The following is a 55,090-nucleotide window of genomic DNA, read 5'->3' as shown; positions in this document are numbered from 1 at the left end:
CGCCTGCCGGTAGGGGCGCCCGTCGAGCCGCACCTCGCCGACGCGGGAACCCGTCGCGTACGGGTCCGCGCGCGGCCCCTCCAGCCGGCCGCCCCCGGCCAGCCGCAGCGTGAGCGAGTCCGGCCCGTGCTCCCGGCCCGCCACCCACGGCAGCGGTTCGAAGGCCAGCGCCCGCCACAGCCGGGTCAGCACGGCGGAGCGCGCACCGCCCAGCGAGGCCTCGTACGCGGCCCCGAGCCCGGGCCGCAGGCCGGCCAGCGCGCCCGCGACGGCCTCTTCGGCGGCGGTGGCGGGGACGGACGCGACGGCGGGGGAGGGCCGGGCGCCGGAGGAGTGTCCGGCGGCGGGCGGGGAAGGTTGCCTGCTGCGGTCCAGGGGTCCGTTCCTTTCGGATCGATCTGCTCGGATCGCCTACCCGATGATCACGTCATCATCGCGGATACTGAAGATCACCGCCGGTCGTCCCACCCGCGAACCGCCGGCGCACCGGAGACGCATCGAATGGAACCAGTGGACATCGACACCGCCGCCGACGCCTACAGCGCAGCCCCGCTGCTGAACTGCCTCCTGCGGGAGGTGGGCGAAGCCGAGGGCGGGCAGGTGCACCGGCTGCGCGGCAGCGGCCGGCTGCTGCGGGTCGGCGGCGGCCGCCGCCCGTCCGGCCCGGAGCTGCACACCGCGGACGGCTGGCGTCCGCTCAGCCACGCGGAACTGGTCAAGCTCACCTCCGACGAACTGCACCGGTACACCGGCGTCTCCAACGACGAGCTGCCGGGCGAGATCGGCGACAGCCGCCAGGCCGTCGCCGCGCTGCTGGCCGCCCGGGCGGACGCCGAGGAGCCCGAGGACCCGTACGTCCGTTCGGAGCAGGCCCTGGTGATGGGCCACCCGCACCACCCGGCCCCCAAGGCCCGGGGCGGCGCCCCCGCCACGAGCTGGCTGCCGTACGCGCCCGAGGCGCACGCCCGCTTCCCGCTCGTGATGCTGGGGCTGCGCGAGGACCAGGTGGCCGAGGAGGGCGGCCCGGCCGCCGCCGGGGCGGTCGACGCGCTGGCCGGGATCCTCGACGGCCCGCGCCCGCCCGCCGGGTACCGGGCGCTGCCCGCGCACCCGTGGCAGCTGGAGCTGGTCGCCGGACGCCCGGAGGTGCGGGAGGCCTTCGCCGACGGGCGCCTGCTGCGGCTCGGCCCGACCCGGCTGCCGGTGTGGCCCACCGCCTCCGTGCGGACCGTGTACGCCACCGGTCCGGACGCCGACCTGTTCGCCAAGTTCAGCCTCGACGTGCGGATCACGAACGACGTGCGCCGGCTGTGGCGCCACGACCTGCTCGCGCTGCGCCGCACCGACTCCGCCGTCGGGGCCGGTTTCGACGGCATGCGCCGCCGCACCGGTTCGAACGCGGTGTGGCTGAGCGACCGCGGGTACCGCACCGCCGCCTTCGCCTTCGAGGAGCTCGCCGTCCTCGTCCGCGACGGCCTGCGCACGGGCGTGGCGGCGGGGGCGACGCCGCTGCTGGCCGCCGCGCTCGCCGAGGGCTTCACCGGCAGCCCGCTCGAGGCCGCGCCCGACCCGGCCGCATGGTGGCGGGCGTACCTGCGCCATGTCGTGCCCCCGGTCCTGGACCTGTTCGCCCGGCACGGGATCGTGCTGGAGGCCCACCTGCAGAACTGCCTGGTCGCGGTGGACGACCGGGGCGTGCCCGTGCAGGCGCTCTTCCGCGACGCGGAGGGAGTGAAGCTCCCCGGCGACCTGCCGCGCGAGGCTGCCTGGCAGCGGCTCGTGTACTGCCTGGTCGTCAACCACCTGGCCGAGGTGGGTGCGGCCGTGGCCGAACGGCACCCCGGGGCGGCGGGACGGGTGTGGCCGGCGGTGCGCGAGGAGCTGCTGCGCTACGACGCCGAGCACGGGGGCCTGCCGGAGGTCGCGGAGCTGCTCGCGGCCCCCTCTCTTCCGGCCAAGACGAACCTGCTGCTGCGCTGGACGCGCGCGGACGGCGCCGATGCGCGCTACCTGCCGTTGCCCAACCCGCTGCGGGGGGAGTGAGCGGAGGCCGCCCGGGCGTGGGATTCGGCCAAGGTGGTCGGGGCGGCGGCAACGTCCTGCCGAAAGGTATAGACCAATGCTAGGTTGGTCGGGCAGACCGCGCAGTCCTTGACCACCCGTCAGAGGAGAAGCCATGCCCTCCCCTTCGCGGGGCGGCGGCCCGGCCGCCATGCCCAAGTACCAGCGGATCGCCGCACAGCTGCGGGACGAACTCGACCGCGCCGCCCGGACACCCGGCGGCAGGCTGCCCTCCGAGCGGGCCCTGGCCGCCCGCTACGGGGTCAACCGGCAGACCGTCCGCGCCGCGCTCCAGGAACTGCGCGCCGACGGGCTGGTCGTCACCGGCCGCCGGGGCACCAGGCCCGCGGCCCCGGCGCCGCGCCGCGAGGGCCCCGACGCCGCCACGCCCGCCGCCACGTCCCGGGCGGCCCGGCCGGCGCCCGCGCAGCCGGCCCTCACCCGGCCTCCGGCGGCCCGGACGCAGCCGGCCGGCGCGCGCCTCACCCGGGACCGGCTCACCCTCGTCACCGTGCCGCCCTCCCTCGCCGCGCTGCTCGGGATGAGCGGCGGGGAGCGCACCCTGGTCCACCACCAGCACGTCTCCGGCCCGGGCGGGGAGACGCTCCGGCACACGGTGACGTACCTCTGCCCGCGCACGGTCGCGGCCACCCCGGAGCTGGCGGCCTACCTCGGCCGGCCGGACGGCGCCCTCAGCGAGGACCTGCGGCCGCTGCACCTCTGGCTGGAGCGGGCCGCCGCCCGCGGCCGGACGTGCGAAACGATCACGATGACCCGCACCAGCCGCCCGGCGGCCGCCGCGCCGCCCGTCTGCGGGCTGTCCGTACGCCGCACCGTGCACGACGGATCGGGACGGCTGCTCGCCGTCACGGACCTGGCCTTCAGCGGCTGGGACCGGCTCACCTTCCACCGCGAGCCCGAGGCGATCGGGTTCCGCGTCACTTACTGATCGTTTCAGAATGAGTGGAGCCGCGGGTCTTGTGCTCGGCGATCTTGGTCGGCAGGGTGTCCGGGGTGCGTGCCGATCTTGTTCCGGACGACCTGTGGGAGCGGGTGGCTCCGCTGCTGCCGCCCGCTCCCGAGCGGCGCCGCCGCTATCCCGGGCGGTTGCGTGTTCCTGACCGAGTGGCCCTCGCCGGAGTCCTGTTCGTGCTGCGGACGGGTGTCGCGTGGCGTGATGTTCCCGCGGAGACGGTGGGCTGTTCCGGGGTGACGGCCTGGCGTCGGCTGCGGGATTGGACCGAGGCCGGCGTCTGGCCACGCCTGCATGCCGCCCTGCTGACCGAGCTGCGCCGCGCGGGTCTGCTGGACCTGGACGAGTGTTCCGTGGACGGGTCGCACGTCCGGGCCCTCAAAGGGGGGATCACGTCGGCCCCTCACCCGTCGACCGCGCCCGCCCCGGCTCCAAGCACCACCTGATTGTCGACCGCCACGGAACCCCGCTCGCCGTCACCCTGACCGGCGGCAACCGGCACGACGTCACCCAGCTCCTGCCGCTTCTGGACGCCATCCCACCGATCCGGGGACTCCGGGGACGTCCCCGCCGTAAGCCCCGGCGCCTGTATGCCGACCGGGGCTACGACTTCGACAAGTACCGCCGCCTGCTGTGGAAGCGGAGCATCAAACCCCTGATCGCCCGACGCGGCGTCGCCCACGGCTCCGGACTCGGCAAGGTGCGCTGGGTCGTCGAGCGAGCCTTCGCCTGGCTGCACCAGTTCAAACGGCTCCGCACCCGCTACGAGCGACGCGCCGATCTCCACCAGGGTCTGCTCGAACTGGCCTGCAGCCTCATATGCCTGCGTCGCCTGCGAACCTCATCCTGAAGCGATCAGCTGGCTACGCTGAACCACCCCGGCCTCACCTCGTCCAGAAGCGGTTGCAGCGACTGCACTGCAGCCCGCAGGTCCTGATCCGTGACGTTAAGAGGCTCCGGCAGGCTCAGCCCATACCAGCGCAGCCGCCAGAGGTCGAAGACTTCGTTCCCGTCGGCTGCGAAGTCCACATCGACCTCAGTGCCGTTGTCGCTGACGAAACGGCACCCTGCCCCATGAACCGTATAGGAGTAGGTGCCGATGCGCCCACTCCGGCCGATCCGGCGCGAACGGGCCAGGCCGAGGACATCTGACAGTCGCTCAAGAGACGGGATCGCCACCCTCATGGCCTCATCAATCGCGTTCAGAGCGCGGACGTAACCGAGCACGAGGCCTCGCACAGCCACAACCTGTTCCATACGGCGTCGTTCCCCCCTGAGCCCGTGGCTGAAGGGATTGTTCCATGGGGCCGCCAGGGTCTCCGCAGGACGGCATTCTGAAACGATCAGTTAGGCACGTCGGGCCCCGCCGCCGCTCCGGCCAGACCGGGGGACACGCCGGGTGCGACGGCCTTCCCGGCGGCGGGGGCGCCGGTGAGCAGGGCGAGCAGGCCGTCCACCTGCACCCCCGCCTCGGCCGGGTGCCGGAACATGGCGCCCGGCGAGATCTCGTAGCGGTTGCGCCGGCCGTCCCGCAGGCGCCGCAGGTACCCGTCCGCCTCGAGGTCGGTCACGATCGCCTGGACGGTGCGCTCAGTGAGCGCGCACACCAAGGCGACATCCCTCAGCCGCGCCCCGGGGTCCCGGGCGATGGTCACCAGGACGCGTGCGTGGTTTGTGAGAAATGTCCAGTTATGTCGGCTCACTGTACTTCCCATGCGGTCATGATGCGGCACAGGTTTCACGTGATACAAGACGCGAAAAGTATTTCCGGTATTTCTTGACGTGCGAGCCGAAGCAGTCCAGAGTCGAGGACTGTCAAGGTCCCGCGCCGCAAGCCGACCAGCCCAAGGAGCGAACCCCATGCCGGTACCCGCCCACCCCTTCCATACCGCCGACCCCGCCACGGACGACTCCGCCGCCGGCTGCCCGGCCCCGCTGCCCGGTCCGCGCAGCGGCCGCGCCGCAGCCCGCGAGGCGGGTCTGCCCCGGATCGACGAGCCCAGGGAAGTGGCCCCGGCTGACGCGCGCGAGCTGTCGAAGGTCTTCTTCGAGCGCCTGCGCGAACTGCCCGAGGGCACTGCCGAGCGCCAGTACGTCCGCAACACCCTGATCGAGATGAACGCCTCCCTGGTCCAGTACGCGGTCCGCCGCTTCCGGGGCCGCGCCGAAGGCGCCGCCGGGGACGTCGACGACATCGTCCAGGTCGGCACCATCGGCCTGATCAAGGCCATCGACCGGTTCGACCCGGCCCGCGAGAACGAGTTCGCCACCCTCGCCATGCCCTACATCACGGGCGAGATCAAGCGGCACTTCCGCGACACCGCCTGGGCCGTCCACGTCCCGCGCCGGCTCCAGGAGCTGCGCATCGAGATCGCCAAGGCGAAGGAGGAGCTGACGGTCCGGCTCGACCGCTCGCCCACCGTCGCCGACCTCGCCGCACACCTCGACCTCACCGACGAGCAGGTCATAGAGGGTCTGGTCGCCGCCAACGGCCACACCAGCGGCTCCCTGGACGCCCCGCACAGCGAGCACGGCGACGGCCCCACCGAGGGCCACTCCCTCGCCGAGGTGCTGGGGGAGGAGGAGCCGGCCCTGGAGCTCGTCGAGGACATCCAGACCCTGGCCCCGCTGCTCGAGCGGCTCAGCGAACGCGAACGCACCATGCTCAGGATGCGCTTCGGCGAAGAGCTCACCCAGGCCCAGATCGGCGCCGCCCTGGGCATCTCCCAGATGCAGGTCTCCCGACTCCTGACCCGGCTCCTCTCCCACCTGCGGACTTCCATGCTGGCCGACCTCGGCCCGGAGTCCGGGCGCCGCCCGGCCTGACGGTCCCGCCGTACACCTCGCGGCGTGAGTTGGATCACTTCGCCGTTTGCCAGAGCGAAGGCCGGGCAGCCGGGCCGCTGGAGTGGAACCACGTCCGCGGCCGGTGGCCGGGGCGCGGACCGCGCGGGCCGATCCCGCCCCGCTCCCCGGCCCGCGGCCTGACGGCGGCGGGCCGGATCCGGTACGACCCGCGAGGTGTATGTGTCCACGCTCCAGGCCGAGCACGTCTACAAGGTGTTCGCCAGAAGCCCCGATCGCCAGGCGGCCGCGGTCCGCGCGCTCGAAGGCGGCGCCGACCGCGAGGAACTGCGCGCCGACGGCACCACGGCGGCCGTGATCGACGCCTCCTTCCGCGTCGAGCCCGGCCAGATCTTCGTCGTCATGGGCCTGTCGGGCTCCGGCAAGTCCACTCTCCTGCGGATGCTCAACGGGCTCCTGGAGCCCACCTCCGGGCGCATCCTCTTCGACGGCGAGGACCTCACCGGGCTGACCCCGCGCGAGCTGCGCCGCGTACGCTCCACCAGGATCTCCATGGTGTTCCAGCACTTCGCGCTCTTCCCGCACCGCGACGTCCTGGCCAACGCCGCCTACGGCCTGGAGGTCCAGGGCGTCCCCCGGGCCGAGCGCGAGCGGCGGGGCGCCGAGGCGCTGGCGCTGTGCGGGCTCGGCGGCTGGGAGAACTCCTGGCCCGACGAGCTCTCCGGCGGCATGCAGCAGCGCGTCGGCCTCGCCCGCGCCCTGGCCACGGACGCCGACCTGCTCCTGATGGACGAGTCCTTCAGCGCGCTGGACCCGCTGATCCGCCGCGACATGCAGGACCAGCTGCTCGAACTCCAGCGGACCCTGAAGAAGACCATCGTCTTCATCACCCACGACCTCAACGAGGCCATGCGCCTCGGCGACCGGGTCGCCGTCATGCGCGACGGCCGGATCGTCCAGCAGGGCACCGCCGAGGACATCCTCATGCGCCCCGCCGACCGCTACGTCGCCTCCTTCGTCCAGGACGTGGACCGCTCCCGCGTGCTCACCGCCGACGCCGTCATGGACGAGGCGCCCGGCGCGGCGGACGCCTGCGGCTGCCCCACCGTCAGCGCCGACACCCCGCTCGCCGACCTCTGCGCCGTCAGCGCCCGCGTCCCCCACCCGGTCGCCGTCACCGGAGAGGACGGCGCCGTCGTCGGCTCCGTGCCCAAGGACCGGCTCGTCGCCTTCATCGGGGACGAACAACGGCCCCCCGTGGCCTGCGCGGAGGTGGCCGCCTGATGCCCCGCCTGCACATCGGAGCCTGGGCCGACAGCGCCGTCGACTTCCTCCAGCGCCACCTGTCCTGGCTCTTCGACACCATCAGCGCCCTGGTCGGCGGGTTCTACGACGGCATCGACGCCGTGCTGTCCGCCCCCGCCCCGCTGCTCTTCGCCGGGCTCCTCGCCGTCGCCGCCTGGTGGCTGCGCGGTCTGCTCGCGGGCCTGCTCTCCTTCGCGGCCTTCGCGCTCGTGGACTCCGTCGGCCTGTGGGACGAGGCCATGGCCACCCTGTCCCTGGTCCTGGTCGCCACCCTCGCCACGCTGCTGTTCGCACTCCCGCTCGGCGTCTGGGCCTCGCGCTCCGACAGGGTCAGCGCCGCCCTGCGGCCCGTACTCGACTTCATGCAGACCATGCCCGCGATGGTCTACCTCATTCCCGGCATCATCTTCTTCGGCGTGGGCGTGGTCCCCGGCATCATCGCCACGATCGTCTTCTCGCTGCCGCCGGGCGTACGTATGACCGAGCTCGGCATCCGCCAGGTCGACGCCGAGCTGGTCGAGGCCGCCGACGCCTTCGGCACCACCCCGCGCGACACCCTCGTACGCGTCCAGCTGCCGCTCGCCCTGCCCACGATCATGGCGGGCGTCAACCAGGTCATCATGCTCGGCCTTTCCATGGTCGTGATCGCCGGCATGGTCGGCGGCGGCGGCCTCGGCGGCGCCGTGTACCGCGCCATCGGCAGCGTCGACATCGGCCTCGGCTTCGAGGCGGGCCTGTCCATCGTCGTCCTCGCCATGTACCTGGACCGGATGACCGGGGCCCTCGGCCGCCAGGTCTCCACCGTCGGCCGCCGGGCGCAGGCCCTGGCCCGGTCCGCCGCGAGCGGTACGGCCCGGCTGTGGAACCACCGCCCGCAGCCCGCGTACGCCGTCACCGCGGCCGTCGTCCTCGCCCTCGTCGCCGGCGGACTGAGCACCTTCGGCGACTCCGCCGAGACCACCGCCGCGCCCGGCGCCCGGAACACCGGCAAGGGCCGCGAGGTCAGCATCGGCTACATCCCCTGGGACGAGGGCATCGCCTCCACCTTCCTGTGGAAGGAGCTGCTGGAACGCCGCGGCTACCAGGTGGACGCACGCCAGCTGGAGCTGGGCGCCCTGTTCACCGGGCTCGCCGGCGGCCAGGTCGACTTCCAGACCGACTCCTGGCTCCCCGTCACCCAGGCCCAGTACTGGGAGAAGTACGGGAACCGCCTGGAGGACCTCGGCACCTGGTATGGGCCCACCTCCATCGAGCTCTCCGTCCCCTCGTACGTGAAGGACGTGCGGTCCCTCGCCGACCTCAAGGGCAAGGGGGCCCGGTTCAAGGGCAGGATCATCGGCATCGAGCCGAGCGCGGGCGCCATGTCCCTCCTGAAGGAGAAGGTCCTCAAGGAGTACGGCCTCGACGGCGAGTACCAGGTCGTCGACGGCTCCACCCCCGGCATGCTCGCCGAGCTGAAGCGGGCCTACGAGAAGCAGGAACCGGTCGTCAGCGTGCTGTGGTCCCCGCACTGGGCCTACTCCACGTACGACCTGGCCAAACTGGCCGACCCGAAGGGCGTCTGGGGCAAGGGCGACGGCATCCACACCCTCGCCCGCAAGGGCTTCGCCGCCGACGAGCCGGAGATCGCCGGCTGGCTCAAGTCCTTCAAGCTGACCGAGGCCCAGCTCACCGGACTGGAGGCGAAGATCCAAGAGATGGGCAAGGGCAGGGAACAGCAGGCGGTCCGCGCCTGGCTGACCGACCACCCCGAGGTCGCGGACCTGCCCTGACCGGACACGCGCGGGGGCGCGGCCGGGACGTACCGTCCCAGCCGCGCCCCCCGTGCTCGCGGCCTGCTAGCCGACCGGCAGCCGTTCCGCCTGCGCGGGCGGCGCCGTCCGGTGCTCCCCGTCATGTGCCCGCGGCCGCAGCGGCCACCACAGCGAGCGGCCGAGCAGCGCCGCCAGCGAGGGCACCAGGACCACCGACAGGAGCAGGGCGGAGAGCAGGATCCCGACCGCCGTGGCGAACCCGGTCTGCTGCGTCCCGGCGTGCGGGCTCACCGCCAGGCTGCCGAAGGACGCGGCGAGCACCAGCCCGGCCGTGGCGATGGCGGGCGCCGTGTGCCGTACGGCGCGGGCCACCGCCTCCCGGGCCGGTCCGGGCCGTTCCATCTCCTCCCGCACCCGGTCGGCGATCAGGATGTTGTAGTCGGTACCGAGCGCCACCACGAACAGGAACAGCACCAGCGGGAGCGTGAAGTCCACGCCCGGCCGTCCCAGCCCGTGCTGGAAGACCAGGGCCGACGCCCCCAGCGTCGCCGCGAAGCCGAGTCCCACCGCCAGCATCAGCACCACCGGCGCGAGCACGCTCCGCAGCAGCACCAGCAGGATCACGGCGATCAGCACCGCCGCCACCGGGAAGATGACCTTCAGGTCCTTGTCGACGGCCACCGCGATGTCCGCGAACACCGAAGCGGTACCGCCGACATGGGCCTCGGTCCCCGCCGGCAGGTTCTTGCGCACCGTCTCCCGGACCGGGCCGGAGACCAGGTCGCGGGCCTGCTGCCCGCCGGACTCGACGGCCAGCAGCAGGTCGATCCTGGCCGCCTTCCCGTCCTGGCTCAGAACGGTCGGAACGACCTGCCCCACGCCCGGCACCCGGGCCAGCGCCCCGGCCAGCCCGGCCACGCGCTCCACACGGAGCGGAGCGCCGTCGGTGGCGGCGACGAGCACGCTCGTCGGGTCCGAGACCCCGGCGGGCAGGGCGCGGGAGATCTCCTCGGCCGTCTCCACGGCGGCGGTCCGCTCACCGCCCGCGCCGGACTGGCCGTAGTCCATGCGGATGCCGGCCAGGCCCGCCGTCAGCGCGCCGAGCAGCGCCACCGACGCGAGGACCAGCGCCACCGGACGCCGCGCCGTCAGCCGGCCGAGCCGGCCCGCGACCCCCTCGCGGGGTGCGCGGTCCAGGGCGCGCGAGGGCCAGAACATCTTCCGGCCGGTCACGGCCAGCAGCGCCGGCATCAGGGTGAGGCTGCCCAGCAGCATCACCAGCACCGACACCGCGATCGCCGGGCCCAGCACGCGGAACTGACCGAAGGAGGCGATGCCGAGCGTGGCGAACGCGGCGACGATCGTCAGGGCCGCCGAGGTGACGGCCGTGCCCACCCGGCCCGCGACCTCGGCCGCCGCCGCGCGCCCGCTCTGCCCGGGCCGGTTCCGCAGCTGCTCGCGGAAGCGGAACAGCAGGAAGAGGAAGTAGTCGATGCCGATGCCCATGAGCACCACGTTGATCAGCCCGGGAGTGGAGGGTGCCAGCCGGATCCCGCTCGCCATCGACCCGAGCACCACCGCGCCGACGGCCGCGCCGCCCACGATGGTCACCGCGAGCAGGGGCAGCAGCGCGGCGAACACACTGCGGAACACCAGGACGTGGAGCAGCACGATCAGCCCCAGGACCACCGCGCCGACCACCGTCGACCGGGTCTTCTCGGCGTCGGCGGTGTCCACCGTGGCGGCCAGCCCGCCCGTGAACCCCGTCCGCAGGCCGGCCTCCCCGAACGCGGCCCGGGCGTCCTCGCGGAACTCCTTGTACGTGCTCTGCACCCCGGGGTCCTCCGGATTGCCCTCCAGCTGCACGGACAGCAGCCGGAAGGACCGGTCGGGGGCCGTCGTCCCCGCGCCGATCCGCGGGACCTGGGAGTGGTCCTGCGTGAACGGCGGGTCCTCCTCCGTCCTGGGCATGACGACCTTCTTGCGAGCCAGCCGCTGCGCCACCTCCTCGATCCTGCGCTCGTCGGGCGCGGCGAGCGCAGCACCGTCCGTACGGGCCACCAGGACCGTCAGCGGGTCGGAGTCCGACCGGGCGCCGAAATGCTCCTCGGAGATCCGCAGTGCGGCCGCCGAATCGTAGGAGGCGGGCAGGAAGCCGTCGTTGCCGGGCTGGGTGGCGCGGAAGACGAACACCTGGCCCAGGATCGCCAGCCCGATGCCCAGCACCGCCCAGAGGGCGATCACCTTCCATGCGTTTCTCGTCGAGCATCCCGTCAGGGCGCGGATCACTGTTCTCCTCCGGTGTCGTCGGTGGCGGACCGGCCGGATTGCCCGGCCGGTTACCAGACCATCAGCGGCCGGACGGGAAAACGTCCTGGTGGAGGAGGAGAACGCCCTCGGGACCACGGTCCGGGATGCGGCCCCGACCAGGACCCTGGTCCTGGTCGGGACCGGTCCCCGCGGCCGCTGTCCCGGCCCGGGACCGGTGTGAGAATGGATCCCGGGAGGGCGGCCCCGGGGCGGTCCGTGAAGGAGGGACCGGACGATGGGCACGCAGGCCGAGAGGTTGACGTGGACGCGCAACGACGCCCTGGTGGCGGTCGGCGCGGCGGCCGTGGACCTCACGGGCTTCGCCTTCGAGACCCAGTTCGAGGGCGTGTCCCTCGAAGTCACGGCGGCGTTCTGCGTGGTGGCCTCGGCGATGGCCCTGCTGGCCCGGCGCCGTCACCCGCTGGTGACGCTCGCGGCGGTCCTGGTCCTGGGCGCGGTGGTGAACCTGACCGCCTCCGTCTCCCCGCACTTCGGCCTGACCCCGGCCGTCGCCCTGTACTCGGTCGCCGTGGCCTGCCGGCCCGTCGCGATGGTCCTCGCCGCCCTCGCCACGGCGCCCCTGGTCAGCCTCGGACAGGGCGGCCTGCCCTTCGGCGACGGCTTCGGCCTGCTCGCCAACACGGGCGCCACCCTCCTCGTCCTCACCACCGGCCTCCTGGCCAGGCGCTGGCAGCAGGAGACCGAGGCCAAACGGATCCTGATCGCCGAACGGGCGGTGGCCGAGGAACGCCGCCGCATCGCGCGGGAACTGCACGACATCGTGGCCCACCACATCACCACCATGCAGCTCATGGCCGGCGGTGCCCGGGCCAACCTCGCCCACGACCCCGGGGCGGCCCGCGAGGCCCTGGTCACCCTGGAGGACTCCGGCCGGCTGGCCCTCACCGAGATGCGGCAGCTGCTCGACGTCCTGCGGGCCGGCGAGGAGCCGGAGACCGCGCCGCCGGCCCCGCAGCCCGGCGCCGGGGACCTGGAGCGGATCATCACGGAGTCCCGCCTCGCCGGGATGGACACGCAGTTCAGCGTGAGCGGCCCGGCCCGCCCGCTGCCGCCCACCGTCGGCCTGACCGTGTTCCGCGTCGTGCAGGAGGCCCTGACCAACACCCGCAAGCACGCCGGGAACGCCCCCGCCCGGGTACGGCTGACGTACCGCCCGGACGAGGTCGCCGTGGAGGTCTGCGACGAGGGCCCCCGCGACGGCGCCGGCCGCCGTGCCCCCTCCCGGCGCGGGGGCCACGGCCTCGTCGGCATGCGCGAACGCGTGGCCCTGCACGGCGGCACCCTGGAGGCCGCCCCGGGGGCGGACGGCGGCTTCCGGGTCGCGGCCCGCCTCCCCCTGCAGCCCGACGGGGGCGCCCCCCACGACCAGAACGACCCGCTCCGAGAGGAACCCACCCGATGATCCGCGTCCTCATCGCCGACGACCAGCCGCTGGTACGGCGTGGCCTGGCCCTCATCCTGGCACCCGACCCGGACATCGAGGTCGTCGGCGAGGCCGCGGACGGCGCCGAGGCCGTGGCCCTCGCCCGGCGGCTGCGGCCCGACGTGGTGGTGATGGACATCCGCATGCCGGTCCTGGACGGGGTGGCCGCCACCGGGCAGCTGGCGGCGGCCCGGCCCGAGTCCCGGGTCCTCGCGCTGAGCACCTTCGACATGGACGAGTACGTGGTCGCCGCCCTGCGCGCCGGCGCCTACGGCTTCCTGCCCAAGGACGTCTCCCCCGAGGAGCTGACCGCCGCCGTCCGCACCGTCCACGCCGGGGAGGCCGCCGTCGCCCCCAGACTGCTGACCCGGCTGATCTCCACCTACGTACGGTCCGTCCCGCGCGCGCCCCGCCCCGCCCCCGCGTCCCCCGCCGGGCTCACCCCGCGCGAGCTGGAGATCTGGCGGCTGCTCGCCGGAGGCCTCGACAACGCGGCCATAGCCGCCGAACTGGACATCAGCGTCTCCACGGTCAAGAACCACATCACCGCGGTCTTCGGCAAGCTGGGCGTGCGCGATCGCGCGCAGGCCGTGATCGCCGCGTACGAGACGGGCCTGGTGGAACCGGAGCGGAGGAGCGGTTGATCACCAAGTGCCCGCAGAGACCCGGAATCCCCCTGGCTGTCGCACGTCTGACCAGCCAGAACACTGGATGATCCGCCGGTGCGCCGGGAGCTCCCCGCATGGCACAGTGCCAGGAGCACAGCCGCCGGACCAGGGAGCCCCCATGCGTGATCCGCACACCGCGCCGCCGGTACCCGCCGCGGCGCCCGAGTGCCGGACCGACCCGGGCCCGCCGGCCTCGCCGCCGGCCTCCTCCCCCCTGCCGGCCTGCCCCCGGTGCGCGGCCGCACCCGAGCGGATCTCCTGGCGCCAGCGCCCGGGCGAACCGGTGGTGCTGGCCTTCGACCCCTGCGGCCACCGCTGGACCTCCCCGGCCCCGCCCGTCCTGGCCGTCACCCCGCCGGTTCAGTGCTCGCAGAGGGAGAACTCCCGCTCGTAGAGCTGCTCGTTGTGCTCGTCGACGAAGAACTTGCGCTCCCGCATGAGCTGTTCGCGGTACTCCTTCGCCTGGTCGAGCGTCATGGTCGACGTCTGCGACCACGGTTGCTGCGGCGGCACATCGGACGTCGAGACGATGTTCTCCGAAGGGTCGACCAGGAAGAACGCGAGGATCTTGCGATGTCCTGGGCGGGCCGGGTCCGCGAGGCGGAACGAGCCGACGCGGTGCTGCAGGACGTTCGGGAACGCCAGAGCGCGGCCCGCCGGGGTCGACGCCGAGCCCAGCACCTGGTTCAGCGCGTCCTCGTCCTCCAGGCCGTAGACCTCGCGCACGCCGTTGTCGTCGTTCTGTTCGTAGTCCGGGTCGTCGAGTGCCGCCCGGAAGGCCAGCCGGCTTTCGGTGATGTTCTCGCTGTCCCAGTAGTAGATGGCGGTCGAGACGATCCGCTCGTTCAACATCCCCTCGACGTGCCAGGAACCGCCGGGGTACTCCGGCTTGTCCGGAGTGAGGTGCACGGTGGCGAGCTTGACGATGACCTGGAGACGGCGGCCGCGCAGGTCGACGCGGGCGGACGCGTCCGGCAGCTCGGGCGGCGTGAAGACCGGGGCGTCCGGGAGGACCGGACGGCGGTTCTCCCACCAGTCGTCCTGGGCCAGTTCCCACGCGCGCACCGCCTCCGCGTAGGCCTTCTCGTCGCCGTGGGCGGCCCTGTCCGGCCGCTCCGGCTCCGAGTCGTACCACCCGTAGGGATCGGCCTCGATCCGCAGGGGCCGCGGATGGCGCAGATCGGTGAGCACGTTCTCCAGCAGGGGGAGCAGGCGCGCGAACACGTCCGGCAGGACGGAGGCCAGCTCGCGATGGTCGGTCGGGTGGACGTTGTTGACGTACGAACGGAAGGCGACACCGCCGTCCTCGCTGACGTCGACGTCCGTGGGCAGCCACTGGAACTTCTCCGAGAACTCGTACTTCGAGTAGCGGTCCGTCGGGTTCTGCCAAGCCCGCTCCGGCGCACCGCTCACGTCGCGCACCAGGCAGAACATCGACGGATGCACCAGGTCCAGTACCTGGCCGTCGGATCCGGGATGCCAGTCCTGTTCCGATGCGGGGACCTCTTCCAGGACCCGGACCGCCTCGCGCAGCCGGGACCTGAGCGCGTCGTCGACCAGCGCGTCCGACTGCCACACCCCGTCGACGGCCGACACCTCGACGCCGGTCCGTCCGTCCCGCAGCGCGGCGTAGTGCGCGAGTTCGGCCAGGACGTAGCGGACCTGCGCTTCGGTGAGGCCCTGGGCGACCGCTTCCCGCGTCCACCGGGCGACGACCCCGGCATCGTTCATCTTGTCGAACCACCCCGGCTTCGACCGGATGTGGGCGCTGCACTGCATCATCTGCAGTTCCCGCAGCGTTCGGGGCGTCGCGAACGCTATGGAACGGGAAGCGTGAAAGGGCAGCGGGAAGGGAGACAGGCCGGTCAACTCTTCTGGTCCTCCGAGTCGGTGTGCGGTGGCGGGAAGAATACGTGAGCGGACCGACAGCGCAGCCGTGGTCCCCGTCGCCGCCGGTGTGGATCTCCTCGTATCCTGCACCTGAACACCTGCGAGCAGCATCGATGAGCGGGGTCGCGCCCCGCGCCGACCCCGCGGGAACGGGAGAACCCTGATGGACGTGCAGCACTTCGAGCGGATCACCGCGTTCATCGAGGCGCGGCTGACGCCGCTGTTCGACGCGGAGACCGGAAGTGAGCGCGGCTTCGCGATGGACGACACCTCCCGGGCCCTGCGCGCGCTGCGCAACAGCGTGCTGGAGGCCTCCGCGGTCAAGGGGCTCATCGCGACGCGGGAGACGGCCGAACCGCTGGTGCGCAAGGTCATCGACCAGTCGGTGGAGCACCACTGGGACGTGCTGCGCGGCATCGCCCGCCAGTGGGAGGACCACGCCGACTTCCGCCGGGAGTTCAAGCGCCACGCGTGGGAGCTCGACGGGGCCGGCGCCCCGGCCTGAGCGCGCGGGGCGGTTCAGGGGTGGGGCGCGCCGCCGATCAGGTGGCCGATCCGGCGCTCCAGCCCGCTCCAGCGCCGGTCGTGCCGGTACGCCCGCTTCAGGGTCCGGGCCCGCGTCCGGGGCCGGCGCCCGTAGAAGCGGCGGGCCCACGGCGAGACCGGCCGGGCCAGCCGGACCGCCGCGATCAGGGCGATCAGCGGCACGATCGCCCCGATCATCGCCAGCCTGGGCTTGCCCTTGAGCAGCGCCACCGCGGCCAGCAGCAGGTTGACCAGCACGGTGGCCCCGAAGAGCAGCCGGTTCTCCTGCTGGTCCTCGCTCAGCCCGTCCACGCCCAGCGGGACGAACCCGCACAGCAGCAGCCCCGCCAGGGCCGAGGTCATGACCACGGCCTCGACGCTGAGCATGCCCTCCTCGCTCCAGTAGACGTCGCTCAGGTGCAGGATCAGCGCGAACTCGTCCAGGACCAGCCCCGTCCCCATCCCGAAGAGCACGGCCGCCACCCAGGAGCCCCACCCCGTCCGGCCGCCCGCGATCGCGGTGAAGCCCCCGACGGTCATCAGGATCACCCCGGGGACGCAGTGGTGCACGTGCAGGCCGCCCGGCGTGACATTGCGGAAGGGCCCCTTCCCTGCCCGGATCATCCGGGTGACGACCCGGGTCACCGCGAAGGTCACCACGAACGCCGACAGCGCCAGGAGCAGCGGGAGTTTCCCCGGCTCCAGGATGTTGCGGTACCACCAGTCGCCCATGCCGTCACCCTCCCGGCCCCGGCCGCCGCGCGCACCGCGAACACCGCCGTTCGGGCGCCGGGCCGCCGCCGCTCAGGCCGCCGCGCCCGCCGCGCCCGCCGGGTCCGGCTGTCCTTGCGGCTGCGCCTCCCGCGCGGCCCGGCGCCGCAGCGCGTCCTCGTCGGTGTCCGCGTCGTAGGAGACGAGCTTCGGCAGCGCCGCGGCCAGCAGGGCCACCGCCGCCACGCACGCGAGGCCGCCGCTCCAGAACGCCGGCCGGGTACCCGTCCAGCCGGCCATCGTGCCCGCCCGGACCTGCCCGAGCTGCGGCCCGACACTGTACGAGAGCACCTCGATCCCCGCGAGCCGCCCCCGCAGCTCCTCCGGGATCGTCTGGTTCCAGATGGTGGACCGGCCCAGCCCGCTCAGCATGTCGCCGGCGCCCGCCACCGCGAGGCACAGCAGCACCGGCCAGATGGCGGTGAACCAGCCGGCGGCGGCGATCGCCAGCCCCCACGCCGCGGCGCCGAAGACCACCAGCAGCCCGTGCCGCCGTACCCGCGACACCCAGCCGCTGGTCAGCCCCAGCACCAGTGAGCCCACCGCTCCCGCCGCGTACATCAGGCCGAGCGCCCACACGGCGTCCAGCTCGTCGGCGAGGAACGGGAAGATGGCGTTGGGGAACGCGAAGAACATCGCCGCCAGGTCGACGGCGTACGTCCCCAGCAGCACCGGCCGCCCCCACGCGTACCGGGCGCCCTCGGCGATGCCCCGCAGCGAGGGCCGCTCCCCGCCCCCGACCGGTGGCGCCGGATCGAGCCGCGCGCACAGCACCACCGACACGGCGAACCCCGCCACGGTCACGGCGTACGCCGACGGGTATCCGGCGTACGCGACGACGACTCCGGCCAGCGCGGGGCCGGCGATCGCCCCGAACTGGTAGCGCAGCGCGTTGAGCGCGGCCGCGGCGCTCAGCTGGTCGTGCGGCACGATCCGCGCCATCAGCGAGTCCAGCGCCGGACGCTGGAGGCCCGTCAGCGCCGACACCCCCGCCGCCACCACGTACAGCGGCCACAGCAGCGGATGCGGCAGCAGCGAGTTCACCAGGAGCACCAGCGCGAGCACCCCGAGCCCGGCCTCCGTCAGCAGGATCAGCCGCCGCCGGTCCACCGCGTCGGCGAGCGCGCCGCCGTACAGCCCGCAGACCACCAGCGGGACCAGCTCCACCGCACCCATGGCGCCGACGGCCAGCGGCGAGTCCGTCAGGTGTTTGATCTGGAGCGGCAGGGCGATCATCGCCATGAAGGAGCCGAAGAAGGTGACCGCGCCCTGGAAGAACAGCAGCCGGAAGTCACGGCTGGAACGCCAGGGGGCGAGGTCGGGCAGGACGGAGGCCAGGCGGGATCTGCTCACGGCGGACCATCCTGCGCCGCCGCACCCGCCCGGGCAACGCGTTTTCCACCCCGGACGGGTCAAAACGGCACGTGGAGCGTGGCAGCGGCCGCCGGCGGTGGCACGCATGGGTCATGCCGCCGGTGTCCCCGTTCCTGCGTACGGCCGCGGCCCACGCCTGGCGCCTGCTGGTCGTCGGCGTGGCGGTCTACGCCGTCTTCTCGCTGCTGGGCCGCTTCCACGAGATCGGCGTGGCGCTCTTCCTCGGCCTCGTCGTGACGGCGCTGCTGTCACCGCCCACCCGCGGCCTGGCCCGCGTCCTGCCCCGCTCCGCGGCCGTCGCCATCAGCCTCGTCGGGAGCATCGTCCTGCTGCTGGGCGTCCTCGCCCTGGTCGGCGAAGCGGTGGCAGGGGAGAGCGCCACCCTGGTCCGCGAGTTCCGCGAGGGCCTCTCCAGCATCGAGGGGTGGCTGGAGGGCCCGCCCTTCCGGCTGCACCCCGGGGCGCTCTCCGGCCTCCAGTCCAAGGCCGGCGCGTACCTCTCGGAGCACCGCTCGACCCTGCTGGACACGGCCGTCAGCGGGGCCGGCCACGTGGTGCAGGTCCTCACCGTGCTGGCCCTCGCGGTGTTCTCCTCGGTCTTCTTCCTGCACGGCGGCACCCGGCAGTGGGCGTGGTTCTGCGGCCAGCTGCCCGAGCGGGCCCGCGGGCGGGTGGGAGTCGCGGGGCGCGCGGCCTGGCGCACGTTCACCGGGTACACGCACGGGATCGTGCTGGTCGCGGCGACCAACGCCGTGCTCGTCGGGCTGGCGCTCTACTTCCTCGGGGTCCCGCTGGCCCTGCCGCTGGCGCTGCTGGAGTTCTTCGCGGCCTTCGTCCCCCTGGTGGGGTCCCCCGTCGCGCTCGCCGTCGCGGCGGTGGTCGCGCTGGCGGCGAGGGGGCCGCTGATCGCGGGCGTGGTCATCGCGCTGATCGTGGTGATCGGCCAGATCGAGGGGCACCTGCTGCATCCGCTGGTGATGAGCTGGGCGGTGCGGCTGCACCCGCTCGTGGTGGCGGTCTCGGTGATCGCCGGGGCCATCGCGGCCGGGGTGGTCGGGGCGGTGGTCGCGGTGCCCCTGGTCTCAGTGGTCTGGTCGGTGCGCTGCGCCCTGCGCGCCCACGCCGGCGGGGCCGGCGACGCGCCGGATCCGCCGCGGCGGGAGGCGGGGGAGGGACAGCGGGAGGGGCCGCGGGAGGGGCCGCGTTCCCGCCCGGACGGCTGACCGTCCCCGGCCCGCTTACCGTAGGACGTGGAGGTGGTTGCCATGGCAGAGCACGCCGCCGGACCGGCGGCGCGGGAACTGGAGGACGGCCGGCTGCTGAGGGAGCTGGAGACCATCCACCGCACGCGCCACGAAACCCTGCTGCACGGCTCGGACGACGCGCTGGCCACGCACACCCAGCGGCTCAAGGAGCTGGAGGACGAGTACGTGCGCCGGCACCCGGAACGGGCCCCCACCGCGGGCCGTACCCGCTCGGGCGCCCGCGCCCGCACCCAGGGCGAGGACTGAGGGCCGGCAGGCCGGTCAGCGGCGCCCGTAGAACTGGTCCGCCCCGCGAATGCGCGGGGCGGCAGTGGGCTTGTGCCCTGCGGCGGCGCCGCGAAACCCGCCCGTGCCGCGGGAGGTGCGCGCCGCAACGCGGGCGTCGTCAGGCGCCCTGAGTCAGCGCACCCCAAGCAGACCCAAGCAGACCCAAGCAGACCCCGTTCATGAGTCATCTTTGCGTCGAGTGAGACAGCTCTGTATCATTCGAGGCGAAGGAGGCTCATCATGGTGCCCGAAGAAGAACTGCTCGACGCCGCGGCGCGCGTCCTCGCGGGCGACCACAGCGCCTCGATGGTCCAGATCGCCGCCCGCATCGGCACGAGCCGGGCCACCCTGAGCCGCCGCTACGCCACCCGCGAGGCCCTGCTCAAAGCCGTGGCCGTCCGGGCCATCCACGTCGTCGACGGCTGCCTGGCCCACGCCGACCTGCCCGGGGCCACCGCCGACGCGGCGGCCTTCGACGCCGCGCTCGAGGAGCTGGTCGTGGCCCTGCTGCCCGCCGCCCACCTGTACGGGTTCACCTCGCGCGACGCCACCGTCCTCGCCGACCCCGATTTCAAGGCCGGGCTGGAGCGCCAGGACCAGCGGGCCCTGCGCTTCCTCGCCCTCGGCCAGCGGCTGGGCCGGCTGCGCGCCGACCTTCCGCCGTACTGGATCTGGTACTCGCTCTGGGGCCTGCTCGACGCCGCCGCCGAGGGCGTGCGCGACGGCCACCTGGCCCCCCGCCGGATCGGACACCTCGTCCGGACGTCCTTCCTCGGGGGAGCGCGGCCCCCCTGGCCGCCCCCCGGCCCCGAAGCCTGATCCGCCGCCCCGGGCGGCTCCCTCCCGTGCACGACCCCGAACGGAACCCCATGCACACCCCCACGCAGGACCCGCGGCGCTGGATCGTCCTCGCGATCCTCTCCGGCAGCCTCCTGCTCATCTCCATGGACACCACGATCCTGAACGTGGCGTTCCCCTCGCTCGTCGCCGACCTCCAGCCCGGCGCCGTACAGCAGCTGTGGATCATCGACGTCTACGCCCTCGCCCTGTCCGGGCTCCTGGTCACCGCCGGAGCCCTCGGCGACCGCTGGGGCCGCAAGCGGCTGCTCATGGCCGGCTTCGGCATCTTCTCCGCCGCCTCGCTGATCGCCGTCTTCTCCACCGAGGCCTGGCACGTCATCGCGGCCCGCGCCCTGCTCGGCGTGGGCGGCGCGGCCATCATGCCGTCCACCCTGTCGATCCTGCGCAGCGTCTTCACCGACGCCGGGGAACGTGCCTTCGCCCTCGCCGTCTGGGCCGCCGTGTTCGGCGGCGGCATGGCCTTCGGACCCGTCATCGGCGGCCTCCTCGTCCAGGACCACGGCTGGCACTCCGCCTTCCTGCTCAACCTCCCCGTCGCCGCCCTGATCGTCGCGGCGGGCCTGCGCTACCTGCCCGAATCGCGCGCTCCGCGCGGCACCGGCCGCTGGGACTGGTGGGGCGTCGGTCAGTCGGTCACCGGCATGCTCGCCCTCGCCGGCGGCATCAAGCAGCTCGGCAAGAGCGGCATCGCGGACCCGCTGCCCTGGGCCCTGCTCGCCCTCGCCGCCCTCGCGCTCACCGTCTTCGTCCGCCGCCAGCTGCGCGTGGACGAGCCGCTGCTCCAGGTACGGCTGTTCACCAAGCCCGCCTTCAGCGTCGCGGCCACCGCGATCTTCCTGCCGATGGTGGGCATGGGCGCCGTCCTCTTCCTCGTCACCCAGTGGTTCCAGTACGGCCAGGGCTACACCCCGCTGGAGGCCGGCATCCGCCTGCTGCCCGCGCCGCTGGCGCTGATCTGCGCCTCGATGGTGGCGCCCGCACTGATGGCCCGCTATCCGATCCGGCACGTGCTGGGCGCCGGACTCGTCGTCCTGGCCGCCGGAATGGCGACGCCCTGGACCGTCCAGCAGTTCACCGAGCCCGGCTACCCGGCCTTCGCGGCCGGACTGACCGTCATGGGGCTCGGCGCCGGCATCGCGACGACGGTGGCCTCGGTGACCCTGGTCTCCGCCGCGCCGGCCGACCAGGTCTCCAGCGCGGCCGCCATCGAGGAGACCTGCTACGAACTGGGCTCCGCGATGGGCGTCGCCGTCCTCGGCACCACCGCCGCCGCCCTCTACCGGGGCAACCTGCCGGTGCTCGACCTCGACGGCCCCGCCGCGGGCGCCGTACGGGACTCGGTCGGCGAGGCGGCGCACACCGCCGAGCGGCTCGGCGGCACCGTCGGCCAGGCCCTCCTGGAGACCGCCTCGCACGCCTACACCCTGGCGATCACCCCGGCGTTCCTGATGGCCGCGGCCCTGGCCGTCGCCGCCGCGGCCACGACCTGGGCCCTGATCCCGCGGGACCTCCAGCCCACCGAGAACCACTGACCGCCCGTCCGCACGGCCCGCCCGTACCGCTCCCGCAGCCGCCTCAGCGCGGCGCCGGGAGCGGTGCCGGGTACGCCGGGGCGGCCGGGGCCGGACCCAGGGTGGTCGTGCCCGGTGTCGCCCGGTGGCCGAGGCCGGTGCGGTAGGCGTCCATCGCCGCCTCCGTACGCCCCGCCCGGCGCAGCAGGTCGCCCAGCAGCCGGCACACGTCCGCCAGGTCCCCGCCCGCCCCGCTGCGCTCCAGCAGGGCCAGCGCCCGTACGTAGTGCTCCTCGGCGGCCTCCGCCTCCCCGCGCTCCTGCGCGATCAGCCCCAGCAGCCGGTGCGCGCCTCCCGCGTGCACCGCCCCCGGACCCGCACCCTCCTCCAGCAGTCCCGAGACCAGCTCGGCCGCCTCCTCGTACCGGCCCAGGCGGCGCAGCACGTCGGCCAGCTCCACCTCCACCTGCGCCGTGTACAGCGCCGCCCGCCGCTCCGTCAGCATCTCCCGGGCGATCCGCAGCTCCCGCTCCGCCGCCGCCAGTTCCCCGTGCTGCGCCTGGACGTAGCCGCGCATCCAGTGGCAGTGCGCCAGGTCGGTCCGCAGCCGCAGCTGGCGGTAGACCGCCTGGGCCTTGGCCAGCGAGGCGTCGGCGTCGGCGACGCGGCCCTCGGTGAGGAAGGTCCGCGCGACCTGCCGGTGCATCCCCGCCACCAGCGCCGGATCCCCGACCTGTGGAGCCAGCGCCAGCGCCAGCTCCGCGGCATGGGCCGCGCGGGCGTGGGCGCCCATGTCGATGTACGGGCCGATGACCGCCGAGTACAGCAGCACCAGGGCCTCCGGATCCCCGAGCCCGCCCGCGTTCAGCGCGTCGATCGCCGACTCCAGCAGGTAGCAGGCGTACCGCAGCTCCCCGGCCAGCAGGTGGGCGACGGCCCGGCCCCGGATCGGCCGGGCCCGGCGCGGCAGCGGCTCGTCCGCCAGCAGGAGCTCCGCCGCCTCGAAGTGCCGGGCGGCCCCGGCCAGTTCGCCGGCCTCCAGGGCGCAGTCGCCGAGTCCGAGCAGCGCCTCGGCCCGCTCGTCGGCCAGGTCCAGCCGCTCCGCCTCGGCCAGCAGCCGCCGGAACTCGGCCGCGGCCTCCTCCGCCGGGCCCGTGGCCAGGGTGCGCTGGGCGTCGGTCAGGGCGAGCCGCAGCTCGGCGGCCAGCCGGGCCGGCCGCCCCGTGGCGAGCTCCTCGTACGAGGTGCCGAGCCGTTCCGCGAGGAAGCGCAGCGCGGTCTCCGAGGGGCGCACCTTGCCCGCCTCCAGGGTGGACACGTACGCCGGGGTGTACGACGGCTCCGCCAACTGCCGCTGGGTGAGCCCGCGTTCGGCGCGCAGCCGCTGCACCCTGCGGCCGATCTCGGCCGGTTCGTCCATGAACTCCCCCTGTTGTGACCCCGGGACCTGCAACTCCTCAGTATGGAACGGGAGTCGGGCATTGCGCAGCGCCTCGTCCGCCGCCTAGTTTAAGCAGCCGGTTCAGCGGACTTAACCATCTGCTTAACCGTCCGTCCGTCTCCTCGCCCGACTCCCGCCCCCCACGGAGGACTTCATGAGGCGAACCGCCCGTCCCGCACTGCGCACGGCCCTCGCGGCGGCCTGCGCGAGCGCCGCGCTGCTGGCCGCCGCCACCGCGCCCGCCGCAGCCGCCGACCCGCCCCGGCCGGCCGGCGTGAAGGTCGAGATACCCGGGCCGGAACACGGCGGCGACGCCGGATCCGGCCACACCCTGGTCCCCGCCGCCGGGCGGGCGAAGGCCACGCCCCGCCTCTCGGAGGCAGCGCGCGCCGCCGACGGCCGGGTCACCAAGGTGATCGACAACGGCCCCGCGTCGGACCGGCTGGACGTCGTCGTCATCGGCGACGGCTACACCGCCGGCGAGCTGGACCGCTTCCACGACGACGCCCGCGCCAAATGGGCCGAGGTCACCGCCGTCGAGCCGTACACCACCTACCGCGACCTCTTCAACGTCTGGACCGTGGACGCCGTCTCCGCCCAGTCGGGGGTCTCCGGCGACCCCGGCCCCGACACCGTCCGGGACACCGCGCTCGGCTCGTACTTCTGGTGCGAGTCCATCGAACGGCTGCTCTGCGTGGACCAGCCCAAGGTCGACGCCTACGTCGCCAAGGCGCCCGAGGCCGACCTGGTCGTCGTCCTGGCCAACAGCACCAAGTACGGCGGCGCCGGATACAACGAGCCCAGCGCCACTCTTGGCTACGAGGGCATCTCCACCGCCTCCGCCGGCCACCCCAAGTCCGGTCAGGTCGCCATCCACGAGACCGGCCACTCCCTCGGCAAGCTCGCCGACGAGTACTTCTACCCGGGCGTCCCCGACTACGAGAAGTACACCGGCCCCGAACCGGCCGACCCCAACTCCTCCACCCTGGACGCCTCCCGGATGGCGGCGCAGCACGCCAAATGGCACCGCTGGCTCGGGGAGGCCTCCCCGGACGGCGGCACCGTCGGCGCGTACGAGGGCGGCGGCTACTACGTCACCGGCCTCTACCGGCCCACCGACAACTCCCTCATGCGGGTCCTTGGCAAACCCTTCAACCTCCCCGGCGTCGAGGCCATGATCGCCGGCTTCCACCGGCACGCCCGCCTGGTCACCCCGCTCACCCCGACCGACCGCACCCTGCGGCTGCGGCACACCGCCAAGGCCGCCGTCCCCCGCCTGTACGGCAGCGACGGCCGCCGGCCGGAGGTCCGCTGGTACCTCGACGGGCGCGAACTGAAGCGGTTCGCGGGCCGCAGCGAAGTCCGGGTGGCCGAGCTGTGGCTGCTCGACCTGCGCACCCACAAGCTGTCGGTGACCGCCGAGGACCGCACCCCCTCGGTCCGCGACCCCGAGATCGCCCGGGCCCTGACCTCCACCGCCACCTGGGACGTCCGGCTCTGAGCCCCCGGCGCCCCGTCCGCACCTGCCTCAGACCGAGGCCGCGTAACCGCCAGAACGCGCGCATCACCGCCGGCGGTCGTCGGCGGTGGACACGAGGCCGCCCGCCCCGGAGGGGAACGCCGGCGGGCGGCTCCACTGCCCGTCCGGCGGATCGACCAGGCGGAGCCGGCCGCCCCGGGGCCCGGCGCGGTAGCAGCCGGTGAACCGGCCGAGCGCTTCCGGCGGCACCGCGAACCCGGTGCCGGCCATACCGAGGGGCCCGAAGATCCGGTCGGCCAGGTACGCGGGCGGGCTGCGCCCCGAGACCCTGGCGATCAGCACGCCCAGGATGTCGGAGCAGGTGTTGTACAGCCAGGCCTCGCCCGGCCCGCGCAGCAGCGGGATCCTGGACAGCGCCGCCATCCAGGCGTCCGGCGCCGGCACGGCAGCAGGACCTCGCGCAGCCCGGCCGTCATGAACCGGTCGCCTTCCCGGGCGGCTCCGGGAACGGCAGGGCGTTCCAGAGGGCGCAGTGGTGCGTGGATGCCGGGTCGACGGGCCGGATCCCGCCGCTGCCCGGCGCCAGGCTCAGCACGGACCGGGCGGGCCCCCCGAACCGGGGCCAGGCCGGTGAGCCCGGCGCGTTCGGCGAACCGGTGCGGGCGAAGCGCGTCCAGTAGCCGGTCATCCGCCCGGACAGCGCGCGCTGCGGCGGCGTCAGCGCGACCGTCGTGAACAGGTACGGCAGTTCGAAGCCGTGCGTCGCGCCGTACGGGAAGCCGGCCGGCGCGGGCAGACCGGTGAAATCGGGTGCTCCGGTGTCGCTGAACAGGTACGCGTACGTGGGCACGTGCCGGGCCAGCGCACGGCTGTCCCGCAGCGTGGGACAGGTGAAGGAGGCGTCGGTCAGCAGCGCGGCCCAGGCCAGCGCGGCCGTCGGGAAGGCCGCCTGCGGGTAGGCGGCCTCCACGGCCGGGGCCGCCGGGCCGAAGGAGGTCCGCAGCCGCATCCGGTAGCCCTCGCCGTCGCCCACCGGATACGCCGCCAGCGTCTGCGCGACGAACAGCCGCATCTCGTCGAGGTTGCTGCCCTGCACGACCGGCACCCGGTGGAAGCGCCCCGACTCCAGCGCCCGGCGCGGCTCGGCCGGCAGCAAGGCGTTGCCGTACGCCACCCCCGAGAACCGCTCCATCAGCTCCGCCGTCAGCAGCCGGCCGGTGGCCAGGGCCCGGAGGCAGTCGAGCACCCGGCCCGCGGGCCGGCCGCCGCAGCCGAGGGAGGCCGCCGCCGCCACCCCGGCGGAGACCGTGCGCTCCTCGGGCACGAAGGGCTCGTACGTCCCGACCGTCGGCAGCAGCGCGTACGGCGGCATCGTGGTCGAGCACGAGCCGCTCTGTACGATCGCCCGCCGGAAGAGGCCGGCCGAGCCGGGGGACACCAGGTGCGCGCAGACGCTCAGCGCGCCCGCCGACGCCCCGAAGACGGTGACCCGCTCCGGGTCGCCGCCGAAGCCGGCCGCGTTGGCCCGAACCCAGCGCAGCGCCGCCTGCTGGTCGGCGAGCCCGAAGTCCGGGGCCCCGCCCAGCTCCGGATGCCCGAAGAAGCCGAAGACCCCGAGCCGGTAGTTGACGGTGACCACGACCGCGTCACCCCGCACCGCGAGCGGCTGCGGCCGGTACGCGTCTCCGGAGCCGAAGCGGAAGCCGCCGCCGTGGAACCACACCATCACCGGCCGCCCCCGTCCCCGCCCCGCCGGGGCGGTGACGTTCAGGTACAGGCAGTCCTCCGAGCCGGTCGGCCCGCCGGGCCCGATCGCCGGGAGCTGTGGACAGCGGGACCCGGGCGCCCCGGCGTCGAGGACGTCCGTGCGGCGGGGCGCGGGGCGCGGCGGCCGCCAGCGCAGCGGGCCGGTCGGCGCGGCCGCGTACGGGATGCCCTCGAAGGTGTCGTACGTCCCGTGCGCGCGGCCCCGTACCGGCCCCTCGGCGGTCCGGACGACGGGCCGCCCGGCGGGGCCGGCCGCCGCCACGGCGGTCGGCGGCGCCGACCCGGCGGCGCAGAGCAGGGCCAGCGCGGGCGCCAGCGCGCCCAGCACCCTGCGGTGGAGGCGCCCGCGGCGGGCGGGGCCGGGGTCCGGCACGGCTGACACCCCCCTCCTCGACGCGTCGACCCCGCCACTGTGGACCGCCCGCGCCGGCCCCGGCCGCCTTGGCCGCGGCGTGTCATGTGCGGCGCCCCGGACGCGCCGCGGAAGCCGCCCGTTTGCCCGCCCCGGATGGCGCAAGCCCGGCCGGAGGCGCTCAATGTGGCAGAACGTGCGGTGATTCCGTGGCGCACGAGGACCGGCGCGCGGGGTGCGGACCCGCGCCGGCGAACGGAGCTGCCGATGAACGACCCCAGCGCCCTCGCGGCGGCGGACCACGGCGACCGCGACGGGCTCCGCGCCCCCTCGGCCGCCGGGCCCGCACCCGCCGCGGCACCGGCGCGGGGCGCGCTGCGCCACGTACTGCGCCGGCCGACCGCCGCCGTGCTGCTGCTGTGCGGCGTCCTGCACCTCCCCGCGCACCCGGCGCGGCCCCCGGCCCCCGAGGGCCTGGCGCCGCTGGCGGTGTCCCTGCTGTGCCTGGAGCTCGGCGCCCTGCTGGCGGTACGCGACACCCCGGCGGTCTGGCGGGCGGCGGCCGTGGCCGCGCTCTGCGTGGTCACCCTGCACGTCGTGGGCGGGGTGGTGCTCTACGACCCGCTGGGCGCCGCGCTCGGCGGGCCGTACGCCTGGTCCGGCGTCACGGCCGTGCTCGGCGCGGGGGTCGGTGCGGTCCTGGCCGGCCTGGCCCTGAAGAACCGCCGCCCGCCGCCGGGCACGGAAGGCTGAGGCCGGCCCGCCCGTACGGGCGGGGCCCCGTCCCGGTCCGGACGACACGCCTCAGGAGGAGCGGGTCCAGGCGAGGAGCCGGTCCGCCGGCCAGGTGTTGATCACACGGTCGGGCGGCACCCCGCACTCCGCCGCGCGTTCGCAGCCCAGGATCTGCCAGTCCAGCTGGCCCGGGGCGTGCGCGTCGGTGTCGACCGCGAAGAAGGTGCCCGCCGCGACGGCCAGGCGCAGCAGCCGCCGGGGCGGGTCCAGCCGCTCGGGGCGGCTGTTGACCTCCACCGCCGTGCCGGACTCCGCGCACGCGGCGAAGACGGCCTCGGCGTCGAAGGTGGACTCCGGGCGGGTCCGACCGGTCACCAGCCGCCCCGTGCAGTGGCCGAGGACGTCCATCAGGGGATTGCGCACCGCCGTGAGCAGCCGGCGCGTCATGGCGGGGGACTCCATCCGCAGCTTCGAGTGGACCGACCCCACCACCAGGTCGAGCTGGTCCAGCAGCTCCGGCTCCTGGTCGAGCGAGCCGTCGAGGAGGATGTCGCACTCGATGCCGGTGAGCAGCCGGAAGGGCGCCCACGCCTCGTTCAGCTCCGCCACCACCCGCAGCTGTTCGCGCAGCCGCTCCGGCGACAGGCCCCGGGCGACCTTCAGGCTCGGCGAGTGGTCCGTCAGCACCGCCCACTCGTGCCCCAGCTCGGCGGCCGCCCGCCCCATCGCCTCGATCGGGCTCCCGCCGTCCGACCAGTCCGAGTGCAGATGGCAGTCCCCGCGCAGGGCCGCGCGCAGCGCCGTGGCCGCCGGCGAGGCGGGAGGCCCCTGCGGCACGGCCGCGGCCTCCTCCTCCAGGTGGCTCAGGTACTCCGGGATCCCGCCGGCCAGCGCCTCGCGCACCACCTGGGCGGTCTTGGGCCCGATGCCCTTGACCGCTTCCAGCGAGCCGGCCGCGGCCCGCTCGGCCGCTTCCCGGCCGCCCATGTCCGCCACGGCCGCCGCCGCCGTACGGAAAGCCCGTACCCGGTACGTCGGTGCCTGCGCGCGCTCCAGCAGGAACGCGATCCGGTCCAGCGCCGCCACCGGGTCCATGCGCACCTCCTCCGGACCAGTCTCCCCAGAAGCCGGGCGGCCGGCGAGCCGGCCGGTCAGGCCGCGCCGCCCACCGTTCCGGGCGGCGCGACCCGCTCCGTGAGGGTGAACAGGGCGCCGTCCGGGTCACGGAGCATGATCGAGCGCTCGGTACCGTCGCAGGTGATCACCGAGACGGTGCGCCCGCCGAGGTCGAGGGCGGCCTCCACGGCGGAGTCCAGGTCCGCCACCCGGAAGTGCACGTGCCAGCGGGGCCGGGTGTGCGGCATGTACCCGCCCGGCTCCACCGGGCCGCTGTCCAGCCGGGCCACCGGCTCCCCGCCCTGCCGCAGGACGACCTGCTCCTCCTCGTAGGAGACCTCGCAGCACCCGGGCCGGCCCGTGGCCCACTCCAGCACCTCGCCGTAGAACAGCGCGGCGTCGAAGGCGTTCCTGGTCCGCAGCTCCAGCCAGGCCGGGGCGGGGCCCAGCCCCACCCGCCAGCCCGCGGAGACGGGCCCCTGCCAGACCCCGAAGACCGCGCCGTCCACGTCGGCGACCAGCGCCGCCCGCCCGCCCCCGGGGAAGGAGACCGGGCCCACGGCGACCGTGCCGCTGCGCTCGCGGATCCGGGACGCCGCCACGTCGACGTCGTCGACCGCGAAGTACGGGGTCCACGCCACCGCCACCGCCAGATCGGTGGCCAGCGCCCCGATCCCGGCCACGGGTACGCCGTCCAGCACCGCCACCGAGAAGGCCGAGCCGAGCCGGGCCCGGCGGAAGGTCCAGCCCACGACCGTCCCGTAGAAGCGCTGGGACGCCTCCAGGTCGCGGGCCATCAGACTCACCCAGCAGGGGGCCCCGAAGACGTCCTTCGTAGAAATTTCCACAGCACAAGGAGTAGCGTCCGGGCCCCCTCGCCACCGCGCAGGCGCGCCCGCACGTCACCACCAGTAGGCGGGGTACCTCGGTGCCGTGCGGCGGATGCGGGACCCGGCGTAGCCGGTGAGGACCAGGAGCACCGTGGACCCGAAGAGCAGGGGGACGAAGCGGGCCGGCGCGGGCGTCTGGAGCACCGTGATCACGGCGGTGGCCACGGCCGGGGAGTGCGGGGTGCGGGCCAGCGTCAGGAGGGCCAGGGTGAGCCCGGCCGCCACGGCCGCCGCCCAGGCACTGCTGCCCGCCACCGCGAGGACCGCGAAGCCGCAGGCCGCGCCAAGCAGGTGGCCGATGACGACCCCGCGCGGCTGCGCCAGCGGCAGGGTGGGCGCGCTGTGCACCAGGGCCGCACTCGCGGCCAGCGGGGGTATGAGCACCGGCTCGTGGATCATGGCGCCGATCGCCACGAGGCCCAGCAGCACGGTCGTGGCGGCGCTGACGCTGTGGAAGGCGGCGGCCGCGCTCGGCCGGGCCGGGGCCCGGGGCGTGATCAGCCGCCCGCCCGCGGCGGGCACAGGAGCGGCGGGGGCGGGAGTGGGGGAGGGGGCGGTGGTGGTGCTGGAGTGCATACGGGGCAGGATTTCCGGTACGGGCGGGACAGGAGGCAGGAGCGGCCGCGCCGGGACGGTGATCGACCTCCGGCCGGGCCTCGCGTCCGGTCCGGGTGAGGCCGACGCAATCCGGACACAAACCCTAACGCGCCCCCCTTGCGGCGGAAGCGGCGGGGGCGGCTCCGCAGGGAGCGCACGGCCGGGGCGCGGGAGGCGGACGCGGGGTGGAGAGCGCGCACGCGGGAGCGCGAAGAGCGGATCGCGCCGCCGGGCCCCCCGCCGTCGTGTATGACTGCGGGGGCACGTGCTCAAGGCAGGGAAGGACCAGCATGACGACGCAACCGCACCTCGCCGGGATCCTCACGGACCTCGACGCGGTGATCGCCGCGGCCCCCGCCGACGCGACCGGCGCCCTGTGGCGGCTCACCGGGACCGCGCGCGGCCTGGACTCCAACCTGATCCGGCTGCGCCCCGGCGCGGCCATCGCCGAGCACGCCGAGCCGGCCCTCGACGTCATGCTCGTCGTGGTGGAGGGCGGCGGGCGGATCGACACCGAGGACGGCACGCTCCGGCTGCGCCCCCACACGGCCTGCTGGCTGCCGCGCGGCGCCCGCCGCTCGCTGACCGCCGGCCCGCAGGGGCTGACGTACCTGACCGTCCACACCCGGCGCCCCGGCATGGGCATCGGCACCGCCGAACGTCCGGCCGGCTCCGCCGGGGGCGAGGGCGGCGAGACGGCCTGCCTGCTGCACCGGGTCTGCCCGGAGTGCGGCCGGCTCTCCACCGAGTCGGGCGCCCGCTTCTGCTCCCGTTGCGGCACCGCCCTGCCGGACTGACCGGACCGGTCCGGGGGCCTCGCGGCCGTGCGGGGCCTCCCGGGTTCGGGTCCCGGGAGGCCCCGGTCGGGGGCCGGGGTCAGAAACCGCAGCGGGTGACCCACTTGTGCGAGGAGATGCGGTCGTTCCACTCCCACGGGATGTTGCCCGCGGAGCCGTTCGGGGCGCAGGTGGAGGCGCCGCCGTAGCCGATGTTCTCGTAGACCCGGACGTCGCCCAGCGCGCCCGAGTAGCCGTTGTTCCACCAGGACGAGGCCCGGTCGTTCATGTTGTAGCTGTTGCCGGCGCCACAGGTGCGCCAGTCCGAGTCGTTGCCGCTCCAGCCGCAGGCCGGGCCGCCCCGGTTGGTGTCCGCCCAGACCCAGTAGTTGCCGTCGGCGGCGATGCCGGAGGCGTCGGAGACCTCCGCGGGGGCCGCGGTCGCGGTCGCGTGGAAGGCGAACAGGGGCAGCGCGAGCGCGCAGGCCAGGACGGTCGTACGGAACTTACGCATGAGGACCTCCGGATGTCGGGGCGGGTGAAGAACGTGCGGTGTGCTGGGACACGACGCGCTCCGCCTTCGGGAGCGCGTCGTTCTGGAGCCTTCGCCTGAGGGCGATCTCGTCCTGGTGGCGCGTGCGGACTTCTTCGCCGTAGGTCCGGTCCAGAGCTCGGGAGACCTGCGCCAGCGGGGTGGCCGTCGCGCAGGTCGCTTCGGTGACCGCGAGGGCGGTCTCGGCGGCGTCGGCGCCGGGGGCCGCGCCCTCGGCGAGGGCGGCCGCCGCCCGCCGGGAGTCGTCGGGGGAGGCGTAGGGCCGGCCCGCGGCCCGCATGCAGGCCGCCCACCGCCCCACCGCCTCCGCGTACCGGGGGTCCCGGCGCACCCGCTCCTCCTGGGCGGGACGGAGGTTCATGGTGACGACCTTGACGCGGAACCAGGCGGCCAGATCGCCGTACAGCGCGCGCTGCGCGCGGGCGAGGCAGCCGTCGGTGCTCGCGGTCAGGGTCATGCCGGTGGGGGTGGTGGCCTTCAGGCCCACGGGAGCCGCGCCCATGAGCGCGGTCCGGGCGGCCGCCCGCTCGCGTGCCGAAAGCCGTTGGAAGTACCGCTGGTCGGGATCGGCCCGGCGGGCCTCGGCGGCCGCGCGCTCGGCGCGGCCGCCGTAGCCGTGGGCCCGGGCCCACTCCACGTCGTCCAGCCCGTACGGGAAGGAACGCCGCTCGGGCGTCGCCTCGGGGGGCCCGGTGGCGGCGTACTCGAAGCCCCGCTCCGCCATGCAGCGGGCGACCAGTACCCGTTCGGCCCGCTCCAGCAGCCGCGACTGGGCGGCGCTCGGCTCCCGGGCCGGGCCCGCCGGGGGCGCGGGACCGCGCTCCCCGCAGCCCGCCAGGGAGGTCACGGCCAGTGCCGCCGCCAGGGCGGCCGCCGCCGGCCCCAGCCCTGCCCGTCCCCGCTCCCGGCGCCGCGGGTGCCCCCGTACTCGCCTCATCCGCGGTGTCCCCCTCTCCTTCCGGTGTGCGCGGCGCCTTCGCGAACGCGGCCGCCGCCGTCCGGAGTCAGGTGTAGCCGCCCTGCGTTGTTCGCCGTCGGCGCCCTGGAAGTGAACAAACAATTGCTGAACAATCCACCCCGGAAGGCAGAAAAGGGGCCAGCTGGAAGGGGCCGCGCATGGCACGCAAGGAACGTCCGCTGGAAGGGGAGGACGGGCCTCTGCTGGAGTTCGCCACCGCCCTGCGCCGACTGCGCCACCAGGCCGGGTCGCCGCCGTACCGGGACCTGTCCGCGCGCGCCCACTACTCCGTCGCCACCCTCTCGGGCGCCGCCGCCGGGCACCGGCTGCCCAGCCTGGACGTCACCCTCTCCTACGTCCGCGCCTGCGGAGGGGACCAGGGGGAGTGGGAGCGCCGCTGGCACGCCGCCGCCGCGCGACTCGCCGCCGGCGCACCCGGGAACGACCCCGCGGGCACGGCGGGTCCGGGCGGGACGGCCGCGCAGCCGGCGCCGTACGTCGGACTCGCGGCCTTCCGCGCCGAGGACGCGGGCCTGTTCTTCGGCCGCGAACGCCTCGTCGAGGACCTCGTGGACGCCCTGGCCCGGCACCGCGTCGTCGCCCTCGTCGGCGCCTCCGGGGCGGGCAAGTCCTCCCTGCTGCACGCCGGGCTGCTGCCGCGGCTGCGCGTCGGCGCCCCGGCCCCCGCCGTCGGCGTCCTCACCCCGGGCCCGCACCCCCTCGACCGGCTCCGCCGGGCCCTGGCCCGCCACGAGGACCCGGGCGGGCCGGAACGGGTCCTGGTCGTCGACCAGTTCGAGGAGGTCTTCACCGTCTGCGCCGACCCCGGCGAACGCTCGCGGTTCGTCTCCGCCCTCGTGGCGGCGGCCCGGCGCCCCGGCTCCGGCTGCCGCGTCGTCCTCGGCGTGCGCGCCGACTTCTACGCGCACTGCACCCGCCACCGCCCGCTGGTCGAGGTGCTGCGCGAGGCCCAGGTCGTCGTCGGCCCCATGAGCGCCGCCGAACTGCGCCGCGCCGTCGTGGAACCCGCCCGCCGGGCCGGCCTGACCGTCGAAGGCAGCCTCCAGGCCACCCTCGTGGCCGGGGCACACGGCCAGGTCGGCGTCCTGCCCCTGCTCTCGCACGCCCTGCTGGAGACCTGGCGCCGCCGCCGGGGCGCGGCGCTCACCCTGGACGGCTTCCACGCGGCCGGCGGGTTCGAGGGGGCCCTCGCCCAGTCCGCCGAGGCCCTGTACGCCTCGCTCTCCGCGCCCCAGCAGCGCCTGGCCCGGCGGATCCTCGTGCACCTGATCGCCCTCGGCGAGGGCACCGAGGACACCAAACGGCCCGTGGCGCGCGCGGAACTGGGAGAGGACGCCGACACCCGCACGGTCCTCGCCCGGGCCGCCGCAGCGCGCCTGATCACCCTGGACCAGGGCGTGGCCGAACTCACCCACGAGGCCCTCATCCGTGCCTGGCCCCGGCTGCGCGGCTGGCTCGCCGACGACCGGGAACGGCTGCGCCGCCACCGGCAGCTCACCGCGGCCGCCCGCGCCTGGGAGGCCGTGGGACGCGACCCGGGAGCGCTGTTACGCGGCATCCCGCTCGCCCTGGCCCGCGAGGCCACGGCCGGCGGCACGCTCGTACTCGGCGCCGGGGAGAGCGCCTTCCTCGAAGCCTCCGCCGCCGCCGAGGCCGCCGCAGGCGAGTCGGCCCGCCGCCGCACCCGCCGGCTGCGCGGCCTGGTCGCGGCCCTCGCCGCCCTGGCGGCGGTGGCCGCCCTCGCCACCGCGAACGCCGTCCGCGCCGGGGAGGAGGTCACCCGGCAGCGCAACGACGCCGTCGCGCGGAACCTCGCCGAGACCGCCGCCGCCCTGACCACCGCCGACACCGGCACTCCCGCGGAACCGGGTCTCGCCGTCCAGCTGGGCCTGACGGCCTACCGGCTCTCACCCACCGCCCGGACCCGGGACGGCCTGCTGTCCACCCTGATGACCTCGGTCCCCGCCCACGGCAAGGCCGTCACCGCCCTCGCCTACCGCCCCGACGGCCGCCAGCTCGCCACCGCGGGAGCGGACGGCACCGCCCGCCTCTGGCAGACCCACGGCACCGGCCGGCCCACCCCGGTGGCCGTCCTGCCGGGCCACCCGGCCGACCTGCGGGCCGTGGCCTACCGGCCCGACGGCCGCACCCTGGCCACCGCCTGCGCCGACGGGAGCGTACGGCTGTGGGACGTGAACGACCCGGCCCGCCCGGCGGTCTCCGCCGAACTGGCCGCGCCCGGCGGCGACGTGCGGGCCCTCGCCTTCAGCCCCGACGGCCGCACCCTGGCGACCGCGGGAGCCGGTGGCGGCGTACACCTGTGGGACGTGGGCGGCCCCGCCCGGCAGCCGGCCGAGGAGGCGCGGCTCACCGGACACCGGGACACCGTCCGCGCGGTCGCCTTCAGCCCCGACGGCCGCGTCCTCGCCACCGCCGGGGAGGACGCCACCGTCCGGCTCACCGACGTCTCCGACCGCACCCGCCCGGCCGCGCTGGCGGTCGTCTCCGGCCACGACACCACCGTGTTCTCCGTCGCCTTCGGCCCCGACGGGCGCACCCTCGCCTCCGCCGGGGGAGGACGTGCCCCGGTACGCCTGTGGGACGTGGGCGACCCGCGCCGGCCGGCCCCGCTCGCGACCCTGACCGGGCACACCGACGTGGTCGGCGCGGTGGCCTTCAGCCCCGACGGGCGCACCCTCGCCAGCGCGAGCGACGACCGCACGGTACGGCTGTGGAGCGTGCCCCGGGGCGCCCGGCCGGGCCCGCTGGCCACCCTCGCCGGGCACGGCACCGCCGTCGGCTCGGTCGCCTTCAGCCCCGACGGGACGGCCCTGGCCTCCGGCGGCTTCGACAGCACCCTGCGGCTGGCGGCCACCGACCTCGACCGGGCCCTCGCGGGGGCCTGCGCCCACACCGGCCCGCGGATCACGCGCGCGCAGTGGTCCGCGTACCTGCCCCATCTGGACTACGCGCCCCCGTGCAGCGGACTCGAACGCCCCTGACCCCCTACGCTCGGTGCCGGACGCCCGGCCCCTCCCGGAAGGCAGGTCCCCATGGCCACTGCTCAGGTTCCCGTCATCGACCTCGGCCCGTGGCGCTCCGGCGATCGCGCCGCCCGCTCCCGCATCGCCGCCCGGGTCGACGAGGCACTCCAGGCGGCCGGCTTCCTGCTGGTCACCGGGCACGGGGTGGACCCGGCGCTGCCCGCCCGGATCCGGGAGGCCGCGCGCGCCTTCTTCCGGCTGCCGCCGGAGGCGAAGGAGCCGTACGCGGTCAGCGTCGGCGGGCGCGGCTGGCTCGGCCCCGGCGCGGAGGCCAACAGCTACGCGGAGGGGACGGCCTCGCCGCCCGACCTGAAGGAGTCCTGGTCCTGCGCGGCCGAGGAGCCGACGGGCGTGCCCGCGGTGGACGCCGAGTGGTTCCGGCCGAACGCCTGGCCCGCCGAGGTGCCGCGGCTGCGGCCGCTGGTGGCCGAGTACCTGACCGCGATGCGGGCGCTCTCCGACGAACTGCTGGAGCTGCTGGCGGTGGCGCTCACCCTGCCCGAGGACCACTTCACCCGGCACACCGGCCACCCCACCTGGGGGTTCAACCTCAACTGGTACCCGGGCAGGGAAGCGGTCGGTGCTCCGCTGCCCGGCCAGTTCCGCATCGGGCCGCACACCGACTTCGGGACGGTGACCGTCCTGGACCGGGAGCCGGGCGCCGGCGGGCTCCAGATCCACACCGACGAAGGGGGCTGGCAGGACGCCCCCTGGGACCCGGCGGCGCTCACCGTCAACATCGGCGACCTGCTGGCCCGCTGGACCGGCGACCGCTGGCGGGCGGGCCGCCACCGGGTACTGCCGCCGCCCGCCCACGCCCCGGCCGAGGAGCTGGTCTCCCTCGTCTACTTCTACGAGTGCGACGCGCACACCCGCGTCGAGTCCCTGCCCGCGCCGGTCGGCCGGGTGGCGCACGAGCCGGTGGACTCGCACGTCTACCTGCGGGCGAAGCTCGACGCCATCACGGTGCCCTGAGCGGGACGGGCCCGACCGGACGGGCCCGATTACCCCTGGTGGGGCACCGTTGGGCAGGATGAGGGCATGACCGAGATCCGCACCCCCCGCCTCCTGCTCCGCCGCTGGACCGACGACGACCTCGTCCCCCTCTCCGAGATCGGCGCGGACCCGGACGTCATGCGCTGGACCGGTGACGGCTCCGAGCTCGACCTGGACCAGACCGCCGAAGCCATCGAGCGGTGGGAGGAGGAGTGGGACGACGAGGGCTTCGGGGTGTTCGCCGTCGAGCTCCTGGCCTCCGGCGAACTGATCGGCGCCGTAGGGCTGTCCGCCGCGGACGACCTGCCCGAGACGCGGCACCAGGTGCAGATCAGCTGGCGGCTGGGCCGGCCCTTCTGGGGTCAGGGCTACGCCTCGGAAGCGGCCCAGGCCGTCCTGGAGTTCGCCCTCGACCGCGGCCTCGACCGCGTCGTCGCCGTCAACCGGGTCGGCAACGACGAGTCGGCGAACGTGATCCGCAAGCTCGGCATGGGGGAGGACGGGGAGACCGACGACCCGGGGACCGGGGCGCGCGTCACCCTCTACAGCATCGACCTCACCGAGTACGAGGCCTGAGCGGGCACCGTCAGTCAAAAGTCAGGCTTTGGTAAGCCATAAGGTCGGGTTATGGGGGCATAACCGGGGGGCGGGTGCCGGGTAAGGGTCGCCTTAGTTTAGGGTTTCCTTGATCAGTCAGATTGTCGGTCGAAGGGAACCCACTCATGCCTCGCTCTCTGCGGGTAGCAATCGTCGGTGCCGGCCCCGCCGGTATCTACGCGGCCGACGCGCTGCTGAAGTCCGAGGCGGCGGCCGACCCGGGGGTGTCCATCGACCTCTTCGAGCGGATGCCCGCACCCTTCGGCCTCATCCGCTACGGCGTCGCCCCCGACCACCCCCGCATCAAGGGCATCATCACCGCCCTGCACCAGGTGCTCGACAAGCCGCAGGTCCGCCTCTTCGGCAACGTCGACTACCCGACCGACATCTCGCTCGACGAACTGCACGCCTTCTACGACGCCGTCATCTTCTCCACCGGCGCCACCGCCGACCGCGCGCTCGGCATCCCGGGCGTCGAACTGGACGGCTCCTACGGCGCCGCCGACTTCGTCTCCTGGTACGACGGCCACCCCGACGTACCGCGCACCTGGCCGCTGGAGGCCGAGAAGGTCGCGGTCCTCGGCGTCGGCAACGTCGCCCTCGACGTCGCCCGCATCCTCGCCAAGACGGCCGACGAGCTGCTCCCCACGGAGATCCCGCCGAACGTCTACGACGGCCTGAAGGCCAACAAGGCCCTCGAGGTCCACGTCTTCGGCCGCCGCGGCCCGGCGCAGGCGAAGTTCAGCCCGATGGAGCTGCGCGAGCTCGACCACTCGCCGAACATCGAGGTCATCGTCAACCCCGAGGACATCGACTACGACGAGGGGTCGATCACGACCCGCCGCTCCAACAAGCAGGCGGACATGGTCGCCAAGACCCTGGAGAACTGGGCGATCCGCGACATCGGCGACCGCCCGCACAAGCTGTTCCTGCACTTCTTCGAGTCCCCGGCCGAGATCGTCGGCGAGGACGGCAAGGTCGTCGGCCTGCGCACCGAGCGCACCGAGCTGGACGGCACCGGCAACGTCAGGGGCACCGGGCGGTTCACCACCTGGGACGTCCAGTCCGTCTACCGGGCCGTCGGCTACCTCTCCGACGAACTGCCCAAGCTGCCCTGGGACGTGGAGTCCGGCACGGTGCCCGACGAGGGCGGCCGGGTCGTCGAGAACGGCGAGCACCTCGCCTCCACCTACGTCACCGGCTGGATCCGGCGCGGCCCGATCGGCCTGATCGGCCACACCAAGGGCGACGCGAACGAGACCGTCGCCAACCTGCTGGCCGACCACGCCGAAGGCCGTCTGCTCACCCCCGCCACCCCCGAGCCGGAGGCGGTCGAGGCCTTCCTCGCCGAGAGGCAGGTCCGGTACACGACCTGGCAGGGCTGGTACGAGCTGGACGCCGCGGAGAAGGCGCTGGGCGAACCGCAGGGCCGCGAGCGCGTGAAGATCGTGGAGCGCGAGGAGATGCTCCGGGCGAGCGGCGCCTAGAGACGGCCCAGCCGCGCCGAGGGGGCCCGCCGGGCGGCGGGCCCCCTCCCGCGCCCGGCCGGGTCAGTCCGTGATGGAGGTGAGCTTCTTCGTCTCCAGGTCGGCCTGTACGTGGATCCGGGTCGTGGAACCGCCGCCCCAGGTCAGGGTGACCGTGGCGTTGGTCTTGCCCGTCCCGCTGCCGGTGGAGGTCACCTTCCACTGGAGCGGGACGTTCTGCGCGCGCAGCACGCCGTTGGCGTGGTGGGCCTCCTCCCACTGCGCCAGCTCCCGCTGGAGGGACTCGGAGAGGTAGAAGGAGCGCAGCCGGTCGGCCGTCGCGCCGTCCCCGTCGTACACCGCGTCGACGTACGAGCCGTAGAAGTCGGCGATCCGGGTGAACGCCCCCTCCGGGCTGCCGGAGACGGACTGCGGCGCGGCGGCGGTCGCGGAGGGGGTGGAGACCAGGGCGAAGGAGAGGGCGGCCGCCCCGGCGGTGGCCGCGAGGGCGAGGGACATGGCGCGCTTGGTCGGGAGCTTGGGCATCGATCGGTACCTTTCCCCGTGCTGACTGCGGGCCGGTACGGTCGCCGGCCCTGCCCTGGATGACGCGGATCCGGCGCCGACCGGTTGTCGCCGCGGGCGAAACGGCCGGATTTCACCCGTACGGGCCCCCTGCGGACGCACGGCGGGCCGACGGCCTGGACGAGTCCTGGCGCCAGCAGCCCGGCACCCCCGTCTGCGGCCTGCGCGGCGGCGTCGACGCCGTCACCCGGGCCCTGGCCGAAGCCTCGCCCGTCCGTGACGAGGCGTTCCGCGGCTGATCCGTACACCCGGTCGACGTAACGTTCCGCACCGACCCGGTAGCCCTGTGCTACGGTGCAGGGAGTTGCAGGTGTGGTTCCCAGAGATCTTCGGACGGGGTCAATCAACACGGCGACGCCGGGGCCGCACAGTGCGGGTCCGGGTACGGCCCCGAAGGAGAATCGATATGGCGTCCGGCACCGTGAAGTGGTTCAACGCGGAAAAGGGCTTCGGCTTCATCGAGCAGGACGGCGGCGGCGCCGACGTGTTCGCCCACTACTCGAACATCGCCACCCAGGGCTACCGCGAGCTGCAGGAGGGCCAGAAGGTGAGCTTCGACGTCACCCAGGGCCAGAAGGGCCCGCAGGCCGAGAACATCGTGCCCGCCTGAGCCTCGGGCCGACTCCCGCTCGCCCCTGAGCGAACACCGGGGCCCGCACCGACGGTGCGGGCCCCGTCGCGTGCGCGCACCGGCTTTCTCCGCCCGTTCGCCCCCGTGGCACGGGCGCACCGGGCAGACTGTGCGGCGTGACGACAATGAGCAAAGGCGCCAACCTCCCGGTCGCCGCCACCTCCGTCAGAGCCGTGCTCGGCTGGTCCGCCGGGCCGGGAGTTCCCGACGTGGACGCCTCGGCGCTGCTCCTGGCGGCCACCGGACGCGTCCGCACGGACGGGGACTTCGTCTTCTACAACCAGCCCCGCCATGCCTCCGGAGCCGTGCGCCACCTCGGCAAGAGGCCCGGCGCGGACACCCTCGACGTCGACCTCGCCGCCCTGGAGCGGGACGTCGAGCGGGTCGTGCTCTGCGCCTCCGCGGACGGCGGTTCCTTCGGCCGGGTCCCGGGGCTGCACCTGGTGCTGCTCGACGCCGGATCCGGCGCCGAACTGGCCCGCTTCGACATGGAGGCCGGGCCCGAGACCGCCTTCGTGAGCGGAGAGCTGTACCGGCGGGCCGGCGCGTGGAAGTTCCGGGCGGTGGGCCAGGGCTACGCCAGCGGGCTCGCCGGACTGGCGACGGACTACGGCATCACCGTGGACGACGCACCCACGCCGCCGGCCGTCCCCGCTCCGGCTCCCGCGCCCGTTCAGGCTCCCCCCGCGCCCGCCCCGGCCCCCGTCCGGCCCGCGCGCAGCGAACCGGCACCGGTAGCAGCACCGACTCCGGCTCCGGCGCCCGCCGGTGAGGCGGTCGTACGGCTGGTCAAGGGTGAGGAGTGGCTACCGCCGGACATGCGGGGGCGTCTGTCGCTCCGCAAGAAACAGGTCGCCGTCAGCCTGAGCAAGGCCGGGGCCCAGGGGGTCACCGCCCGAGTGGTCCTCGTCCTCGACGCCTCCGGCTCGATGAGCACGCTCTACGCCCGCGGCACCGTCGCGAACGTGGTGGAGCGGATGGCCGCCGTCGCCGCGCAGCTCGACGACGACGGCGAGATGCAGGCCTGGACCTTCGCCACCAACCCGGCCCGGCTGCCCGACCTCGCCATCGGGGACCTGCCGGAGTGGCTGCGCCTGCACGTACGCATCGGCCAGATGAGCCTCTTCGGCCGGAAGAAGGCGGCCAAGGGGCTGCTCCCCGGCCAGGTCGACATGCGGCACGTCGGTTTCCAGAACGAGGAGCAGAAGGTCATCGCGGAGGTACGGGCCTTCGTGCGCGCCCATCCGGTACCCGCCCCGACCCTGGTCCTGTTCTTCTCCGACGGCGGGGTGTACCGCAACGACGAGATCGAGCGGGAGCTGCGCGCGGCCGTGGAGGAGCCGGTGTTCTGGCAGTTCGTCGGCCTCGGCCGGGCCGGTTTCGGCGTGCTGGAGCGCTTCGACACCATGCCGGGGCGCCGCGTCGACAACGTCGGCTTCTTCGCCGTCGACGACATCGACAGGGTCTCGGACCCGGACCTGTACGACCGGCTGCTGTCGGAGTTCCCCTCCTGGCTGCGGGCGGCCCGGCAGGCGGGCATCCTGCGCTGAGCCACGCGCGGCGGGCCGGGCCGGCGGACCCGGTCCGCCGGAAACGTTTCGCCGGGTGAAACACGCACCCAGTCGGGTGAGCCGGAGCCCCCCGGCCTGTCGCCGGGCGGGTTCCGGCGGCTAGACAGCATGGCTGTGATCAAGGAACAGGCCGGGCCCCGGACGGGTCGTCACCCGGCCCCGGCCGCACGGCGGAAGGCCGCCGCCGCACGGCTGCCCGCCGTCGCCGCCCTGGCCGCTCGGCTGCCCGCCGTCGCCCTGGCCGCTCGGCTGCCCGCCGTCGCCGCCCGCGCCGGACGGCTGCCCGTCGTCGCCGTCCTGGCCTGCGCGGTCCTGACGGGCTGCGGCGGTGCCGGCCCGGGGCCCGGTGGCGATCCCGACGAGCTGATCAAGGCCGCCACCCGGCGCCTCACCGACGCCTGCCTGGCCCGCCAGGGACTCGTCCCGCCCAGCCCCGGGCCGGGCCGGCCGCCGGGCAGCGACGACCGGCGGGTCAGCGAAGCGCTCTTCGGCGCGGGGCCGGCCGAACTGTCGCTCGCCCTGCCCACCGGTTACGTCGTACGCGCCCACACCGACGGCTGCCTGGCCGCCGCCCAGCAGCGGCTCTACGGGGACCAGCCCGCCTGGTTCCGCGCCTCGGTCGTCGTCAACAACCTGGAGCCCGAGGCCGCCCGCACCCGCCGGGACCTCACCGAGGTCCGGGCGCGCCACCGCGCCGAGATCGCCGACTGGCAGCGGCTGCGCGCCCACGCCCTCACCGAAGCCACCACCGTGCTCGACACCCCGCCCCCGAAAGGAAACCCACCCGCATGAAGCGCCTCACCTCCCTCCTCGCCGCCGCGCTGCTCTCCACCGGCGCGGTCCTCGCCACCTCGGCCGCCGCCGAGGCGGCGGACTGCCGCAGCGGCTACTTCTGCGTCTGGACGCACGCCGACTTCGACGGCATGAAGATCGAGCACAGCGGCGACGACCACTGGTGGGAGGGCGACATGTACAAGCAGGACTCCTCCTGGGCCAACCACGGTGTCTCCGGCGCGGGCGTCGCCGACCACGTCAAGGTGTACGCGGGGCGCGGGCTGCTGGGCCGGGTCACCCTCTGCCTGGCCCCGGGGCAGGAAGTCGGCTACGACGCGGGCGCGAACGACCAGGGCGGCTCCCACACCTGGTCCACCGGCTGCTGAGGCCTCCCCGATAGGCTCGGCGCCTGCCGCCCGGGTCCGTACCGCGCCGGGCGGTACGGACCCCAGGGAAGGACCCCCCCGCCATGCCCGGCCCCGCCGAGATCCGGATCCTGCGCGCCGCCGACCGCAGGGCCGCGCCGTGGAAGAACGGCGGCGGGGTCACCCGCGAGATCGCCGCCTGGCCCGAGGGCGCCGGGACCGACGACTTCGCCTGGCGGGTCAGCCTCGCCGAAGTGGACGCCGACGGGCCCTTCTCCCGCTTTCCCGGCGTCGACCGGATCCTCACCCTGGCGGAGGGGGCGGGCATGGACCTCACGGTCGGGGGCGTGCGCCGGCTCGTGGACGAGCGGTACGCGCCCCGGCACTTCCCCGGAGACCGGGCGACCGAGTGCCGGCTGCTGGGCGGCCCCGTCGTGAACTTCAACGTGATGTACCACCGGGAGCGGGTGCGGGCCCGCAGCGCCGTCGTCCGGGGCGAACTCGCCCTCGCCGCCCTGCCCGACGAGACCCTGCTGGTCGTCGCCCTGGAGGGTCCGGCCACCCTCCACCGGCCCGGCTCCCCGGGCACCGGCGCCGAACTCGGCCCGTACGACGCGGCCTTGCTGCCCGGGTCCGGGACCTGTGTGATCCGTACCGAGGGGCGAGTGGCCGTCGTGGGAACACACGTCTTCACCGGGGCGGTTTGAGCCGCCGGAGAGCTGATTCCGGTCATTCGATTTACATGCATTGATCAAGAAAAGGCAAAGCCGGATACCGTCGCGCATGCTTTCGAACATGCGCCCGTCGCACATCTCTCCAGTGAACGCCTCGGCGGACGAGGGGAGTTCCACCAGCCGTCGCACCCTGCTGCGCACCGCCGTGGCCGGTACGGCCGCCGCCGGATCCGTCCTCGCCCTCGGCTCCGCCTTCCCGGCCTCCGCGGCCCAGCCCGCGCCCGCCACCGGGCCCCGTCCCACGACCCCGGAGCAGGCCCTGCGCGAGCTGGCCGCCGGCAACCGGCGCTGGCGCACCCACCGCCAGGAGCACCCCGACGAGTCGCCGTCGACCCGGCTGCGGCTCACCAAGGGGCAGAGCCCCTTCGCGATCGTCCTCGGCTGCGTGGACTCCCGGGTCCCGCCGGAGCTCGTCTTCGACCAGGGCCTCGGCGACCTGCTGACCGTCCGCTCGGCGGCCGAGGTGCTGGACGAGGCGGTGCTCGGCAGCGTCGCGTACGGGGTCCTGGAACTGGCGATCCCGCTGGTGCTGGTCCTCGGCCACCAGTCCTGCGGAGCCGTCGGCGCGGCCGTCCACGCCGACGAGACCGGCGAGCGGCTCCCCGCGCACATCCAGTACCTGGCCGACCAGATACGCCCCTCGATCGACCGGAGCCGGCACGGTGAGGCCCGGGTGCGGGCCACCATCGACGCCCACGCCCGCAGCGTCCGCGACCGGCTCGCCGCCGAACCCGACCTGGCGCGGGCCGTGTCCGCCGGGAAGCTTGCCGTGGCGGCAGCCCGCTACGACCTCCACGACCAGCGCGTGAACACCCTCGGCTGAGGCCGGGCCGGGCACGGTGGCCGGTACGGGGTGGCCGGCCGCGCGGGCCGCCGGGCAGAATCGAGCGGTGATCACGACCGAACCCGCGACGGACCCCTTCGACGAACACCGCCGGCTGCTGTTCGCCACCGCGTACCGCATGCTGGGGACCGTCAGCGACGCCGAGGACATCGTCCAGGACGCCTGGCTGGCCTGGAACAAGGCCGACCGGTCGCAGGTACGCCACCCCAAGGCGTACCTCGTCCGCGCGGTCACCAACCTGTCCCTGAACCGGCTCACCTCCGCCCGGGCCAGGCGCGAGGAGTACGTCGGCCCCTGGCTGCCGGAGCCCCTGCTCACCGCGCCGGACGTCGCGGACGGGCGGGAGCTCGCCGAGAGCGTCTCCACGGCGATGCTGGTCGTCCTGGAGACGCTCGCACCCGTCGAGCGCGCCGTGTTCGTGCTGCGCGAGGCCTTCGGCTACTCGCACGCCGAGATCGCCGGCTTCCTGGACCGCCCCGAGCCGTCCGTCCGCCAGATCGCCCACCGCGCCCGCACACACGTGGCGGAGCGCCGCCACCGCTACGACTCCGACAGCGCGGAGCGCGAACGGATCACCCAGCGCTTCCTGAGCGCCTGCGCCGGGGGAGACCTGAACGCCGTCCTGGAGATGCTCGCCCCGGACGTCACCGCCTGGTCCGACGGCGGCGGCAAGGTCACCGCCGGCCGCCGGCCGCTCCGCGGGCCCGACCACGTGGCGCGCTTCCTGCTCGGCGTGCTGACCAAGCCCGCCATGGCCGGGGTCACCGTCACCACGGCGGTCATCAACGGCGAACTCGGCGTCCTCGTCCTGCGCGAGGGCGAACCGATCGGCTCCTTCACCTACGACCTCCAGGGCGGCCTGCTGCGCAACATCCGCATCCAGGTCAACCCCGACAAGCTGGCGGGCCTGCGCCGCTGACGGCGCTGCCGCCCCCCGCCCGCCCGCCCGCCCGGACGGACCCCGGACCCCTCGGCGCACCGTGCCCGAGCGGAACCCGAGTTCCGCCCGAGGCGGGCACCAACGGCGCGCGACCGCGGCTGGCTACCTTTCGGGGACCGACCGCACGTCCAGCACCAAAGGGGTAGGCACGTGAACCACGCGCGCACCACCCGCCGCATCGCGGCATCGTTCGAGGATCTCGTCGGCGACACGCCGATGTTCCGGCTCCAGCTCGACGGCCTGCCCGCCACCGCCAGAGTCCTCGCCAAGCTCGAGGCGGCCAACCCGCTGTCCAGCATCAAGGACCGGGCCGCCCTGTTCATGCTGCGGGCGGCCGAGGAGTCCGGCGCGCTCCAGCCGGGCGCCACCGTCATCGAGTCCACCTCCGGAAACACCGGCATCGCCCTGGCCGCGCTCGCCGCCGCCCGCGGCTACCGCTGTCTGATCGTCATGCCCTCCAACGCCTCCCGGGAGCGCCTGCTGACCCTGCGCATGCTGGGTGCCGAGGTGGAGTTCACCGACCACGCCCTCGGGTTCGCCGCCTGCGTCGAGTACGCCGAGAAGCTGCACGCCGAGATCCCGGGCTCCTGGTACGCGCGCCAGCACGAGAACCCCGACAACGTCCTCGCCCACTACACGACGACCGGCCCCGAGATGTGGCGCGACTCCGGCGGCCGCGTCGACTACCTCGTCTGCGGGATCGGCACCGGCGGCACCCTCACCGGCTGCGCCCGCTACCTGCGCGAGCGCAACCCGGACCTGAAGGTGGTCGCCGTCGAACCGGCGGGCTCCGCGCTGCTGTCCGGCGGCGAGCCCGGCCCGCACCGCATCCCCGGCCTCAACGGCGGCTTCATCAGCCCCGTCACCGACGTGCACCTCGTCGACGAGGTGATCGTCGTCGAGGACGCGGACGCCGCCGCCACCACCCGCGCCATCGCCGCCCGGACCGGGCTGCTGGTCGGGATCTCCTCGGGCGCGGCCGCGTACGCCTGCCTCGAACTGGCCCGCCGGCACGACCTGTCGGACGCGGTCGTGGCGACCGTCTTCCCCGACAGCGGCGAGCGCTACCTCAGCTGGTGGCCGGAAGCGGATGCCGCCGGTGAGAGCTGAGCCGGAGCTCACCCCCCACGTTCCCGCCCGCCCGGCCCACCACCCGGATCCTTCCACTCCCCGCCCGAGTACGAGCCCGAACATCCCTGCCGCCGCAGGGGGAGAAGAGAGCGAATGAACCCCGAGCGCACCCTGCTGCTGGTCGGTGCGACCGACGAGACCGTGCGGAAGGCCCACGACCTCGGACTGAGCGTGCTGCTCCTCCAGCACCCCACCAAGGTGAGCGAGGAGCAGAACCGGCTCGCCGCGGCCGTCGAGGTCGTGGACTTCACGGAGTGGGAGCAGATCGAGCCCCTGGTGCGGGCCTGGCACGAGAGCCCCGGCTTCGCCGCGGCCGTCTCGCTGACCGAGCCGGGGCTCGAGAACGCGGGCCGGATCAACGACCTGTACGGACTCGGGGGCACCGGCTACGAGGTCACCGCCCGGATCCGGGACAAGGCCGCCATGCGCCGGTACGTCGCCGAGCACGACCCCGAGCACGCGGTCGGCGCCCGCTCCCTGAAGTCCCGTGAGGACCTGGACGCCTTCGGGGCCGCGTACGGGTTCCCCTTCATCGTCAAGCCCGTCGACGCCACCGCGAGCATCGGCGTCATGCGGGTGGCGGGGCCCGAGGACGCCGACCGGGTCTGGGCCGAGGTGACCCGGCTCTCCGGCACCCGCACCGACCGCGTCTCCTCACTGTTCGTCCTCAAGGACTTCCTGATGGAGGAGTTCCTGGACGGGCCCGAGTTCAGCGTCGAGTCCTTCAGCTTCGCAGGCCGCCACGTCATCGTCACCATCACCGAGAAGTTCACCTCCGACGGCCACTTCGCCGAGCTCGGCCACGCCGTCCCGGCCCGCCTGTCCGACGCCGACGAGGAAGCGATACGCGACGGCATACGCGGCTTCCTGGACGTGATGGGCCTGCGCGACGGCGTGTGCCACACCGAGGTCCGCCTCACGGCCAAGGGCCCGCGCGTGATCGAGGGGCACAATCGGATCGGCGGCGACTCCATCCCCGAGCTGGTGCGCAGCGCGTTCGGCGTCGACCTGGTCACGCTCGCCGTCGGCCACCCGTTCGGCCTGGTCGAGGAACTGCCCGACCGGCCGCAGGCCCGCGGCGGCGCCAGCGTGCGCGCCCTGGTCGGCACGCCGGGCACCCGGGTCGAGTCCCTCGCGGGCATCGAGGAGGCGCGCGCCGCCGAGGGCGTCATCTCCGTCAACATCAGCGCCAAGCCCGGCGACGACGTGCGCGTGCTCCAGGACAACTGGGACCGCCTCGGCCTGATCGCCGTCGCGGCCGAGGACACCACGGCGGCGATCCGCCGCGGCGCCGAGGTGATCCGCGAGGACATCCGCATCACCCTCGCCCACCCCGACGGCGGGACCGTCCTCGCGCAGCCGTCCGAGATCGCCCCGCGCGAGAACCTGCTGATCCTGCACCGCAACCCGCTGGAGCCGTTCCCGTACCGCTCCTGGCTGCCGGACCACACCGGCGACATCATCGTGCTCGCCGCCCGCGACAAGATCGAACTCGCCGGTGAGAAGGTGCCGGACGGCGACCTCGGCTACACCCGCCTGGAGATCTTCGACGACTTCGACGCGGAAGAGGTCGAGGCTCGCGCCGTCGAGCTCATCGCCGAACACGGCATCACTGGCATCACCGGGCTGCACGAGGCGGACATGCTGCGGGCCGCGCGGCTGCGCGAGCGGTTCGGTCTGCGCGGAGCCTGGCACGACGACGTGATGCCCTTCCGCGACAAGGCGCTGATGAAGACCCGCGCCCAGGCGTCGGGCATCGACGTCGCGGCCTGGGTCCAGCCCCGCACCGCCGAGCAGGCCCGCGAGTTCGCCGCCGCCGAGGGCTTCCCGGTGGTGTTCAAGGAGCGCAGCGGCTTCAACGCGGTCGGACTGCGCATCATCGAGGACGAGGCCTCCTTCGAGGAGTGCCTGACGGAGGTCTACGCCGACGGCGAGCGGGACGACGTCCTGCTGGAGGACTTCGTCCCGGGCCGGATGTGCCACGTCGACGGCGTGGTGCGCGACGGCCGGGTGGCGATGGCCTGGCCCTCGCAGTACCAGTACGACCTGTCCTCCTTCGCCTCCGACCCGGGCCCGCGCATCGACCTCACCCTCGACGAGGACGACCCGATCACCCCGCGCCTGCTCGACCTGTCCGAGCGGGTCCTCGCCTCGCTGGCCCCCGAGGGCTCCCGGCTGCGCGACCACACCTTCCACATGGAGGTCTTCCACACCCCGGACGACCGCCTCGTCATGTGCGAGATCGCCTGCCGCCCGGGCGGTGCGAAGATCCGCGAGGTCTTCCACAGCATCTTCGGCGTACACCTCGGCGGGTACGCCGTGCGCGCCGACGCCGGCCACGAACTCCACCCCGAGGTACGGCGCGGCGGTGACTCCGCCGGGCTGCCGAAGCCGCGGCACATGGCGGGGCAGCTGCTCATGATGAAGCGGCCCGGCCTCGTGCGCGAGCTGCCCGCGGCGCCCGACCACGACTGGCTCGCCGGGTTCTGGCTGTACGCCGAGGAGGGCCAGGTCATCGCCCCGGCCTCGGGCTCCTCCGATTTCCTCGCCGCGGCGGTGGGCACCGCGCCGACCCGCGCCGAGGTCGAGCGGCGGCTGCGCGAGCTCGGTGAGTGGGTGCGCGAACACAGCGTGATCGGCGACGCGTCATGACGGGGGCCCGCCTGTCGGCGAAGACGCGGTACATGCTGGGCATGGTCGTCGACGCCACCGGCGCCGGCATGTACCTGCCGCTGTCCCTGCTGTACTTCCACCACGTGACCGGGCTGCCGCTCACCCAGGTGGGCACCCTGATGACCGCCGCCGCCGTGATCGGCCTGATCAGCAACCCGGCCGCCGGCGTGCTCATCGACCGGTTCGGCGCCAAGGCCGTCGTCACCGGCGGGTACCTGCTGCGGGCCGCGGGCTTCTGCACGTACCCGCTGGTGGACAACGGCTACACCATGTTCGCCGTGATCCTGCTGGTGGCCCTGGGCGACACCTCGTACCCGCCCGCGATCCAGTCGTTCATCGCCGAGTTCGTCCAGGGCACGGAGCGGGACAAGCTGCTCGCCGCGCAGCGCAGCCTGCGCAACGCCGGCCTGGGCGTGGGCGGCCTGGTCGCGGGCGCGGTCCTGGCCCTCGGCAGCGACGCGTTCTACTACGTGATCGTGGTCGGCACGGCCGCCGGGTACGTGCTGGCAGCGGTCTGCTTCGGCTCCATCCCGATCGCGAAGGCGGCCGCGCCGGCCGTGCGGGTCTCCCGCAAGGGCGGCTACCGGCTGGTGGCGCGCAACCGGCCGTTCCTCGCCCTGACCCTGCTCAACGTCCCCACCGCCTTCGGCTACACGGTGCTCGCCGTCGGCATCCCGGCGTACGTCACCCAGGACCTGGGAGCGTCCACCTCCCTGGTGGGCGTCCTGTACGCCGTCAACACGGTCGGCATCGCACTGCTCCAGATCCCGGTCACCCGGGCGCTGGTGGCCTACCGCCGCTCCCGTGCGGTGGCGCTGGGGGCGGCGGTGTTCGCCACCTCGTTCGTGGTGTTCGCCGTACTCGCCGCCGTGGGCGACAAGACGGTCATCCTGGTCGGCATCTTCGCCGCGACGGCCCTGTTCACGGCCGGGGAGCTGATGCACGGCGCCACGGCCTCGGCCCTGTGCGCGCAGGCCGCGCCGGAGGCGACGCGGGGCCGCCACCTCGCCGTCTACCAGCTCTCCTGGGCGGTGCCCAGCGCCCTGGCCCCGGCCGTCCTGACGGCCCTGCTCACGCTGTCGCCGACGGCGATGTGGCTGGTCCTCGCGGCGGGGGCGACGGTCTCGGCCGTGGGCGTCCTGCGCCTGGAGCCGAGGCTGCCGGAGGAGGCGGTCCATCCGCGTCCGCGGACGGTTCCGAACACTCCGGCCGAGCCCGCGGCGGCCTGACCGCCGCCGGCCGCGGCCGGTGCCCGAAGCCCCCCGCCGGGCCGCGTACGCGCGACCCCGCGGGGGGCTCGTGCGTACCCGGCGGGCGGGGCGGCCTCAGGACGGGGCGGGTGGGGCGGAGGGCTGCGGCGTGCCCGCCGGGCCCGGCGTCGCGGGCGGCAGGGCGCCCGTGAGGATCTCCACCCTGCCCGTGTCGAGCGAGTAGTAGCCGCCGACCACCGCGACGGCGCCCTTCTTGACGAGGGGCGCCAGGTCGGCGTTGGCCCGCAGCCCGTCCGCGGTCAGGGTGATCTGCGCGCGGACCATCCGGTCGACCGGGTCGGGGCCGCCCTCCTCGACCGCACGGTCGTACGCCGGCCGCAGCGCCCGGGCGAGGGCCTGGAGGTTGCCCGGCAGCGACTTTCCGTCGCGCAGCGCCTTGTACGCGGCGTCGACGGCGCCGCAGCGCTGGTGCCCGAGCACGAAGACCAGCGGGGTGCCGCCGGTCACCGGCCCGTACTCGACGGAGCCGGTGACCACCGGGCCGACCGCCTGGCCACCGGTGCGCAGCACGTACAGGTCGCCGAGCCCCGTGTCGAAGAGCAGCTCCGGCGGCACGCGGGAGTCGATGCAGGCCAGGACCACCCCGAACGGATCCTGCGCCTCGGCGACCAGCCGGCGCCGCGTCGGGTCCCGGTCGGGGTGCTGGAGCGAGCCGTCCACCCAGCGCTGGTTGCCCTCCATCAGCCGCGCGTAGGCGGCGTCCGGGGTGGTCGGCCGCGGCGGGGGCGCGGCGGCCTCGGGCCGGGCCTCCTTGGCCCCGGCCCGCGGGCCGGCCGCCGCCGAGCAGGCCGGGAGCGCGCCGGCGAGGGCCGCCAGGCCGCCCGCGAGCAGCGCCTTGCGGCGCGGTGGTCCTGCGCTGTCCATCGACCGTCCCTCCGATGCGTCGGTGACCTCGCGACTATCGGACGGAACGCGGCCGCCGCGGGCACGGCACGAGCGGGCGGGGCCCGCTTTCCCACCGTCGGCCGCACCGGCGGCGCCGTACGGCCGGGATCCGGTCAGGCTTCGGGCAGCCGGACGGCCCCGGTGGGCTGCGCGAGGGCCTGGTGGCCGCCCGAGGGCAGCATGCGGACCTCGCCCCGGTCGCTGATCTCGGCGCGGACGATGCCGGTGGCGTCGGCGTACACCGGGTGACCGCCCGGTCCGGCCGACTCGGTGCGCTCCACGATCACGATGTCGTGGCCCGTCCCGTCGGCGCCGGGAAACGTCAGCTCGTACCGTCGGACGCTCATGTGTCCATCGTGGGCCGCCGCCCCCCGTCCCGCCTTCCGACTTTGCCTCCGCTTTGCCGAGTCTAGGCGTCGCCGGCGCAGATCACGTCGTACGGGCGCCCGATCGACATCGTCAGCTCCATGGGCTCGGTGGTGCCCGCCGGGCACTGTTCCTTCTCCTTGACCAGGTCGAGGACCTTGAAGGCGTCCGCGCCGGCGGAGGCGCAGGCCACCTCCTGGGCCGCGGAGGAGACGCAGTCGCCCTTCACGAGCTGCCCGCCGCCGGCGCCCGCGTCGCCCGGGTGGTCCCCGGACAGGTTGCGGCCGCAGACGGTGTTCGTGGGGATCCCGCCGCCCTTGTTCTTGTCCTTCGAGGAAGAGCCGTAGGACACCGACACGCGGATCATCAGGTCGGTGCCGGCCGGGCACTGCACGGAACCGGGCAGGATCGACGCCGGGGCGACCTCCAGCGCCTTGAAGGTGGCTCCGGGGTCGCCGCAGTCGAAGGCCCGGTAGCCGTCCGGCTTGTCGTCCGGGTCGGGGCCCCCGCAGTCGCCGGCCTGCCACGAGCCGCTCTTGCCCTTGGACTTGGAGGAACCGGAAGCCGACGAGGAGTCCTTGTCGCATGCCGCCGTGAGCGCGACGCACAGGCCCACGACCAAGGCGAGGGCGACCCTCCCTGCCGTACGGGTCCTTCGTCCCGACTCCTGCGGGCCGGCGGTGGCGTGCTGAACCATGGTGTTCCTTCGTCGGTGGAGGGCACCGCCGTCCGAGCGGTGCCTGGTGAGATGGTGTCGCCCGTCCGGGGAAGGCACAAGGGCGCGGCCGGCCCGGTGCAGGCCAACGGGCCCCGGAGGGCGCGGAATCGGGGCCGGCCCGACCGGCGCGTGCGCGTGCGGCGTCACCTCGCGGGCCGCTCCGCGGCGCCCGGCGCGGCCAGGCAGGCCAGGGCCGCCGCCGTCAGCGCGCCCACGCCGGCCGGGAGGGCCGTGCGCACGTCCGGGGCGAAGTCCGGGGCGTGGTTGGCGGGCAGGGCCGCCAGTTTCCCGGCGGCGTCCTCCCCGGGCGCCGCCGCCCAGGCGGCCGGCCCGATCACCCCCAGCATCCAGTAGGCGAGCCGCACCCCCCGCGCGCCGTGCAGGGACCGTCCCGCGTCGCCGAACAGCCCGAAGTCCTCCGTGGCGAGGGACGGCGGCCACATCGCCACCCGCTCCGCCCCCAGGTGCGCCGTGTGCGCCGCCCGGACGGCGGCCGTCGTCGCCGGATCGGGGTGGGTGACGGGGGAGGAGCCCACGCGGGCGATCTCCGGCTCCGCGGGGCAGCCCGAGGCGGCGCACTCGGCGCGCACGATCCGTTCGAGCGCCTGCGCCGCCCGTGCGAGCGCCGCCTCGCCGGCCGCCCGTACGGTGATCCCCAGCTCGGCACGGTCGGGCACCACGTTGGCCCGCTCGCCCGCCCGCAGCGAACCGACCGTGACGGCCACCTGCTCCGAGGGGGCCGCCTCCCGGGACACCACCGTTTGCAGGCGGGTCACCACGTGGGCCGCCGTCACCACCGGGTCGACGGTCAAGTGCGGGGCGCCGGCGTGCCCGCCGCGCCCGTGCACCACGACCCGGAAGGTCACGCTCCCGGCGGTCATCGGCCCGTACCCGTGCGCGACCATCCCGGCGGGCAGCGGGGCGGCGTGCTGCGCGAGGACCGTGTCCGGGCACCCGGTCCGCTCGTACAGCCCGTCGGCGAGCATCGCCCGCGCCCCCTCCAGGCTCTCCTCCGCGGGCTGCCCCACCACCACGAGCGTGCCCCGCCATGCCCCGGGGCCCGCCCCGGCCAGGAGGGAGGCGGTCCCGGCGGCCGCCGCCAGGTGGAGGTCGTGCCCGCAGGCGTGCGCCGCCGGGCCCTCGCTCGCGTACGGCAGCCCCGTGGTCTCCCGGACCGGCAGCGCGTCCAGCTCGGCACGCAGCACCACGGTGGGCCCCGGTCCCCGGCGCAGCACCCCGGCCACGCCGTGCCCGCCGATCCCGCGCGTGGTCTCGAAGCCGGCGGACTCCAGCCAGCCGGCGAACCGGGCGGCCGTGCGCCGCTCCTCGCCCGAGAGCTCGGGGTGGCGGTGCAGGTCCAGGTACAGCGTCGTCAACGGCCGCAGGAGCGCGGGGAGTCCGGAGAGCACGGCGGAGGCGGTCATGACGACCATGCTCGGCCACCGGCTCCGGCCGGGACTGTCAGGTCGCTGACACTTTCTGTCAGAGGAGTGTCAGGAGTTGAGCAGGTGAAGTGAAGGCGCGACCGGTTCTCCTGGAAGGGCACCACAGGAAGCCACCACCCGGACCCGCGCCCGGACCGGACCGACGCCGGTCCGGAGCGACCCGGGACCGGACCAAGCCAAGGAGATTCCCATGGAGAAGTCGCCGCTCGCCTCGCTCGCCGACGAGATCCTGGAGCTGGAGTCGGAGACCTTCGAGATCTCGGACTACTCGGACGCCAGCGAGGTCGTGCTCGCCGGCTCCACGAGCTGCAGCTCCACCTCGACCTGTTCCTCCACCACCAGCACCACCTCCTGCAGCGCCTGACGCCCCGGCGCCGCCGCCCGTACACACCGGATGCCCCGGACCCCGCAGGAAGGGGTCCGGGGCATCCGGCGTCGGGAGCCCCGGTCCACGGCGCCGGTGCGGAGCCCGGGCCCGGGTCAGGGGAAGGGGTGCGGCACCAGCCGGATCTCCGCGTCCGTCAGGGGGCCCTCGCGCAGCCCCGCCCGCGCGGCGGCCGTGCGTAGCCGCGGCATGTACGGGGCCCGCTGGCGCGACCAGCCGAAGTCGATCGGCAACAGGCCCGGCACGATGGCGCACACCGTGCTCAGCCCCATCCGGTGCTGCTCCGGCGTGGTCTGGTCGACGACGATCACATCGTGCCCCGCGCCGGTCAACTCCCGTACGCACACCAGCAGATCGTCCCGCAGGTCACCGGTCCTCGGGCGCCCGCCCGCCTCCCACCCCGCGTACAGATCCGCCGACGACCGCACGGCGAGCGGCTCCCGGTAGGTGCGCACGTGCGGGGCCATGGCCGGCAGCCCGTACAGCTGCGCGTGGTCCTTGAGGTGCCTGACCCGCCCGAAGTCCCGTGCCATCGCCTCCAGTTCGCCCTGCCGCTCGGCCACCTGCCGGGGCAGGTGCGGGATGTAGGTGAGCACCTCCGACAGCGCGGCCTCCACCGCCGCCGCCGGATCGAGCGCCGCGCCCGCCCCGAAGGAGTACAGCCCCGGCCCGCCGTCGCGCCGTACCGCCAGCCCCGTCACCACGGGCACCGCGAGGTCGATCCGGTTGTCGAAGGCGTGCACGTCGTACCCCTGGAGGGCCGCCCGGTCCACCATCATCCGCACCGCCGGCCCCGGTACGGAGTCCAGGTCGATCTCCGTCAGCCGCTGGCCCCCGTACCAGGCGAGCAGGAAGGCGTCCCGCTCGATCAGCTCCAGCAGGGCGCCGAGCAGCGCCTCCTCCGGGCAGCCGCCGATCGCGCAGCCGTTGGAGCACTCGAAGACGAAGTTGTCGGCGGCGAGGCCCGCGCTGTAGTACGCGAGGCGCGCCGGCACCAGGATTGGCCGGTCGTCGCGCAGCGAATGCCCGTACACCCAGGGGATCGGCCGCTCGGGGTCGAAGGGCGACACCAACGGGTCGTCGCGGTAGGTCTCGGGCGGGTAGAACCCGCACTCCGCCGGGTTCAGGGCCCGCTCGCCCAGCTCCGCGTAGGAGGCGGTGAGCGGCTCGGCGCCGGTGCGCCGGTGCGTGCCCGCGTA

Annotated in this window: 52 protein-coding genes and 2 pseudogenes (2 of these 54 cut by a window edge); 33 read left to right on the top strand and 21 right to left on the bottom strand. The window is 74.7% G+C overall.

All coding sequences use genetic code 11. From position 1 onward, the window contains the following. Window positions 1–258: the 5' end (the start) of an IucA/IucC family protein gene (locus ACZ501_RS12865; protein WP_468795496.1), read on the bottom strand. 1,206 nt of this gene lie to the left of the window's left edge; the window shows 258 of its 1,464 coding nt (coding positions 1–258); its start codon is at window positions 256–258; its stop codon lies beyond the left edge, outside the window. A 243-nt stretch (window positions 259–501) separates the two neighbouring features. Between ACZ501_RS12865 and ACZ501_RS12860 the strand changes: the two genes are divergently transcribed. The 3 genes from ACZ501_RS12860 to ACZ501_RS12850 all read left to right on the top strand — a co-directional run bounded on the left by ACZ501_RS12860 (window position 502) and on the right by ACZ501_RS12850 (window position 3,884). Beyond that, window positions 502–2,043: an IucA/IucC family protein gene (locus tag ACZ501_RS12860; protein WP_468794758.1), complete on the top strand. Its 1,542-nt coding sequence runs from the start codon at window positions 502–504 to the stop codon at window positions 2,041–2,043. A gap of 133 nt (window positions 2,044–2,176) precedes the next feature. Continuing rightward, window positions 2,177–3,010, top strand: a complete 834-nt coding sequence (locus ACZ501_RS12855; protein ID WP_468794755.1) for a GntR family transcriptional regulator — start codon at window positions 2,177–2,179, stop codon at window positions 3,008–3,010. A gap of 65 nt (window positions 3,011–3,075) precedes the next feature. Next, window positions 3,076–3,884, top strand: a protein-coding gene (locus ACZ501_RS12850; RefSeq protein ID WP_468794752.1) for an IS5 family transposase whose coding sequence is annotated in 2 segments (ribosomal slippage) — window positions 3,076–3,415 and window positions 3,415–3,884 — 810 coding nt in all. Because the reading frame shifts where the segments join, the coding sequence is not laid out codon by codon here. 5 nt (window positions 3,885–3,889) lie between these two features. On the opposite strand, the gene ACZ501_RS12845 is transcribed toward ACZ501_RS12850, so the two are convergent. Then, a complete protein-coding gene (locus ACZ501_RS12845; protein WP_468794749.1) occupies window positions 3,890–4,291 on the bottom strand; it encodes a DUF6896 domain-containing protein in 402 nt (133 codons plus the stop codon). Between the two features lie 86 nt (window positions 4,292–4,377). Beyond that, window positions 4,378–4,641: a MarR family transcriptional regulator gene (locus ACZ501_RS12840; RefSeq protein WP_468794746.1), complete on the bottom strand. Its 264-nt coding sequence runs from the start codon at window positions 4,639–4,641 to the stop codon at window positions 4,378–4,380. 253 nt (window positions 4,642–4,894) lie between these two features. Here ACZ501_RS12840 and ACZ501_RS12835 point away from each other — a divergent pair, with 253 nt between their 5' ends. The 3 genes from ACZ501_RS12835 (at window position 4,895) to ACZ501_RS12825 (ending at window position 8,916) form a co-directional block, all read left to right on the top strand. Then, on the top strand, window positions 4,895–5,860 hold the full coding sequence (locus ACZ501_RS12835; RefSeq protein WP_361610407.1) for a SigB/SigF/SigG family RNA polymerase sigma factor: 966 nt from the start codon (window positions 4,895–4,897) through the stop codon (window positions 5,858–5,860). A gap of 201 nt (window positions 5,861–6,061) precedes the next feature. Beyond that, window positions 6,062–7,123 (top strand): quaternary amine ABC transporter ATP-binding protein, encoded by a 1,062-nt coding sequence (locus ACZ501_RS12830; RefSeq protein WP_362466558.1) that lies wholly within the window; start codon window positions 6,062–6,064, stop codon window positions 7,121–7,123. Further along, a complete protein-coding gene (locus ACZ501_RS12825) occupies window positions 7,123–8,916 on the top strand; it encodes an ABC transporter permease/substrate binding protein (RefSeq protein WP_468794744.1) in 1,794 nt (597 codons plus the stop codon). Before ACZ501_RS12830 ends, ACZ501_RS12825 begins: the two co-directional genes overlap by 1 nt. Window positions 8,917–8,982: 66 nt before the next feature. On the opposite strand, the gene ACZ501_RS12820 is transcribed toward ACZ501_RS12825, so the two are convergent. Next, window positions 8,983–11,142 carry an MMPL family transporter gene (locus ACZ501_RS12820; protein WP_468794741.1) on the bottom strand — a complete coding sequence of 720 codons (2,160 nt, stop codon included), beginning with the start codon at window positions 11,140–11,142 and terminating at the stop codon, window positions 8,983–8,985. 301 nt (window positions 11,143–11,443) lie between these two features. On the opposite strand from ACZ501_RS12820, the gene ACZ501_RS12815 reads away from it, so the two are divergent. The 3 genes from ACZ501_RS12815 to ACZ501_RS12805 all read left to right on the top strand — a co-directional run bounded on the left by ACZ501_RS12815 (window position 11,444) and on the right by ACZ501_RS12805 (window position 13,714). Then, complete coding sequence (locus ACZ501_RS12815) at window positions 11,444–12,631, top strand: sensor histidine kinase (protein ID WP_361608477.1); 1,188 nt, start codon at window positions 11,444–11,446, stop codon at window positions 12,629–12,631. Continuing rightward, complete coding sequence (locus ACZ501_RS12810) at window positions 12,628–13,296, top strand: response regulator (RefSeq protein WP_468794738.1); 669 nt, start codon at window positions 12,628–12,630, stop codon at window positions 13,294–13,296. Before ACZ501_RS12815 ends, ACZ501_RS12810 begins: the two co-directional genes overlap by 4 nt. Window positions 13,297–13,438: 142 nt before the next feature. After that, window positions 13,439–13,714 (top strand): hypothetical protein, encoded by a 276-nt coding sequence (locus tag ACZ501_RS12805; protein WP_468794735.1) that lies wholly within the window; start codon window positions 13,439–13,441, stop codon window positions 13,712–13,714. Here ACZ501_RS12805 and ACZ501_RS12800 read toward each other — a convergent pair. Next, window positions 13,681–15,189: a DUF4246 domain-containing protein gene (locus ACZ501_RS12800; RefSeq protein WP_468794732.1), complete on the bottom strand. Its 1,509-nt coding sequence runs from the start codon at window positions 15,187–15,189 to the stop codon at window positions 13,681–13,683. The genes ACZ501_RS12805 and ACZ501_RS12800 overlap by 34 nt on opposite strands. Before the next feature lie 184 nt (window positions 15,190–15,373). On the opposite strand from ACZ501_RS12800, the gene ACZ501_RS12795 reads away from it, so the two are divergent. Next, on the top strand, window positions 15,374–15,715 hold the full coding sequence (locus tag ACZ501_RS12795; RefSeq protein ID WP_361608469.1) for a hypothetical protein: 342 nt from the start codon (window positions 15,374–15,376) through the stop codon (window positions 15,713–15,715). Between the two features lie 14 nt (window positions 15,716–15,729). On the opposite strand, the gene ACZ501_RS12790 is transcribed toward ACZ501_RS12795, so the two are convergent. Together ACZ501_RS12790 and ACZ501_RS12785 are read right to left on the bottom strand one after the other, a co-directional pair. Further along, a complete protein-coding gene (locus ACZ501_RS12790; RefSeq protein WP_361608467.1) occupies window positions 15,730–16,467 on the bottom strand; it encodes a hypothetical protein in 738 nt (245 codons plus the stop codon). A gap of 72 nt (window positions 16,468–16,539) precedes the next feature. Continuing rightward, window positions 16,540–17,859 (bottom strand): MFS transporter, encoded by a 1,320-nt coding sequence (locus ACZ501_RS12785; protein WP_468794729.1) that lies wholly within the window; start codon window positions 17,857–17,859, stop codon window positions 16,540–16,542. Window positions 17,860–17,972: 113 nt separating this feature from the next. On the opposite strand from ACZ501_RS12785, the gene ACZ501_RS12780 reads away from it, so the two are divergent. From ACZ501_RS12780 to ACZ501_RS12765, 4 genes are all read left to right on the top strand, one after another. Beyond that, window positions 17,973–19,103: an AI-2E family transporter gene (locus ACZ501_RS12780; protein ID WP_361608463.1), complete on the top strand. Its 1,131-nt coding sequence runs from the start codon at window positions 17,973–17,975 to the stop codon at window positions 19,101–19,103. A gap of 42 nt (window positions 19,104–19,145) precedes the next feature. After that, on the top strand, window positions 19,146–19,391 hold the full coding sequence (locus ACZ501_RS12775) for a DUF6158 family protein (RefSeq protein WP_361608461.1): 246 nt from the start codon (window positions 19,146–19,148) through the stop codon (window positions 19,389–19,391). A gap of 261 nt (window positions 19,392–19,652) precedes the next feature. Further along, complete coding sequence (locus ACZ501_RS12770) at window positions 19,653–20,231, top strand: TetR/AcrR family transcriptional regulator (protein ID WP_468794726.1); 579 nt, start codon at window positions 19,653–19,655, stop codon at window positions 20,229–20,231. Between the two features lie 50 nt (window positions 20,232–20,281). Then, window positions 20,282–21,805 (top strand): MFS transporter, encoded by a 1,524-nt coding sequence (locus tag ACZ501_RS12765; protein WP_468794723.1) that lies wholly within the window; start codon window positions 20,282–20,284, stop codon window positions 21,803–21,805. A gap of 43 nt (window positions 21,806–21,848) precedes the next feature. On the opposite strand, the gene ACZ501_RS12760 is transcribed toward ACZ501_RS12765, so the two are convergent. Then, window positions 21,849–23,204, bottom strand: a complete 1,356-nt coding sequence (locus ACZ501_RS12760; RefSeq protein ID WP_468794720.1) for a helix-turn-helix domain-containing protein — start codon at window positions 23,202–23,204, stop codon at window positions 21,849–21,851. Window positions 23,205–23,379: 175 nt separating this feature from the next. Here ACZ501_RS12760 and ACZ501_RS12755 point away from each other — a divergent pair, with 175 nt between their 5' ends. After that, a complete protein-coding gene (locus ACZ501_RS12755; RefSeq protein ID WP_468794717.1) occupies window positions 23,380–24,726 on the top strand; it encodes a M64 family metallopeptidase in 1,347 nt (448 codons plus the stop codon). Window positions 24,727–24,801: 75 nt separating this feature from the next. Here the strand turns inward: ACZ501_RS12755 and ACZ501_RS12750 are convergent. Continuing rightward, window positions 24,802–25,158, bottom strand: a pseudogene (locus ACZ501_RS12750) (serine hydrolase domain-containing protein); the annotation flags it as partial. A 19-nt stretch (window positions 25,159–25,177) separates the two neighbouring features. Beyond that, window positions 25,178–26,854 (bottom strand): carboxylesterase/lipase family protein, encoded by a 1,677-nt coding sequence (locus ACZ501_RS12745; RefSeq protein WP_468794714.1) that lies wholly within the window; start codon window positions 26,852–26,854, stop codon window positions 25,178–25,180. 237 nt (window positions 26,855–27,091) lie between these two features. On the opposite strand from ACZ501_RS12745, the gene ACZ501_RS12740 reads away from it, so the two are divergent. Next, window positions 27,092–27,577: a hypothetical protein gene (locus ACZ501_RS12740; RefSeq protein ID WP_468794711.1), complete on the top strand. Its 486-nt coding sequence runs from the start codon at window positions 27,092–27,094 to the stop codon at window positions 27,575–27,577. 51 nt (window positions 27,578–27,628) lie between these two features. Here the strand turns inward: ACZ501_RS12740 and ACZ501_RS12735 are convergent, their stop codons facing one another. The 3 genes from ACZ501_RS12735 to ACZ501_RS12725 form a co-directional block, all read right to left on the bottom strand. Beyond that, window positions 27,629–28,654, bottom strand: coding sequence for a PHP domain-containing protein (locus tag ACZ501_RS12735; protein ID WP_361610836.1), 1,026 nt, complete (start codon window positions 28,652–28,654; stop codon window positions 27,629–27,631). Between the two features lie 56 nt (window positions 28,655–28,710). Beyond that, window positions 28,711–29,472 carry a VOC family protein gene (locus ACZ501_RS12730; protein ID WP_468795493.1) on the bottom strand — a complete coding sequence of 254 codons (762 nt, stop codon included), beginning with the start codon at window positions 29,470–29,472 and terminating at the stop codon, window positions 28,711–28,713. Window positions 29,473–29,577: 105 nt separating this feature from the next. After that, window positions 29,578–30,141, bottom strand: coding sequence for an HPP family protein (locus ACZ501_RS12725; protein ID WP_361610838.1), 564 nt, complete (start codon window positions 30,139–30,141; stop codon window positions 29,578–29,580). A gap of 311 nt (window positions 30,142–30,452) precedes the next feature. Here ACZ501_RS12725 and ACZ501_RS12720 point away from each other — a divergent pair, with 311 nt between their 5' ends. Further along, on the top strand, window positions 30,453–30,959 hold the full coding sequence (locus ACZ501_RS12720; RefSeq protein WP_361610839.1) for a hypothetical protein: 507 nt from the start codon (window positions 30,453–30,455) through the stop codon (window positions 30,957–30,959). 79 nt (window positions 30,960–31,038) lie between these two features. Here ACZ501_RS12720 and ACZ501_RS12715 read toward each other — a convergent pair whose 3' ends face one another. Further along, window positions 31,039–31,452: a peptidase inhibitor family I36 protein gene (locus tag ACZ501_RS12715; protein WP_468794708.1), complete on the bottom strand. Its 414-nt coding sequence runs from the start codon at window positions 31,450–31,452 to the stop codon at window positions 31,039–31,041. Then, window positions 31,445–32,428, bottom strand: coding sequence for a hypothetical protein (locus tag ACZ501_RS12710; RefSeq protein ID WP_468794705.1), 984 nt, complete (start codon window positions 32,426–32,428; stop codon window positions 31,445–31,447). The genes ACZ501_RS12715 and ACZ501_RS12710 overlap by 8 nt, the downstream gene beginning before the upstream one ends. Window positions 32,429–32,607: 179 nt before the next feature. On the opposite strand from ACZ501_RS12710, the gene ACZ501_RS12705 reads away from it, so the two are divergent. From ACZ501_RS12705 to ACZ501_RS12690, 4 genes are all read left to right on the top strand, one after another. Next, on the top strand, window positions 32,608–35,472 hold the full coding sequence (locus tag ACZ501_RS12705) for an nSTAND1 domain-containing NTPase (protein ID WP_468794702.1): 2,865 nt from the start codon (window positions 32,608–32,610) through the stop codon (window positions 35,470–35,472). A gap of 51 nt (window positions 35,473–35,523) precedes the next feature. After that, window positions 35,524–36,489 carry an isopenicillin N synthase family dioxygenase gene (locus ACZ501_RS12700; protein ID WP_468794699.1) on the top strand — a complete coding sequence of 322 codons (966 nt, stop codon included), beginning with the start codon at window positions 35,524–35,526 and terminating at the stop codon, window positions 36,487–36,489. Window positions 36,490–36,555: 66 nt separating this feature from the next. Beyond that, window positions 36,556–37,086 (top strand): GNAT family N-acetyltransferase, encoded by a 531-nt coding sequence (locus tag ACZ501_RS12695; RefSeq protein ID WP_361605290.1) that lies wholly within the window; start codon window positions 36,556–36,558, stop codon window positions 37,084–37,086. Between the two features lie 146 nt (window positions 37,087–37,232). Beyond that, complete coding sequence (locus tag ACZ501_RS12690) at window positions 37,233–38,594, top strand: FAD-dependent oxidoreductase (protein ID WP_361605287.1); 1,362 nt, start codon at window positions 37,233–37,235, stop codon at window positions 38,592–38,594. 63 nt (window positions 38,595–38,657) lie between these two features. Here ACZ501_RS12690 and ACZ501_RS12685 read toward each other — a convergent pair whose 3' ends face one another. Then, on the bottom strand, window positions 38,658–39,119 hold the full coding sequence (locus ACZ501_RS12685; RefSeq protein ID WP_361605284.1) for a hypothetical protein: 462 nt from the start codon (window positions 39,117–39,119) through the stop codon (window positions 38,658–38,660). Window positions 39,120–39,265: 146 nt separating this feature from the next. On the opposite strand from ACZ501_RS12685, the pseudogene ACZ501_RS12680 reads away from it, so the two are divergent. The 11 genes and pseudogenes from ACZ501_RS12680 to ACZ501_RS12630 form a co-directional block, all read left to right on the top strand. Next, window positions 39,266–39,397: pseudogene (locus ACZ501_RS12680) on the top strand (NADP oxidoreductase); the annotation flags it as partial. Window positions 39,398–39,564: 167 nt separating this feature from the next. Then, window positions 39,565–39,768 (top strand): cold-shock protein, encoded by a 204-nt coding sequence (locus ACZ501_RS12675; RefSeq protein ID WP_361605278.1) that lies wholly within the window; start codon window positions 39,565–39,567, stop codon window positions 39,766–39,768. Window positions 39,769–39,914: 146 nt separating this feature from the next. Further along, window positions 39,915–41,339, top strand: a complete 1,425-nt coding sequence (locus ACZ501_RS12670; RefSeq protein ID WP_361605302.1) for a VWA domain-containing protein — start codon at window positions 39,915–39,917, stop codon at window positions 41,337–41,339. Between the two features lie 129 nt (window positions 41,340–41,468). Beyond that, window positions 41,469–42,152, top strand: coding sequence for a hypothetical protein (locus ACZ501_RS12665; protein ID WP_468794696.1), 684 nt, complete (start codon window positions 41,469–41,471; stop codon window positions 42,150–42,152). Further along, complete coding sequence (locus ACZ501_RS12660) at window positions 42,149–42,520, top strand: peptidase inhibitor family I36 protein (RefSeq protein ID WP_361605275.1); 372 nt, start codon at window positions 42,149–42,151, stop codon at window positions 42,518–42,520. Before ACZ501_RS12665 ends, ACZ501_RS12660 begins: the two co-directional genes overlap by 4 nt. Before the next feature lie 83 nt (window positions 42,521–42,603). Continuing rightward, entirely contained in the window at window positions 42,604–43,206 is a 603-nt protein-coding gene (locus tag ACZ501_RS12655) for a HutD/Ves family protein (RefSeq protein WP_468794693.1), read from the top strand. Between the two features lie 88 nt (window positions 43,207–43,294). Then, the gene (locus ACZ501_RS12650; protein WP_468794690.1) at window positions 43,295–44,056 is read left to right on the top strand and encodes a carbonic anhydrase; all 762 of its coding nucleotides are present in this window, start codon (window positions 43,295–43,297) and stop codon (window positions 44,054–44,056) included. Between the two features lie 67 nt (window positions 44,057–44,123). Further along, the gene (locus ACZ501_RS12645; protein ID WP_468794688.1) at window positions 44,124–44,996 is read left to right on the top strand and encodes an RNA polymerase sigma-70 factor; all 873 of its coding nucleotides are present in this window, start codon (window positions 44,124–44,126) and stop codon (window positions 44,994–44,996) included. Window positions 44,997–45,167: 171 nt separating this feature from the next. Further along, window positions 45,168–46,127: a PLP-dependent cysteine synthase family protein gene (locus tag ACZ501_RS12640; RefSeq protein WP_361605263.1), complete on the top strand. Its 960-nt coding sequence runs from the start codon at window positions 45,168–45,170 to the stop codon at window positions 46,125–46,127. A gap of 114 nt (window positions 46,128–46,241) precedes the next feature. Then, a complete protein-coding gene (locus ACZ501_RS12635) occupies window positions 46,242–48,800 on the top strand; it encodes an ATP-grasp domain-containing protein (RefSeq protein WP_361605260.1) in 2,559 nt (852 codons plus the stop codon). Beyond that, window positions 48,797–50,050: an MFS transporter gene (locus tag ACZ501_RS12630; RefSeq protein ID WP_468794685.1), complete on the top strand. Its 1,254-nt coding sequence runs from the start codon at window positions 48,797–48,799 to the stop codon at window positions 50,048–50,050. Before ACZ501_RS12635 ends, ACZ501_RS12630 begins: the two co-directional genes overlap by 4 nt. Before the next feature lie 96 nt (window positions 50,051–50,146). Here ACZ501_RS12630 and ACZ501_RS12625 read toward each other — a convergent pair whose 3' ends face one another. The 4 genes from ACZ501_RS12625 to ACZ501_RS12610 all read right to left on the bottom strand — a co-directional run bounded on the left by ACZ501_RS12625 (window position 50,147) and on the right by ACZ501_RS12610 (window position 53,485). Then, window positions 50,147–50,956 carry a carbonic anhydrase gene (locus ACZ501_RS12625; RefSeq protein ID WP_361605254.1) on the bottom strand — a complete coding sequence of 270 codons (810 nt, stop codon included), beginning with the start codon at window positions 50,954–50,956 and terminating at the stop codon, window positions 50,147–50,149. 134 nt (window positions 50,957–51,090) lie between these two features. Continuing rightward, complete coding sequence (locus ACZ501_RS12620; protein WP_361605251.1) at window positions 51,091–51,324, bottom strand: DUF6296 family protein; 234 nt, start codon at window positions 51,322–51,324, stop codon at window positions 51,091–51,093. A 62-nt stretch (window positions 51,325–51,386) separates the two neighbouring features. After that, window positions 51,387–52,040 (bottom strand): hypothetical protein, encoded by a 654-nt coding sequence (locus tag ACZ501_RS12615; protein WP_468794682.1) that lies wholly within the window; start codon window positions 52,038–52,040, stop codon window positions 51,387–51,389. A gap of 164 nt (window positions 52,041–52,204) precedes the next feature. After that, window positions 52,205–53,485, bottom strand: a complete 1,281-nt coding sequence (locus ACZ501_RS12610; RefSeq protein ID WP_468794679.1) for an amidohydrolase — start codon at window positions 53,483–53,485, stop codon at window positions 52,205–52,207. Between the two features lie 211 nt (window positions 53,486–53,696). Between ACZ501_RS12610 and ACZ501_RS12605 the strand changes: the two genes are divergently transcribed. Then, a complete protein-coding gene (locus ACZ501_RS12605) occupies window positions 53,697–53,870 on the top strand; it encodes a thiazolylpeptide-type bacteriocin (protein WP_007268044.1) in 174 nt (57 codons plus the stop codon). Between the two features lie 116 nt (window positions 53,871–53,986). Here the strand turns inward: ACZ501_RS12605 and ACZ501_RS12600 are convergent, their stop codons facing one another. Continuing rightward, window positions 53,987–55,090: the 3' portion of a TOMM precursor leader peptide-binding protein gene (locus ACZ501_RS12600; RefSeq protein ID WP_468794676.1), read on the bottom strand. It continues 861 nt past the right edge of the window; 1,104 of the gene's 1,965 nt are visible here — the last part of the coding sequence; its start codon lies off the right edge, out of view; its stop codon occupies window positions 53,987–53,989.

Source organism: Streptomyces sp. NPDC034085, from assembly GCF_055575555.1.
Note: the sequence above shows the minus strand (reverse complement) of the source record. Positions and strands in the feature narration are given on the sequence as shown.

What these genes read in the sequence shown, in the direction of transcription:
- ACZ501_RS12860 (WP_468794758.1), top strand. Translation starts at nt 502, where the DNA reads ATGGAACCAGTGGACATCGACACCGCCGCCGACGCCTACAGCGCAGCC.
- ACZ501_RS12855 (WP_468794755.1), top strand. Translation starts at nt 2,177, where the DNA reads ATGCCCTCCCCTTCGCGGGGCGGCGGCCCGGCCGCCATGCCCAAGTAC.
- ACZ501_RS12845 (WP_468794749.1), bottom strand. Translation starts at nt 4,291, where the DNA reads ATGGAACAGGTTGTGGCTGTGCGAGGCCTCGTGCTCGGTTACGTCCGC.
- ACZ501_RS12835 (WP_361610407.1), top strand. Translation starts at nt 4,895, where the DNA reads ATGCCGGTACCCGCCCACCCCTTCCATACCGCCGACCCCGCCACGGAC.
- ACZ501_RS12825 (WP_468794744.1), top strand. Translation starts at nt 7,123, where the DNA reads ATGCCCCGCCTGCACATCGGAGCCTGGGCCGACAGCGCCGTCGACTTC.
- ACZ501_RS12815 (WP_361608477.1), top strand. Translation starts at nt 11,444, where the DNA reads ATGGGCACGCAGGCCGAGAGGTTGACGTGGACGCGCAACGACGCCCTG.
- ACZ501_RS12810 (WP_468794738.1), top strand. Translation starts at nt 12,628, where the DNA reads ATGATCCGCGTCCTCATCGCCGACGACCAGCCGCTGGTACGGCGTGGC.
- ACZ501_RS12805 (WP_468794735.1), top strand. Translation starts at nt 13,439, where the DNA reads ATGCGTGATCCGCACACCGCGCCGCCGGTACCCGCCGCGGCGCCCGAG.
- ACZ501_RS12795 (WP_361608469.1), top strand. Translation starts at nt 15,374, where the DNA reads ATGGACGTGCAGCACTTCGAGCGGATCACCGCGTTCATCGAGGCGCGG.
- ACZ501_RS12790 (WP_361608467.1), bottom strand. Translation starts at nt 16,467, where the DNA reads ATGGGCGACTGGTGGTACCGCAACATCCTGGAGCCGGGGAAACTCCCG.
- ACZ501_RS12780 (WP_361608463.1), top strand. Translation starts at nt 17,973, where the DNA reads ATGCCGCCGGTGTCCCCGTTCCTGCGTACGGCCGCGGCCCACGCCTGG.
- ACZ501_RS12775 (WP_361608461.1), top strand. Translation starts at nt 19,146, where the DNA reads ATGGCAGAGCACGCCGCCGGACCGGCGGCGCGGGAACTGGAGGACGGC.
- ACZ501_RS12770 (WP_468794726.1), top strand. Translation starts at nt 19,653, where the DNA reads ATGGTGCCCGAAGAAGAACTGCTCGACGCCGCGGCGCGCGTCCTCGCG.
- ACZ501_RS12765 (WP_468794723.1), top strand. Translation starts at nt 20,282, where the DNA reads ATGCACACCCCCACGCAGGACCCGCGGCGCTGGATCGTCCTCGCGATC.
- ACZ501_RS12760 (WP_468794720.1), bottom strand. Translation starts at nt 23,204, where the DNA reads ATGGACGAACCGGCCGAGATCGGCCGCAGGGTGCAGCGGCTGCGCGCC.
- ACZ501_RS12755 (WP_468794717.1), top strand. Translation starts at nt 23,380, where the DNA reads ATGAGGCGAACCGCCCGTCCCGCACTGCGCACGGCCCTCGCGGCGGCC.
- ACZ501_RS12740 (WP_468794711.1), top strand. Translation starts at nt 27,092, where the DNA reads ATGAACGACCCCAGCGCCCTCGCGGCGGCGGACCACGGCGACCGCGAC.
- ACZ501_RS12735 (WP_361610836.1), bottom strand. Translation starts at nt 28,654, where the DNA reads ATGGACCCGGTGGCGGCGCTGGACCGGATCGCGTTCCTGCTGGAGCGC.
- ACZ501_RS12730 (WP_468795493.1), bottom strand. Translation starts at nt 29,472, where the DNA reads ATGGCCCGCGACCTGGAGGCGTCCCAGCGCTTCTACGGGACGGTCGTG.
- ACZ501_RS12725 (WP_361610838.1), bottom strand. Translation starts at nt 30,141, where the DNA reads ATGCACTCCAGCACCACCACCGCCCCCTCCCCCACTCCCGCCCCCGCC.
- ACZ501_RS12720 (WP_361610839.1), top strand. Translation starts at nt 30,453, where the DNA reads ATGACGACGCAACCGCACCTCGCCGGGATCCTCACGGACCTCGACGCG.
- ACZ501_RS12715 (WP_468794708.1), bottom strand. Translation starts at nt 31,452, where the DNA reads ATGCGTAAGTTCCGTACGACCGTCCTGGCCTGCGCGCTCGCGCTGCCC.
- ACZ501_RS12710 (WP_468794705.1), bottom strand. Translation starts at nt 32,428, where the DNA reads ATGAGGCGAGTACGGGGGCACCCGCGGCGCCGGGAGCGGGGACGGGCA.
- ACZ501_RS12705 (WP_468794702.1), top strand. Translation starts at nt 32,608, where the DNA reads ATGGCACGCAAGGAACGTCCGCTGGAAGGGGAGGACGGGCCTCTGCTG.
- ACZ501_RS12700 (WP_468794699.1), top strand. Translation starts at nt 35,524, where the DNA reads ATGGCCACTGCTCAGGTTCCCGTCATCGACCTCGGCCCGTGGCGCTCC.
- ACZ501_RS12695 (WP_361605290.1), top strand. Translation starts at nt 36,556, where the DNA reads ATGACCGAGATCCGCACCCCCCGCCTCCTGCTCCGCCGCTGGACCGAC.
- ACZ501_RS12690 (WP_361605287.1), top strand. Translation starts at nt 37,233, where the DNA reads ATGCCTCGCTCTCTGCGGGTAGCAATCGTCGGTGCCGGCCCCGCCGGT.
- ACZ501_RS12685 (WP_361605284.1), bottom strand. Translation starts at nt 39,119, where the DNA reads ATGCCCAAGCTCCCGACCAAGCGCGCCATGTCCCTCGCCCTCGCGGCC.
- ACZ501_RS12675 (WP_361605278.1), top strand. Translation starts at nt 39,565, where the DNA reads ATGGCGTCCGGCACCGTGAAGTGGTTCAACGCGGAAAAGGGCTTCGGC.
- ACZ501_RS12670 (WP_361605302.1), top strand. Translation starts at nt 39,915, where the DNA reads ATGAGCAAAGGCGCCAACCTCCCGGTCGCCGCCACCTCCGTCAGAGCC.
- ACZ501_RS12665 (WP_468794696.1), top strand. Translation starts at nt 41,469, where the DNA reads ATGGCTGTGATCAAGGAACAGGCCGGGCCCCGGACGGGTCGTCACCCG.
- ACZ501_RS12660 (WP_361605275.1), top strand. Translation starts at nt 42,149, where the DNA reads ATGAAGCGCCTCACCTCCCTCCTCGCCGCCGCGCTGCTCTCCACCGGC.
- ACZ501_RS12655 (WP_468794693.1), top strand. Translation starts at nt 42,604, where the DNA reads ATGCCCGGCCCCGCCGAGATCCGGATCCTGCGCGCCGCCGACCGCAGG.
- ACZ501_RS12650 (WP_468794690.1), top strand. Translation starts at nt 43,295, where the DNA reads ATGCGCCCGTCGCACATCTCTCCAGTGAACGCCTCGGCGGACGAGGGG.
- ACZ501_RS12635 (WP_361605260.1), top strand. Translation starts at nt 46,242, where the DNA reads ATGAACCCCGAGCGCACCCTGCTGCTGGTCGGTGCGACCGACGAGACC.
- ACZ501_RS12630 (WP_468794685.1), top strand. Translation starts at nt 48,797, where the DNA reads ATGACGGGGGCCCGCCTGTCGGCGAAGACGCGGTACATGCTGGGCATG.
- ACZ501_RS12625 (WP_361605254.1), bottom strand. Translation starts at nt 50,956, where the DNA reads ATGGACAGCGCAGGACCACCGCGCCGCAAGGCGCTGCTCGCGGGCGGC.
- ACZ501_RS12620 (WP_361605251.1), bottom strand. Translation starts at nt 51,324, where the DNA reads ATGAGCGTCCGACGGTACGAGCTGACGTTTCCCGGCGCCGACGGGACG.
- ACZ501_RS12615 (WP_468794682.1), bottom strand. Translation starts at nt 52,040, where the DNA reads ATGGTTCAGCACGCCACCGCCGGCCCGCAGGAGTCGGGACGAAGGACC.
- ACZ501_RS12610 (WP_468794679.1), bottom strand. Translation starts at nt 53,485, where the DNA reads ATGACCGCCTCCGCCGTGCTCTCCGGACTCCCCGCGCTCCTGCGGCCG.
- ACZ501_RS12605 (WP_007268044.1), top strand. Translation starts at nt 53,697, where the DNA reads ATGGAGAAGTCGCCGCTCGCCTCGCTCGCCGACGAGATCCTGGAGCTG.